51 protein-coding genes and 1 pseudogene (2 of these 52 only partly in view) are annotated in these 57,671 nt (G+C 63.1%); 32 read left to right on the top strand and 20 right to left on the bottom strand.

From position 1 onward, the window contains the following. The 6 genes from BQ8482_RS17210 to BQ8482_RS17185 form a co-directional block, all read left to right on the top strand. A protein-coding gene (locus tag BQ8482_RS17210; RefSeq protein WP_077380981.1) for a carbohydrate ABC transporter permease crosses the window boundary here: on the top strand, window positions 1-223 show its final stretch. The gene continues 638 nt to the left of window position 1, outside the view; 223 of the gene's 861 nt are visible here — the last part of the coding sequence; its start codon lies off the left edge, out of view; the stop codon is at window positions 221-223. Next, window positions 220-1,071 carry a carbohydrate ABC transporter permease gene (locus tag BQ8482_RS17205; RefSeq protein WP_123148734.1) on the top strand — a complete coding sequence of 284 codons (852 nt, stop codon included), beginning with the start codon at window positions 220-222 and terminating at the stop codon, window positions 1,069-1,071. Before BQ8482_RS17210 ends, BQ8482_RS17205 begins: the two co-directional genes overlap by 4 nt. A 7-nt stretch (window positions 1,072-1,078) precedes the next feature. Then, on the top strand, window positions 1,079-2,161 hold the full coding sequence (locus BQ8482_RS17200; protein ID WP_123148733.1) for an ABC transporter ATP-binding protein: 1,083 nt from the start codon (window positions 1,079-1,081) through the stop codon (window positions 2,159-2,161). 140 nt (window positions 2,162-2,301) lie between these two features. After that, window positions 2,302-4,341 carry an aldo/keto reductase gene (locus tag BQ8482_RS17195; protein ID WP_123148732.1) on the top strand — a complete coding sequence of 680 codons (2,040 nt, stop codon included), beginning with the start codon at window positions 2,302-2,304 and terminating at the stop codon, window positions 4,339-4,341. A gap of 459 nt (window positions 4,342-4,800) precedes the next feature. Further along, window positions 4,801-5,745 carry a MurR/RpiR family transcriptional regulator gene (locus BQ8482_RS17190; RefSeq protein WP_123148731.1) on the top strand — a complete coding sequence of 315 codons (945 nt, stop codon included), beginning with the start codon at window positions 4,801-4,803 and terminating at the stop codon, window positions 5,743-5,745. 202 nt (window positions 5,746-5,947) lie between these two features. Beyond that, window positions 5,948-7,726: an NAD(P)/FAD-dependent oxidoreductase gene (locus tag BQ8482_RS17185; RefSeq protein ID WP_123148730.1), complete on the top strand. Its 1,779-nt coding sequence runs from the start codon at window positions 5,948-5,950 to the stop codon at window positions 7,724-7,726. Between the two features lie 154 nt (window positions 7,727-7,880). Here the strand turns inward: BQ8482_RS17185 and BQ8482_RS17180 are convergent, their stop codons facing one another. The 3 genes from BQ8482_RS17180 to BQ8482_RS17170 form a co-directional block, all read right to left on the bottom strand. Further along, window positions 7,881-9,110 (bottom strand): amidohydrolase/deacetylase family metallohydrolase, encoded by a 1,230-nt coding sequence (locus BQ8482_RS17180; protein WP_123148729.1) that lies wholly within the window; start codon window positions 9,108-9,110, stop codon window positions 7,881-7,883. 28 nt (window positions 9,111-9,138) lie between these two features. Then, window positions 9,139-9,504, bottom strand: a complete 366-nt coding sequence (locus BQ8482_RS17175) for a RidA family protein (protein ID WP_123148728.1) — start codon at window positions 9,502-9,504, stop codon at window positions 9,139-9,141. Window positions 9,505-9,896: 392 nt separating this feature from the next. After that, window positions 9,897-10,325 carry an Lrp/AsnC family transcriptional regulator gene (locus BQ8482_RS17170; protein WP_095495693.1) on the bottom strand — a complete coding sequence of 143 codons (429 nt, stop codon included), beginning with the start codon at window positions 10,323-10,325 and terminating at the stop codon, window positions 9,897-9,899. A 123-nt stretch (window positions 10,326-10,448) separates the two neighbouring features. On the opposite strand from BQ8482_RS17170, the gene BQ8482_RS17165 reads away from it, so the two are divergent. Then, complete coding sequence (locus tag BQ8482_RS17165) at window positions 10,449-11,552, top strand: saccharopine dehydrogenase family protein (RefSeq protein WP_123148727.1); 1,104 nt, start codon at window positions 10,449-10,451, stop codon at window positions 11,550-11,552. 168 nt (window positions 11,553-11,720) lie between these two features. Here the strand turns inward: BQ8482_RS17165 and lpdA are convergent, their stop codons facing one another. The 4 genes from lpdA to BQ8482_RS17145 form a co-directional block, all read right to left on the bottom strand. Beyond that, window positions 11,721-13,118, bottom strand: a complete 1,398-nt coding sequence (gene lpdA / locus BQ8482_RS17160) for a dihydrolipoyl dehydrogenase (protein WP_123148726.1) — start codon at window positions 13,116-13,118, stop codon at window positions 11,721-11,723. A gap of 180 nt (window positions 13,119-13,298) precedes the next feature. Further along, window positions 13,299-14,705: a dihydrolipoamide acetyltransferase family protein gene (locus tag BQ8482_RS17155; RefSeq protein WP_123148930.1), complete on the bottom strand. Its 1,407-nt coding sequence runs from the start codon at window positions 14,703-14,705 to the stop codon at window positions 13,299-13,301. 5 nt (window positions 14,706-14,710) lie between these two features. Further along, entirely contained in the window at window positions 14,711-15,724 is a 1,014-nt protein-coding gene (locus tag BQ8482_RS17150; RefSeq protein WP_123148725.1) for an alpha-ketoacid dehydrogenase subunit beta, read from the bottom strand. A 2-nt stretch (window positions 15,725-15,726) separates the two neighbouring features. Beyond that, a complete protein-coding gene (locus BQ8482_RS17145; RefSeq protein WP_123148724.1) occupies window positions 15,727-16,959 on the bottom strand; it encodes a thiamine pyrophosphate-dependent enzyme in 1,233 nt (410 codons plus the stop codon). A 431-nt stretch (window positions 16,960-17,390) separates the two neighbouring features. Between BQ8482_RS17145 and holA the strand changes: the two genes are divergently transcribed. After that, entirely contained in the window at window positions 17,391-18,437 is a 1,047-nt protein-coding gene (holA, locus tag BQ8482_RS17140) for a DNA polymerase III subunit delta (protein ID WP_123148723.1), read from the top strand. A gap of 307 nt (window positions 18,438-18,744) precedes the next feature. On the opposite strand, the gene BQ8482_RS17135 is transcribed toward holA, so the two are convergent. The 5 genes from BQ8482_RS17135 to mnmE all read right to left on the bottom strand — a co-directional run bounded on the left by BQ8482_RS17135 (window position 18,745) and on the right by mnmE (window position 24,846). Continuing rightward, window positions 18,745-19,629, bottom strand: a complete 885-nt coding sequence (locus BQ8482_RS17135; RefSeq protein ID WP_123148929.1) for a ParB/RepB/Spo0J family partition protein — start codon at window positions 19,627-19,629, stop codon at window positions 18,745-18,747. Between the two features lie 35 nt (window positions 19,630-19,664). Continuing rightward, window positions 19,665-20,465: a ParA family protein gene (locus BQ8482_RS17130; protein ID WP_123148722.1), complete on the bottom strand. Its 801-nt coding sequence runs from the start codon at window positions 20,463-20,465 to the stop codon at window positions 19,665-19,667. Between the two features lie 36 nt (window positions 20,466-20,501). After that, window positions 20,502-21,137, bottom strand: coding sequence for a 16S rRNA (guanine(527)-N(7))-methyltransferase RsmG (gene rsmG / locus BQ8482_RS17125; RefSeq protein ID WP_123148721.1), 636 nt, complete (start codon window positions 21,135-21,137; stop codon window positions 20,502-20,504). Beyond that, entirely contained in the window at window positions 21,134-23,008 is a 1,875-nt protein-coding gene (gene mnmG, locus BQ8482_RS17120; protein ID WP_123148720.1) for a tRNA uridine-5-carboxymethylaminomethyl(34) synthesis enzyme MnmG, read from the bottom strand. The genes rsmG and mnmG overlap by 4 nt, the downstream gene beginning before the upstream one ends. Window positions 23,009-23,523: 515 nt before the next feature. Then, window positions 23,524-24,846: a tRNA uridine-5-carboxymethylaminomethyl(34) synthesis GTPase MnmE gene (gene mnmE / locus BQ8482_RS17110; protein WP_123148719.1), complete on the bottom strand. Its 1,323-nt coding sequence runs from the start codon at window positions 24,844-24,846 to the stop codon at window positions 23,524-23,526. Between the two features lie 63 nt (window positions 24,847-24,909). Here mnmE and BQ8482_RS17105 point away from each other — a divergent pair, with 63 nt between their 5' ends. Further along, window positions 24,910-26,937 (top strand): thioredoxin domain-containing protein, encoded by a 2,028-nt coding sequence (locus tag BQ8482_RS17105; protein ID WP_244602850.1) that lies wholly within the window; start codon window positions 24,910-24,912, stop codon window positions 26,935-26,937. A gap of 198 nt (window positions 26,938-27,135) precedes the next feature. Here the strand turns inward: BQ8482_RS17105 and rho are convergent, their stop codons facing one another. The 3 genes from rho to hemE all read right to left on the bottom strand — a co-directional run bounded on the left by rho (window position 27,136) and on the right by hemE (window position 30,238). Beyond that, the gene (gene rho, locus BQ8482_RS17100) at window positions 27,136-28,401 is read right to left on the bottom strand and encodes a transcription termination factor Rho (RefSeq protein WP_027153631.1); all 1,266 of its coding nucleotides are present in this window, start codon (window positions 28,399-28,401) and stop codon (window positions 27,136-27,138) included. Between the two features lie 260 nt (window positions 28,402-28,661). Continuing rightward, complete coding sequence (gene hemJ / locus BQ8482_RS17095; protein WP_123148718.1) at window positions 28,662-29,213, bottom strand: protoporphyrinogen oxidase HemJ; 552 nt, start codon at window positions 29,211-29,213, stop codon at window positions 28,662-28,664. After that, complete coding sequence (hemE, locus tag BQ8482_RS17090; RefSeq protein ID WP_123148717.1) at window positions 29,210-30,238, bottom strand: uroporphyrinogen decarboxylase; 1,029 nt, start codon at window positions 30,236-30,238, stop codon at window positions 29,210-29,212. Before hemE ends, hemJ begins: the two co-directional genes overlap by 4 nt. A 403-nt stretch (window positions 30,239-30,641) precedes the next feature. Here hemE and BQ8482_RS17085 point away from each other — a divergent pair, with 403 nt between their 5' ends. The 5 genes from BQ8482_RS17085 to dnaQ all read left to right on the top strand — a co-directional run bounded on the left by BQ8482_RS17085 (window position 30,642) and on the right by dnaQ (window position 34,519). Next, window positions 30,642-31,463: a pyruvate, water dikinase regulatory protein gene (locus BQ8482_RS17085; protein ID WP_123148716.1), complete on the top strand. Its 822-nt coding sequence runs from the start codon at window positions 30,642-30,644 to the stop codon at window positions 31,461-31,463. A gap of 196 nt (window positions 31,464-31,659) precedes the next feature. After that, window positions 31,660-32,259: a Maf-like protein gene (locus BQ8482_RS17080; RefSeq protein ID WP_123148715.1), complete on the top strand. Its 600-nt coding sequence runs from the start codon at window positions 31,660-31,662 to the stop codon at window positions 32,257-32,259. Beyond that, window positions 32,252-33,106, top strand: coding sequence for a shikimate dehydrogenase (locus BQ8482_RS17075; RefSeq protein WP_123148714.1), 855 nt, complete (start codon window positions 32,252-32,254; stop codon window positions 33,104-33,106). The genes BQ8482_RS17080 and BQ8482_RS17075 overlap by 8 nt, the downstream gene beginning before the upstream one ends. A 5-nt stretch (window positions 33,107-33,111) precedes the next feature. Then, window positions 33,112-33,714: a dephospho-CoA kinase gene (gene coaE, locus BQ8482_RS17070; RefSeq protein WP_123148927.1), complete on the top strand. Its 603-nt coding sequence runs from the start codon at window positions 33,112-33,114 to the stop codon at window positions 33,712-33,714. Window positions 33,715-33,799: 85 nt separating this feature from the next. Further along, window positions 33,800-34,519 carry a DNA polymerase III subunit epsilon gene (gene dnaQ, locus BQ8482_RS17065; protein ID WP_123148713.1) on the top strand — a complete coding sequence of 240 codons (720 nt, stop codon included), beginning with the start codon at window positions 33,800-33,802 and terminating at the stop codon, window positions 34,517-34,519. 272 nt (window positions 34,520-34,791) lie between these two features. On the opposite strand, the gene secB is transcribed toward dnaQ, so the two are convergent. Further along, entirely contained in the window at window positions 34,792-35,292 is a 501-nt protein-coding gene (gene secB, locus BQ8482_RS17055) for a protein-export chaperone SecB (protein ID WP_123148712.1), read from the bottom strand. Between the two features lie 184 nt (window positions 35,293-35,476). On the opposite strand from secB, the pseudogene BQ8482_RS17050 reads away from it, so the two are divergent. After that, window positions 35,477-36,627: pseudogene (locus tag BQ8482_RS17050) on the top strand (ISAs1 family transposase). 42 nt (window positions 36,628-36,669) lie between these two features. Here BQ8482_RS17050 and BQ8482_RS17045 read toward each other — a convergent pair. Then, a complete protein-coding gene (locus BQ8482_RS17045) occupies window positions 36,670-37,164 on the bottom strand; it encodes an FxsA family protein (protein ID WP_123148926.1) in 495 nt (164 codons plus the stop codon). Between the two features lie 199 nt (window positions 37,165-37,363). On the opposite strand from BQ8482_RS17045, the gene BQ8482_RS17040 reads away from it, so the two are divergent. Genes BQ8482_RS17040 through BQ8482_RS17025 form a run of 4 tightly spaced genes read left to right on the top strand, consistent with a single transcriptional unit; the run spans window position 37,364 to window position 40,150 of the window. After that, complete coding sequence (locus BQ8482_RS17040) at window positions 37,364-38,065, top strand: Tim44/TimA family putative adaptor protein (RefSeq protein WP_123148711.1); 702 nt, start codon at window positions 37,364-37,366, stop codon at window positions 38,063-38,065. 24 nt (window positions 38,066-38,089) lie between these two features. Then, window positions 38,090-39,226, top strand: coding sequence for a murein transglycosylase A (gene mltA, locus BQ8482_RS17035; protein ID WP_123148710.1), 1,137 nt, complete (start codon window positions 38,090-38,092; stop codon window positions 39,224-39,226). Next, a complete protein-coding gene (locus BQ8482_RS17030; protein ID WP_123148709.1) occupies window positions 39,223-39,756 on the top strand; it encodes a Smr/MutS family protein in 534 nt (177 codons plus the stop codon). The genes mltA and BQ8482_RS17030 overlap by 4 nt, the downstream gene beginning before the upstream one ends. Before the next feature lie 25 nt (window positions 39,757-39,781). Continuing rightward, window positions 39,782-40,150 (top strand): helix-turn-helix domain-containing protein, encoded by a 369-nt coding sequence (locus BQ8482_RS17025; protein ID WP_123148708.1) that lies wholly within the window; start codon window positions 39,782-39,784, stop codon window positions 40,148-40,150. A 7-nt stretch (window positions 40,151-40,157) separates the two neighbouring features. Here BQ8482_RS17025 and BQ8482_RS17020 read toward each other — a convergent pair whose 3' ends face one another. From BQ8482_RS17020 to BQ8482_RS17010, 3 genes are all read right to left on the bottom strand, one after another. Next, entirely contained in the window at window positions 40,158-40,775 is a 618-nt protein-coding gene (locus tag BQ8482_RS17020; protein ID WP_123148707.1) for a transglutaminase-like cysteine peptidase, read from the bottom strand. A 170-nt stretch (window positions 40,776-40,945) separates the two neighbouring features. Next, window positions 40,946-42,223, bottom strand: a complete 1,278-nt coding sequence (locus BQ8482_RS17015; RefSeq protein ID WP_123148706.1) for a polyhydroxyalkanoate depolymerase — start codon at window positions 42,221-42,223, stop codon at window positions 40,946-40,948. A gap of 232 nt (window positions 42,224-42,455) precedes the next feature. Beyond that, entirely contained in the window at window positions 42,456-42,809 is a 354-nt protein-coding gene (locus BQ8482_RS17010; protein WP_123148705.1) for a septal ring lytic transglycosylase RlpA family protein, read from the bottom strand. A 305-nt stretch (window positions 42,810-43,114) separates the two neighbouring features. On the opposite strand from BQ8482_RS17010, the gene BQ8482_RS17005 reads away from it, so the two are divergent. The 13 genes from BQ8482_RS17005 to BQ8482_RS16940 form a co-directional block, all read left to right on the top strand. Further along, window positions 43,115-43,300: a hypothetical protein gene (locus BQ8482_RS17005; RefSeq protein ID WP_123148704.1), complete on the top strand. Its 186-nt coding sequence runs from the start codon at window positions 43,115-43,117 to the stop codon at window positions 43,298-43,300. A 495-nt stretch (window positions 43,301-43,795) separates the two neighbouring features. Next, window positions 43,796-44,248, top strand: a complete 453-nt coding sequence (locus tag BQ8482_RS17000; RefSeq protein ID WP_123148703.1) for an RrF2 family transcriptional regulator — start codon at window positions 43,796-43,798, stop codon at window positions 44,246-44,248. Between the two features lie 37 nt (window positions 44,249-44,285). Then, the gene (locus tag BQ8482_RS16995) at window positions 44,286-45,635 is read left to right on the top strand and encodes an FAD/NAD(P)-binding protein (RefSeq protein WP_123148702.1); all 1,350 of its coding nucleotides are present in this window, start codon (window positions 44,286-44,288) and stop codon (window positions 45,633-45,635) included. A 307-nt stretch (window positions 45,636-45,942) separates the two neighbouring features. Beyond that, window positions 45,943-47,415: a pyridoxal-phosphate dependent enzyme gene (locus tag BQ8482_RS16985; RefSeq protein ID WP_123148701.1), complete on the top strand. Its 1,473-nt coding sequence runs from the start codon at window positions 45,943-45,945 to the stop codon at window positions 47,413-47,415. Then, window positions 47,412-48,593, top strand: coding sequence for a cystathionine gamma-synthase (locus BQ8482_RS16980; RefSeq protein WP_123148700.1), 1,182 nt, complete (start codon window positions 47,412-47,414; stop codon window positions 48,591-48,593). The genes BQ8482_RS16985 and BQ8482_RS16980 overlap by 4 nt, the downstream gene beginning before the upstream one ends. Window positions 48,594-48,725: 132 nt before the next feature. Further along, a complete protein-coding gene (locus BQ8482_RS16975; protein ID WP_095495722.1) occupies window positions 48,726-48,914 on the top strand; it encodes a DUF1059 domain-containing protein in 189 nt (62 codons plus the stop codon). Between the two features lie 660 nt (window positions 48,915-49,574). Then, window positions 49,575-50,582: an ABC transporter substrate-binding protein gene (locus BQ8482_RS16970; RefSeq protein WP_123148699.1), complete on the top strand. Its 1,008-nt coding sequence runs from the start codon at window positions 49,575-49,577 to the stop codon at window positions 50,580-50,582. Window positions 50,583-50,632: 50 nt separating this feature from the next. After that, window positions 50,633-51,643 (top strand): ABC transporter substrate-binding protein, encoded by a 1,011-nt coding sequence (locus BQ8482_RS16965; RefSeq protein WP_123148698.1) that lies wholly within the window; start codon window positions 50,633-50,635, stop codon window positions 51,641-51,643. A 76-nt stretch (window positions 51,644-51,719) separates the two neighbouring features. After that, a complete protein-coding gene (locus BQ8482_RS16960) occupies window positions 51,720-52,688 on the top strand; it encodes an ABC transporter substrate-binding protein (RefSeq protein WP_244602849.1) in 969 nt (322 codons plus the stop codon). Window positions 52,689-52,731: 43 nt separating this feature from the next. After that, the gene (locus BQ8482_RS16955; RefSeq protein ID WP_123148697.1) at window positions 52,732-53,745 is read left to right on the top strand and encodes an ABC transporter substrate-binding protein; all 1,014 of its coding nucleotides are present in this window, start codon (window positions 52,732-52,734) and stop codon (window positions 53,743-53,745) included. Between the two features lie 46 nt (window positions 53,746-53,791). Next, entirely contained in the window at window positions 53,792-54,799 is a 1,008-nt protein-coding gene (locus BQ8482_RS16950; protein WP_165848602.1) for an ABC transporter substrate-binding protein, read from the top strand. Then, entirely contained in the window at window positions 54,796-55,380 is a 585-nt protein-coding gene (locus BQ8482_RS16945; RefSeq protein ID WP_123148695.1) for an SCO family protein, read from the top strand. Before BQ8482_RS16950 ends, BQ8482_RS16945 begins: the two co-directional genes overlap by 4 nt. A 34-nt stretch (window positions 55,381-55,414) precedes the next feature. Further along, window positions 55,415-57,671, top strand: partial view of a GAF domain-containing protein gene (locus tag BQ8482_RS16940; protein ID WP_165848601.1) — the 5' portion only. Its footprint extends 329 nt past the window's final position; the window shows 2,257 of its 2,586 coding nt (coding positions 1-2,257); its start codon is at window positions 55,415-55,417; its stop codon lies beyond the right edge, outside the window.

The following is a 57,671-nucleotide window of genomic DNA, read 5'->3' as shown; positions in this document are numbered from 1 at the left end:
CGTGCTGTCGATCATCGGCACCATGCAGCTGTTCACCGAACCGTTCCTGATCACCGAACGCGGCGGACCGGGCGGCGGCACCGAAACGCTCGGGCTGCTGCTTTACCGCCAGGGTTTCAGGTCGCTCAATTTCGGTTACGCCTCGGCCATCGCCTACACCATGGCCGGGCTGGCGATCGCCATCTCGCTTGTGCAACTGTGGCTGACGAGGGAGCCGAAATGAGCTCGCGTTCCTCTTCGAGCCGTTCCTCCGCCAGATTGGGACGCAGCATCGCGCTGCATCTGTTCCTGACGCCGCTGGCGCTGATCTGGCTGTTTCCGCTGTGGATGATGGTAATCTTCTCGACCATGCCCGACAGAGGCATCTTCAGTCCCAGCATCGAGCTTTTGCCGCACGGCAGTTTCCTCGACAATGTCAACAATTTGCAGCGCGACACGAATTTCATCGGCGCCATCGGCATCTCCGTCTCGGTGGCGGTCACCTACACGTTCCTGTCGGTACTGCTCACCTCGATGGCCGGCTGGGCGCTGGCGCGCTACCAGTTCTTCGGCAAGGGCGTGGTCGTCGCGATCATCCTCGGCACCATCACGCTTCCCTATGCGGTCGTGCTGATCCCGCAATTCATCATGGTGGCGCGCGACTTCAAGCTCGCCAACACCTGGGTGGCGCTGATCGTGCCGCCGCTCTTCAATTCGCTCGGCGTGCTGTTCATGCGGCAGAGCTTCTCGATGATGCCGGGCGATCTGTTCGACGCCGCTCGCGTCGAGGGGGTCAAGGAATGGCGGATCTTCCTGTTCGTAGCGCTGCCGCTGGCGCGGCCGATGCTGGCGGCGCTCGCCATCATCCTGTTCCTTGCCTCCTGGAACAATTATCTCTGGCCGCTGCTGATCAATTCCAAGCCCGGCGCGATGACGGCGCCGGTGGCGCTCGGCACGCTGATCGGCCTCACCAAAGTGTCGTGGGGCGGCATCATGGCGGGCGCCGTCATGCTCACCGTGCCGATGCTCGTCGTGTTCGTGCTCTTGCAGCGCCATTTCGTCGCCGGCATTGCCGCCGGCGCCATCAAATAGGATCAGCATGGCAGCGGTCACACTCAAGAATGTCGTTAAGCGCTTCGGCGTCTTCGAGATCGTTCACGGCGCGAACATCGACGTCAACGACGGCGAATTCATCGTCTTCGTCGGCCCTTCCGGCTGCGGAAAATCCACGCTGCTGAGGATGATCGCCGGACTCGAGGACATCAGCGGCGGCGAGATCACCATCGGCGGCAAACTGGTGAACGACATCGAGCCGGCCGATCGCGGCATCGCCATGGTGTTCCAGTCCTACGCGCTTTACCCGCATATGAGCGTCGAGCAGAATCTGAGCTTCGGGCTGAGGATGAACGGCAACCCGAAAGCCGACACCGAACGGCGGGTGAAGCGAGCCTCCGAAATTCTCCGCATCGCCGAGCTGATGAAGCGGCGCCCGCGGCAGTTGTCGGGCGGCCAGCGCCAGCGCGTCGCCATCGGCCGCGCCATCGTGCGTGAACCGCAAGTGTTCCTGTTCGACGAGCCGCTGAGCAATCTCGACGCCGAGCTCAGGGTGCAGATGCGGGTCGAGATCTCGCGCCTGCACAAGGAGCTCGGCGTCACCATGATCTATGTGACGCACGACCAGACCGAAGCGATGACGCTGGCCGACAGGATTGTCGTGCTTAACGCCGGCAATATCGAGCAGATCGGCGCGCCGCTCGACCTCTATGACGACCCGGCCAATCGCTTCGTCGCCGGTTTCGTCGGCTCGCCGAAGATGAATTTCATGGCGGCGAAAGTGGTCGGGAACGACGGCGCAGTAACCCTCGAACTCACCAACCATTGTGGCGCCAAGCTACGGAAGCCGCTTTCGGGCGCCCCGCCTGCGGTCGGCGCCGAGGTCGTGCTCGGCGTCCGGCCGGAGCATTTCTTCGAGGCCGGCGAGGGCGATTGCGACATCGCCGTCAAGGCCGATGTCGCCGAACATCTCGGATCGGTGAGCTATGTTTATGCCAATGCCGGACCAGAGGAACTGATCATCGAGCGCGAGGCATCGCGGCAGCGGGCGAATGGCGACCACATGGTGGTGTCGATCAAAGCCGGCCGGTCGCTTCTCTTCGACAAGTCAGGTGCACGCATTCGCTAATGCATGTCGCCCAAAAGCATGCCCTCGGGCGTGAACCGAGGATGCGCAGCGGTTTGGGACAACGACATGCACAAAACTAAGACACGCAATTTTTCTTTTACCAACTCGCGACGCCGAGGCGACCCCAAGGAGATCTAAAAATGACGTCCGAACCACGAAAAATCCGCTGGGGCATTCTCGGACCCGGCACCATCGCCAAGGCCTTTGCCGGCGGTGTGGCCCATTCGCATACCGGCGAACTGGTTGCGCTCGGCGCACGCAATCCCGGCAAATCAGGCCTCGCCGATAACTTCCCGGGTGCTCGCATCCTCGACGGCTACGATGCTCTGCTCGCGGACCCGGACGTCGACGCGATCTACATTTCGACGCCGCACCCCAGCCACGCCGAATGGGCGATCAAGGCGGCCGAGGCCGGAAAGCATGTGCTTTGCGAAAAGCCGATGGGGCTAACCGCTTTCGAGGCGGACGCGATGATCCATGCAGCGCGCAAGGCCGGCACCTTTCTCGGCGAAGCCTTCATGTACCGGCTGCATCCGCAGACGGCAAAGCTGGTCGAGCTGATCAGGTCCGGCGCGATCGGCGAGGTGCGCATGGTGAAGTCGAGCTTCGGCTTCGCCATGCCTGATTTCATGCCGGAACACCGGCTCTACGCGAACGATCTCGCCGGCGGCGGCATTCTGGATGTCGGCGGCTATCCCGTTTCGATGGCGCGGCTGATTGCCGGGGCAGCATTGGGAAAACCGTTCGCCGAGCCGGACAAGGTGGCGGGTGCTGCGCATCTTGGCCAGTCCGGCGTCGACGAATGGGCTTCGGCGCTGCTGCATTTTCCCAGTGGCATCGTCGCCGAAGTCTGCTGCGGCATTTCGCTGGCGCAGGACAATGTCCTGCGCATCCTTGGCACCAAGGGCCGCATCGAGGTCGCGGATTTCTGGTATGCGAGCGGCAGGGAAGGCGGCACCGGCGAGATTCGCATCATCCGTCCGGGCGGTGAGGAGTTGGTCGAGGTCAGGGAAGACCGCTGGCTCTACGCTTTCGAGGCCGACGCCGCCGGTGAGGCGATCCTGGCCGGAAAGCAGGAGTTTGCCTGGCCGGGCATGGACTGGGCCGACAGCCTCGGCAATCTGCGCGTGCTCGACAAATGGCGTGCCGCCATCGGGCTCGAATACGAGATCGAGAAGCCCGAAAAACGCGTCAACACCATCTCCGGCCGGCGGCTGTGCTCCGGCGGCACCACCATCCCGAAGCGCGAAATTCCAGGCCTGCCGCCGCCGGCCTCGTGCCTGGCGCTCGGCTTCGAGGATTTTCGCACGTTCTCCTCGGGCATGATCCTGCTCGATGCCTATTTCGAAGCCGGCGGCAACGTCTTCGACACGGCCTACATCTATGGCAGCGGCTACACCGAAACGCTGCTCGGCCAGTGGTTGAAGAACCGCGGCGTGCGTGAGCAATCGGTGGTCATCGGCAAGGGCGCGCACACCCCGCTCTGCTATCCCGATGTGATCGGCAAGCAGCTCACCCAGTCGCTCGACCGGCTGCAGACCGATCATGTCGACGTCTATTTCATGCACCGCGACGATCCGGACGTGCCGGTCGACGAATTCGTCGACGCAATGGACAGGGAGGTCAGGGCTGGCCGCATCCGCGGTCCGTTCGGCGGCTCGAACTGGACTAGGGAACGCATGGACGAGGCCATTGCCTATGCCGAGCGGACCGGCAAGCAAAAGCCTGGCGCGCTTTCGAACAATTTTTCTCTGGCCGAAATGCTGGTGCCGATCTGGCCGGGTTGCGTCACATCGTCGAGCGATGAATGGAAGGCCTGGCTGACCGCCCGGCAGATGCCCAATTTCGCCTGGTCGAGCCAGGGCCGGGGTTTCTTCACCGGTCGCGCCGGGCGCGACCAGCGCGACAATGAAGAGCTGGTCCGGGTCTGGTACTCGGAAAAAAATTTCGGCCGCCGCGACCGGGCGATCGAGCTCGCGAACAGGCTGGGCAAGAGCCCGATCCATGTCGCGCTGTCCTACGTCCTGGCCCAGCCGTTCCCGTCCGTCCCGCTGATCGGACCACGCACGCTCGACGAGTTGGAGGACAGCCTGCAGGCCCTCGACATTGCGCTTTCGCCTGACGACATCGCGTGGCTGGATGGCGGTTCGGACCAGCATCCCGCCCGACGCACGGGCTGACCTAGCTTGCCTTCTCCCCTTGTGGGAGAAGGTGGATCGGCGCGCAGCGCCGAGACGGAAGAGGGGTGCTGGACGGAGTGCCGTCGGTGCCAAGCTGGAACACCCCTCATCTGTCGCCTTCGGCGACACCTTCTCCCACAAGGGGAGAAGGGAAGACGGGGCGGCGCAACGCCGCGACTCCGCCCTACCTACCCGCTCACCTTCGGTCAGCAGTTCCAGTCGGTCATCCCGCAGAAATCAGCCTGTAACTCTCCTACTTTACTGCCAAGCGGCGACCACGTCTCTCGCTGGCAAGATCGCTACTCTCAGCCACATGTGTTTGTTTTAATTGAGCTTTCTATTTCTTGAAAAGCTTGTTGCTTTCCTACATACTTCGGGAACCGGCCGCGTGAGGCGAGCAGGCAAGCGACGCGCGAACATGGTAGAGGTCGAGTTCTACGAACGGCACGGGAATGATTCATGACCGAAGCTGAAGGCCATGTACGATTAACCTCGGGCGACGAACCCGATGGGCGCGATCATGTCAGGCGCATCCCCGACATCATCTCGCTGGTCAAGGACTCTTACGGTGAATTGCGCCCGGCGGAGCGGCGCGTCGCCGATGTCGTGCTCGACGATGTCAGGTTCGCGGTCGACGCCTCCAATGCCGTGCTCGCCGAGCGCGCCCAAGTCAGCGAACCCACCGTGACCCGGTTCTGCCGCGCCATCGGCTGCGAGGGCGTGCGCGACTTCAAGCTGAAGCTGGCACAGAGCCTGGTCGTCGGCGCGCTCCATCTGAGCAAGCCGCCACCCACCAGCAGCGACAATGGCATGCCGTTCTGGAATGCCGTATTCGGCGAGGCACGCCGGGCGCTGCAGGAGGCCGAACGGCAGCTTGATCCGGCACAGCTGGTGAAGGCGGCCGAGCTCATCGCCAAGGCGCGCCAGGTTACGGTGTTCGGCCTCGGCGGGAGCTCCTCGGCGCTGGCGCAGGAAACCCAGTACCGGCTGTTCCGCTACGGCATCACCGTCAGCGCCCAGTGCGACCCGTATCTGATGCGGATGACCGCCTCGACCTTGAAGCCCAGCGATCTGGTGATCGCCATTTCGGCGACCGGACGCACCCGCGAAGTGATCGAGGCCGTCGAGCTGGCCAAGCATTACCGCGCCAACGCGATCGGCGTGACCGCGCCCGACACCGACCTTGCCCGCGCCTGCGACGTCAGGCTGACGGTGGCGGTGCCCGAATATCCCGACACGCTGAAGCCGACCGCCTCGCGGTTTGCCTTTCTGGCCGCGATCGACCTGATGGCGGTGGCGGCCGCCTACAAACTCGACGGCTCGGCTCGCGAAACGGTCCGCCGCATCAAATACAACGCCCAGATCCACAGGACGGGCAAAGAGATGGAGCCGCTGGGGGACTGAGAGGCGCGGCTTCTCGTTCTCCCCTTGTGGGAGAAGGTGGCCGAGCGAAGCTCGGTCGGATGAGAGGTGTTCCAGCTTGGCACCGCCGCATTCCGTCCAGCACCCCTCAACCGTCTTGGCGCTACGCGCCAATCCACCTTCTCCCACAGGGGGAGAAGGAAAGACCGGGCGGCGCCGACTTGAAACGCAGAGGAGACAACAGATGCTCGACATGGGACCATCGAAACAGGCGGCCACCTGGTTTTCCTCCCTCTCCCGCGCGCTCGAGACGGGCGACGCAGCGGCCGCGACCAACCTGTTCGTCGAGGATTGCTACTGGCGCGACCTGCTGACCTTCACCTGGAACATCAGGACGATGGAAGGCCGCGCGGCGATCCGCGACATGCTGGAAGCCACACTGGCTACGACCAAGCCGACTGCCTGGCAGCTCAGTGGCGAGGCAAGCTCGGACGAAGGCATCGTCGAGGCTTGGTTCACCTTCGAGACGTCATCGGCGTGGGGCCGGGGCATCATGCGCCTGCAGGACGGCCGATGCCGGACGCTGTTCACGGCGATGAGCGAACTCAAGGGTTTTGAGGAGCGCAAGGGACCGGCGCGGCCGTTGGGTGTCCGCCACAAGGCCGACCCGGACCGCGAGACCTGGTCGGAGGCGAGGGCACGCGAGACGCGTAATCTCGGCGCCATTGAGCAGCCCTATTGCCTGGTCATCGGCGGCGGCCAAGGCGGCATCATGCTGGGGGCACGGCTGCGGCAGCTCGGCGTACCGGCCCTCATCATCGAGAAGAACGCTCAAGCCGGCGATTCCTGGCGCAACCGCTATCGCTCGCTCGTGCTGCACGATCCGGTCTGGTACGACCATCTGCCCTACATCCCGTTTCCGGAGAACTGGCCGGTGTTCACGCCCAAGGACAAGATGGGCGACTGGCTGGAAATGTATACGCGCGTCATGGAGCTCAATTACTGGCCCTCCACGAGATGCGTCAGCGCCAGCTATGACGAGGCGGAAAAGATCTGGACGGTCGAGGTCGATCGCGCCGGCGAGAGCATCACGCTGAAACCCAGGCACATCGTCTTCGCAACCGGCGCCTATGGCCCGCCGAGGCAGATCGAGCTGCCGGGCGCCACGGCGTTCCAGGGCGAGATTCTGCATTCCAGCCAGTATTTTAGCGGCGAAAAATTCCGCGGCAGACGCGTCGCGGTCATCGGCGCGGCAAGTTCGGGGCACGATGTCGCCGTCGATCTCTGGGAGAGCGGCGCTGAGGTGACCATGATCCAGCGCTCGCCGACGACGGTGGTCAAATCCGATACGCTGATGGAGGTCGGCTTCGAGATCTTTTCGGAAAAGGCGCTGGCCCGCGGTATCACCACCGAAAAGGCCGACATGATCGTCGCCTCCACGCCGTTCGCGGTGCTGCCGCAAAGCCAGCGGGCGCTCTACGACGTCATCAAGGCACGCGACGCGGCCTTCTACGACCGCTTGCGCGGCGCCGGCTTCGCCATCGATTTCGGCGACGACGAGACCGGGCTGCTGATGAAGGCCTACCGCACCGGCTCGGGTTACTACATCGACGTCGGCGCCTCGGATCTGATCATCGACGGCGAGATCGGCATCCGCAGCGGTGTCGAGATCAAGTCGCTGACGCCGACAGGAATCCTGTTCGACGACGGCACCGAACTGGCGGCCGACGCGATCATCTCCTGCACCGGCTATCAGTCGATGAACGAGACCGTGGCGGCGATCGTCTCGCGCGAGGTCGCCGACAAGGTCGGGCCGTGCTGGGGGATTGGCTCGGGCGTGAAAGGCGACCCGGGACCATGGCAAGGCGAACTGCGCAACATGTGGAAGCCGACGGCGCAGGAAGCTCTATGGTTCCACGGCGGCAATTTGGCGCTGTCGCGCTTTTACTCGAAATTCGTCGCGCTGCAGATCAAGGCGCGCATGGAAGGGATTGCGACGCCGGTTTATGGGGCGCCGGGGTGAAGCTGTAATCTCCCCCCTTGAGGGCCCTTGAGGGGGAGATGGCCGGCAGGCCAGAGGGGGTCGCCGCACGTCGAGCGCCAACCTCCATCCGTTGCAGGAAGGCGAGCCCGGTCGAACCGACCCCCTCTGTCGCCTTCCCCCTCAAGGGGAGAGATCACCCACGCCCGAAATGCCTGGCCACAACATCGACATGCGTCTCATGCGCATGCGCTTCGAAGCGCTCGGTATCGCTCAGATCGTCCACCGCCTCGTTCGGCCACCAGGTGCCGCCGACCACGATGCCGTCCGAGACCAGCCGCTGCTCGGCGACCAGCGAGGCGCCGACCGCATCGACGAAGGTGAAACTGCCCGGACGCAGCCGCAGCACCGCGATGTCGCCGACGGCACCGACCGCCAGCGCGCCAAGCTCGGGCCTTGCGATCGCCTCGGCCGGCCGCTGTGTTGCGGCGCGCAGCACCTCGAGCAGCGGCATGCCGAGCGCCAGCAGCTTCGACATGCAGACCAGAATGTCGAAGGCCGGTCCGTCGACGCAGTAGAGATGCACGTCGCTGCTGATCACGTCAGGCGCCAGCCCTTCGCTGAGCATCGCCCTGGCGACCTCGAAATCGAACGAGCCCATGCCGTGGCCGATATCGAAGATGACGCCGCGCTCGCGCGCCAGCCGCATGTCGGGCCGCACCGCGCCGGATGTGAAGATCGGCGCGTTGGGAAACGGCCGGAAGCAATGGGTGAGGATGTCGTCCTTGCGCAGCCGCGGCAGCACTTCCGAACGGCCGGGCGGCGGCTCGTCGATATGCGCCATCAGCGCCAGGCCGGCCTGGTCGGCGGCCTCGAGTGCGAGATCGACCGGCGCAATGCCGCTGCCGCCGCCGGCATGGCGACCGGAGCGGACTTTTACGCCGACAATCACCTCCGCGTGCTCGCGCACCGCCGCCACCGTCTCGCGCGGTTCGCAGAGCCGGAGATCGCTGCACTCGCCAACCGAAACGGTCTGCGAGAAGCCGAAAATCCCGGCAAAGGAAATGTTGACATAGGCCAGGATGCGCACCTTCGAGCGCTCGATGACGTGGCGGCGAAAACCGAGGAAGTTGCCGGCGCCGGCACTTCCGGCGTCGATGAAGGTGGTGGTGCCGCTTTTTGCGGCGAGGCGGTCGGCATCGACGCCGAGCGAGGTGCCGCCCCAATAGACGTGGCTGTGCAGATCGATGAGGCCGGGCGCGACAATGGACCCGGTGGCATCGATGACGCGCGCGGCGCGCTCGAAGGGAATGTCGGCATCGATCGCGGCGATGCGGCCACCGGCGATGGCCAGATCGCGTTGCGCGTCAAGGCCGGACGCCGGATCGATGAGGCGGCCGCCCTTCAGGAGAAGATCAAATTGCATCGGCGTCTGGCTCCGCTGTGTCTTCTCGTCAAACCGGTCTGTAGGCGACAGCCTCGACCTCAATCTTGATGTCGATCATCAGCCGCGACTCGACGGTTGTCCGCGCCGGCGGATCCTTTGGAAAATGCCTGGCATAGACGGCATTGAAGGCGCCGAAGTCGCGTGCGTCCTCGAGCCAGACTGTCGTCTTGACCACGTCGTCCATGGTGCAGCCGGCCAGCGCCAGGGCTGCCTGCACATTCGAAAGTACCTGCTCGGTCTGTTCTACGATACCGCCCGTTACCACCACGCCGTCGCTGCCAACCGGCACCTGGCCGGAGACATAGACCATATCGCCGGCCCGGACCGCCGGCGACAGCGGCACATGCGATGTTCCAAAACACTGCTTGGACAAGGTCTGTTCTCCTCAAAAAGCATTGGTGCGTTGCCGTGCTTCCGGCAATCGCCGCAGAGTCCGCGAGGTTCGGGCTCTTTCGCTACGCCGTTTGCCCGTTTGCTGCCGCAAGGTCTACGCCTGCCCGAGCGATTCTCATACAGGCCGTGTTGGAAAGCAACATTTTTTGGAATTCATGTTGCTTTATTACAAGAGCATCGCAGGCGTGAGCGGAGCGCCGAAACTGCCGATCTCCCCCCAAGTGGGGGAGATGTCCGCAGGACAGAGGGGGGCGCTGTCCCGCCGACGCCCCGAAAGGTTCCGCTCGACAGCAGCATTTGGAAGGAACATGCCCCCAAGAGTTTCTGCTCCGTCCTGGGAGGGAAGCAGCCCAAATGCTCCCGCCAAGCCAGTCACCGATCAATCCGTGTCGACAGGATGATCGAGGACGACGTCCGTTCGACCCCGTCCATCGCGCCGATCTGGTCGAGGAGCGTGTCGAGATCCTTGATCGACGGCGCGTCGACGATGACGATCATGTCGAAATTGCCGCTCACCGAATGCAGCGTCCGCACTGGCGGCAGCGCCTGCAGGCTGCGCACCACCTTGTCGGCGAGCTTGGGCGTAACAGTGAGCAGGACATGCGCCCGCACCAGTCCCTGTTCGTAATCCGGCGAAAGCCTGACGCCATAACCGGTGATGATTCCGCGCTGTTCCAGCCGCTCGATCCGGCTCTGCACCGTTGTCCGCGACACGCCCAGCCGCCGCGCCAGCTCGGCCGTCGAGGCGCGCGCATTCACGCGCAGCAGGGAAAGCAGGGCTTGTTCGGCGTTGCTAAGCACTTTCGACGAACCTCATCGGCATCCTGTTCAATTTGGCACTTCGTTTCGAACAATTCAACGCTTCCTTTCGACAGGCAAGCTGCGAAACTATTTGTCGATCAAAGGTGAGGCGAGGGAACTGTCATGAAGAAAATCATCGTTGTCGGCGCCGGCAAGATCGGCTCGACCATTGCCGAGATGCTGGCTTCCACCGGCGACTATCATGTCACCCTCGTCGACCGCTCGGCCGCACAACTCGGCGCGGCCGAACTGCCTGATACGGTCGAGACGCTCGAACTCGACATCGAAGCCGCCGGAACCCTTGAAGCGGCCTTGGCCGGCAAGTTCGCCGTGCTCAGCGCCGCCCCCTTCCATCAGACCACGCGCATCGCCGAAGCGGCAGCCAGCGCCGGCGTCCACTATCTCGACCTGACCGAGGATGTCGTCGCGACCCGACGCGTCAAGCAACTGGCGCGCTCCGCCAACAGCGCCTTCATCCCGCAATGCGGGCTGGCGCCGGGCTTCGTCTCGATCGTCGCCAACGATCTCGCCAGCCCCTTCGACACGCTGGAGAGCGTGCGCATGCGGGTCGGCGCGCTGCCGCAATACCCGTCGAACGCGCTGAACTACAATCTGACCTGGAGCACGGACGGCGTCATCAACGAATATTGCGAGCCTTGCGAGGCGATCGTCGAAGGCGAGCTTATCGAGGTGCCACCGCTGGAGGAGCGCGAGGAATTCTCGCTCGACGGCGTCACCTACGAGGCGTTCAACACCTCGGGCGGGCTCGGCACGCTGGCCGAAACGCTGAAGGGCAAGGTGCGCACGCTGAACTATCGCACCATCCGCTACCCCGGCCACGCCGCGATCATGAAGGCGCTGCTCAACGATCTCGGCCTGCGCCACCGCCGCGACGTGCTGAAGGACATTTTTGAGAGCGCCCTGCCGGCAACGCTGCAGGACGTGGTCATCATCTTCGTCACCGTCAGCGGCCGCAAGAACGGCCGCCTGCTGCAGGAGACCTACGCCAACAAGATCTACGCCAAGCGTGTCGGCGATAAGGTGCGCAGCGCCATCCAGATCACCACGGCCTCCGCCATCTGCGCGGTGCTCGACATGCTGGCCGACGGCACCTTGCCGGCGAAGGGTTTTATCAAGCAGGAAGACATCGCCCTCGACGCTTTCCTCGCCAACCGCTTCGGCCGCGCCTATGCGCAGCACGAAATGGTTAGCCGGCTTGCGGGGTGAGCTGTGTAATCTCCCCCCTCGAGGGGGAGATGTCGCCGAAGGCGACAGAGGGGGTCGCCTCGCGTAGAGCGCTAACCTCCATCTGTCGCAAGGGAGGTCGCATCCAGTCGAACCGACCCCCTCTAGCCTGCCGGCCATCTCCCCCTCAAGTGGGGAGATCACCTGCTCTCAAACATGCAGCGCGTGCCCAAGCGCCTTCAGCGCGGCTTCCTGAAAACCCTCGCCCTGTGTCGGGTGGGCATGGATGGTGCCAGCGATGTCCTCCAGCCGCGCGCCCATCTCCAGCGCCAGGCCGAACGCCGCCGAAAGTTCCGACACGCCCTGGCCGACCGCCTGGATGCCGAGCACCAGATGGTTGTCCGCGCGGGCAACGACCCGGACAAATCCATCTTCACCCATTTTGGTCATCGCCCGGCCATTGGCGGCAAACGGAAACAGGCCGACCTTGATCTCACCACCGAGCCCCTTTGCCTCCTCCGGCGAAAGGCCTGCGGTGACCAGCTCCGGATCGGTGAAGCAGATGGCGGGAATGCAGCGTTTGTCCCAGCTGCGCTTGTGGCCGGCGACGATCTCGGCGACCATTTCGCCTTGCGCCATCGCCCGGTGCGCCAGCATCGGCTCGCCGGTGACGTCGCCAATGGCAAAGATGCCGCGCATCGAGGTGCGGCACTGGTCGTCGATGCGGATGAATTTCCCCGCCATGTCGAGGTCGATCTGCTCTAGCCCCCAGTCTTCGATCACCGGCTTGCGCCCGACGGTGACCAGAATCCTGTCGGCAGCGATCTTGCCATTCTTGCCGGTGGCCGTCTCGATCAGCAGCGCATCGCGCTTGGTCGACAGCCCCTTGGCCTTGGCGTTCACGAGCACCTCGATGCCGAGCTCAGTGAGCCGTTTCACCACCGGCCGGGTCAGTTCGGCATCATACTGCGCCAGTACGCGCGGCAAAGCCTCGACAACGGTCACCCTGGCGCCCATCTTGGCGAAGGCGATGCCGAGCTCGAGCCCGATATAGCCGCCACCGACGACGGCAAGCCTTTCCGGCACTTCGCTCAGCCCCAGCGCTTCGGTGGACGAGATCACCGGCCCACCGAACGGCAGTGACGGCAGCTCGACCGACGCCGAGCCGGTGGCGATCACCACCGTCTCGGCGCGGACGACCTGTGTGCCGGTCTCTGTCTCGACCTCGACAGTCTTGCCGTCACGGAATTTCGCCCAGCCATGCACGGTCTTGACCCCGGCCCTCTTGAGCAGGCCGGCGACGCCGCTGTTCAGCCGGCTAACAATGCCGTCCTTCCAGGCGACGGTCGTTTCGAGATCAATGGATGGTGTTGCGACTGAAATGCCAAGCGGGCTCTTGCCGCCGGCCATGTGCGACGCCTTTTCGAACTCTTCGGCCGCATGGATCAGCGCCTTGGACGGAATGCAGCCGACATTGAGACAAGTGCCGCCCGGCTTGCCGAACTCGACGATAACCGTATCGATTCCGAGCTGGCCGGCGCGGATGGCACAGACATAGCCGCCGGGCCCGGCGCCGATGACGAGCAGCTTGCAGGATATTTCCTTCATGTCGATATGCTCTTTTTGGCGAAGAAAGGCCCCCTCATCCGGCCGCTTCGCGGCCACCTTCTCCCCACCGGGGAGAAGAGGCTGGCGCCGGCGCTGGAGACCTCCTCTCCCCTCGGGGAGAGGGTGGCCGTAGCGAAGCGGAGGCCGGGTGAGGGAGCCTTTGCGACCGTTCTCATCTCATCAATCCACGAAAATCAGCGCCGGGGTTTCCACCAGCGCCTTAATCCGTTGAATAAACACTGCGGCGTCCCAGCCGTCGATCACCCGGTGGTCGAAGCTGGAGGACAGGTTCATCATCTTGCGCGGGATAAATTGGGTGCCGTCCCATATCGGCCGCACCATCATCTTGTTGACGCCGAGGATTGCCACTTCCGGATGGTTGATCACCGGCGTCGTCGCCACACCGCCCATGGCGCCGAGTGAGGTGATGGTGATGGTCGATCCCGAGAGCTCGTCGCGCGTCGCCGTGCCTGATCTGGCCGCCTCAGCGAGCCGGTTGAGCTCGGCGGCGCAGTCCCAGATGTCGCGCGCCTCGGCGTGCTTGACTACCGGCACCACCAGCCCAGAAGGCGTCTGCGCGGCGATGCCGATATGGACGCCGCCATGCTGGTGGACGACGCCGCCCTCGTCATCGAACAGCGCGTTGATATTGGGCTGGTCGGCGATCGCCTTGACCATCGCCCGCATCAGGAACGGCAGCAGCGTCAGCTTCGGCCGCTCGACGCCGCTGCGCTTCTCCTTGTTGAGCGCCGCGCGCAAATCCTCCAATGCCGTAACGTCGATCTCCTCGACGTAGGTGATGTGCGGGATGCGCGACTTAGCCAGCGCCATCTTCTCGGCGATCTTGCGCCTGAGCCCGATGATCTTGATGTCCTCGACGGCCTCGTTGCGTGCGAGGCCGGAGACCTTCGCAAGCTGCGGTCCGCGCGCCAGGGAGGCGTCGATGTCCTCGTGGAGAATGCGGCCGGCCGGGCCGCTTCCCCTGACCTGTCGGAGATCGACGCCGGCCTCTTTTGCCCTGAGGCGGACGGCCGGCGAGGCGAGCGGCTTTTCGCCTTCGGGACGCGGCGCGGCGACGGGCGCAGTACCCCGACCGACGGCAGTAGCCCCACCCCTAGCCCCTCCCCACAAGGGGGAGGGGGATTCCGTTGCCGTGGCAGACTCATCCTCACGCGCGGACACTTTTGCGGACGGGCGCGCGACAGATTTGGCATCAGCCTTGGGAGCCGAAGCGGGTCCCCCTCCCCCTTGTGGGGAGGGGGCGGGGGTAGCTTCGGTGGGGGTAGCGCCGGTAGCTTTCGCCTCACCTCCCGACGACTTCGCACCAGCACCCACATTGCCCTCGCCGGCCACTTTCAAGCGTACAATGGGCGAACCGATCGCCACCGTGTCGCCGATCTCCGCACCCAGCCAGACGATTTCGCCATCGACCGGCGACGGAATCTCGACCGTCGCCTTGTCGGTCATGACTGCGGCCAGCACCGCGTCCTCGCGCACGAAATCGCCGACCTTGACCTGCCATTCGACGAGCTCGGCCTCGGCGACGCCTTCGCCGACATCGGGCAGCTTGATCACATATTCGCCCATCATCGTCAGGCCTCCATCGTTTCAACGAGCGCTCGGCCGAGCCTGGCCGGACCGGGAAAATAGTCCCACTCCTGCGCATGCGGATAGGGCGTGTCCCAGCCGGCGACCCGCGCCACCGGCGCTTCCAGATGATAGAAGCAGTTCTCCTGTACCAGCGCCGAAAGTTCGGCAGCGAACCCGGATGTCAGCGTCGCCTCATGCACGATCACGCAGCGGCCCGTCTTTTTCACCGAGCCGACGATCGTCTCGAGATCGAGCGGCAGCAGCGTCCGGAGATCGATGATCTCGGCGTCGATGCCGGTCTCCTCGGCCGCCGCCTCGGCGACATAGACCATCGTGCCATAGGCAAGCACGGTGACATCGGCACCCGGCCGGCGGATCACCGCCTTGCCGAGCGGGACCGTGTAATGCCCGTCCGCGACCTCGCCGAGCTCATGCTTCGACCACGGCGTCACCGGGCGCTCGTGATGGCCGTCGAACGGACCGTTGTAGAGCCGCTTCGGCTCCAGGAAGATCACCGGGTCGGGATCCTCTATCGCCGCGATCAAAAGGCCCTTGGCGTCGTTCGGGTTGGACGGCACGACGACCTTCAGGCCGGAGACATGCGTGAATAGAGCCTCCGGGCTCTGGCTGTGGGTCTGGCCGCCAAAAATGCCGCCGCCGGTCGGCATCCTGACCACGATCGGGCAGGTGAAATCGCCGTTCGAGCGGTAGCGCAGCCGCGCCGCCTCCGAGACGATCTGGTCATAGGCCGGATAGACATAGTCGGCAAACTGCACCTCGACGCAAGGTTTCAGGCCGTAGGCGGCCATGCCGATAGCCGAGCCGACGATACCGGATTCGCTGATCGGCGTATCGAAGCAGCGGCTTTTGCCGTATTTCGCCTGCAATCCTTGCGTGCAGCGAAAGACGCCGCCGAAAAAGCCGACATCCTCGCCGAACACGATGACGCGTTCGTCGCGCGCCATCGACACGTCCATGGCGTCGCGGATCGCTTCGATCATGGTCCGCCTTGGCATGGTCAGACCCCTGCCTGCTGGCGTTGGCGCCTGAGATGCGGCGGCATCTCGGCATAGACTCCCTCGAACATGTCGCGCGCCGAGGGCTTGCCGCCCGCATGCAGCGTGCCGTGGCGCTCGGCCTCCCTTTGCGCCGCGATCACCGTTTCGAGGATTTCCGCCTCGGCCTGGGTGTGGCGTTCGTCCGACCAGACGCCGCGCTGGATGAGGTGGTTTTTCAGCCTGACGATCGGGTCGCCGAGCGGCCATGCGTCGGACTCGGCCTTCGGCCGGTAGGCCGACGGATCGTCCGAGCTCGAATGCGCGCCGACGCGGTAGGTGACATATTCGACCAGCGTCGGCCCGAGATTTTTCCGCGCGCGCTCGGCCGCCCATTTAGCCACCGCATGGACGGCCAGATAATCGTTGCCGTCGACCCGCAGCGAGGGAATGCCGAAACCGAGACCGCGGGCGGCGAAAGTGCCGGAGCCGCCCCGGGCGATGCCCTGAAAAGTCGAGATCGCCCACTGGTTGTTGACGACATTGAGCACGACCGGCGCCTTGTAGGTCGAGGCGAACACCAGCGCCGAATGGAAATCGGACTCGGCCGTCGAACCATCGCCGATCCAGGCGGCGGCGATCTTCGAATCATTGCTGATCGCCGAAGCCATCGCCCAGCCGACCGCCTGGATATATTGCGTTGCCAGATTTCCGGAGATCGAGAAGAATCCGTGCTCCTTCGACGAATACATGATCGGCAGCTGCCGCCCCTTCAGCGGATCGGCCTCGTTCGAATAGATCTGGTTCATCATTGTGACCATCGGATAGCCGTCGGCGATGAGCAGCCCGGCCTGCCGATAGGTCGGAAAGTTCATGTCGCCCGACGCCAGCGCCTTGCGGAAGGCGCAACTCACCGCCTCTTCGCCGAGATGCTGCATGTAGAAAGAGGTCTTGCCCTGGCGCTGCGCCATCTGCATGCGCGCGTCGAAGCTGCGCAGCGTCATCATGTGGCGCAGCCCTTCCAGCAACTCGTCGTCGGAAAGCAGCCCGGCCCATGGTCCGACCGCCTCGCCGGCGCGGTTGAGCACGCGGATGATCGAGAAAGCCATGTCGCGGATGTCGCGCGGATCGACCTCGATCTCCGGGCGCGGCACCGAGCCGGCCTTGGCGATGGTCACATCAGAGAAATCCGGCGTCCCGCCCGGCCGCACCTCGGGTTCCGGCACGTGGAAGCGCAACATTCCTGTTTCGGCCATGACCTTCGTCCTCCCATGTTGCCCGGCGCGATATTTGCACACCGCCAGACCAGTGCCAATTCGTCGGGCAGGGCTTCAGGCCAGCGACGCGCCAGCCAGCACTTGCCAAGATGAAGATATGTCGGCGAAATTTCTTGTCGATCTTCCGCCGCCACGCGCAATTTGGCGAATGATTGCGCCGGGTTTCCCGCCAGATAAGACAATGCGTCGGATTGAGGCCTCGCGCGGCGCCCCTTTCCTTCTCCCCTTGTGGGAGAAGGTGTCGCCGAAGGCGACGGATGAGGGGTGTTCCAGCTTGGCAAGGACGGCACTCCGTCCAGCACCCCTCAACCGTCTTGGCGCTACGCGCCAATCCACCTTCTCCCACAGGGGGAGAAGGAAAGGAGGGGTGCGCCGTTCACCCCGCAACCGCATCATGCTAACCAGAACCCATGGCACAGAAGAAAGGTTACGAAGTCGATTCGTGGTTGGCGCGGCCGGACCCGCGCATCTCGATCGTCCTGCTTTACGGGCCCGATCGCGGGCTCGTCGCCGAGCGGGCGAAGGCCTTTGCCGGCAAAACCGGCCTGCCGCTCGACGATCCGTTCTCGGTGGTCAGGCTGGACGGTTCGGAAGTCGACCGCGACGAGGGCCGCCTGCTCGACGAGGCGCGCACCGTGCCGATGTTTTCGGACCGGCGCCTGCTCTGGGTGCGCAATGCCTCGGGCCAGAAGGCGCTTGCCGATGACGTCAAGGCGCTGACATCAGAGCCGCCGCGTGACGCCATCATCCTGATCGAGGCCGGCGACCTGAAGAAAGGCGTCGGGTTGCGTTCCATCGTCGAGGCGGCAGACATTGCCATGGCCTTGCCGTGCTACGCCGACGAGGCCCGCGACATCGACACGGTCATCGATGATGAATTGCGCAAGGCCGGCATGTCGATGACGCTGGAGGCTCGCCAGGCGCTGCGCCGTAACCTCGGTGGTGACCGGCTGGCCTCGCGCGGTGAGATCGAGAAGCTGGTGCTTTATGCCCACGGCCAGGCCGAAATCGGTCTCGACGACGTCAAGGCGACATCGGGCGACGTCTCCGGCCTCTCCTTCGACGACGCCGTCGATGCCGTGCTCGAAGGCAAGGTCGGCGACTTCGACATGGCCTTCACCCGCCACTGCCAGTCCGGCGGCCAGGCTTTTCTGGTGCTTTCCTCGGCGATGCGGCAGCTGCAGGCGATTCAGGCGATGCGCGGCCTGATGGACACCGGCGGCCGCAACGCCGCGGCGGTCGTTGCCGCGGCGCGCCCGCCGGTTTTTTTCTCGCGGCGCAAGCTGGTGGAGAAAGCCCTCGAACGGTGGAACAGCGAGGCGCTTGGCCGCGCTTTGACCAGGCTGCAGACGGCGGTCCTGCAGACGCGGCGCCGGCCGGACCTCTCGGTCGCGCTGGCACGGCAGGCGCTGCTCGGCATTGCTGTGGAAAGCGCCCGGCTGGCGCAGCGCACCTGATCTCCCCCCTTGAGGGGGAGATGTCGCCGAAGGCGACAGAGGGGGTCGCAGCGTGGAACGCCGACATCTTCTTCGCTTCCGCAAGGCGCCGGCGCTTGATGCTAGGCGACCCTTTCTGGGCCTGCCGGCCATCTCCCGCTCAAGGGGGAGATCAGCAGCCTCGGCGATTTCGCCAATCACCAGCGCTGAAAAAAGGAAGGGCTGGCAATCGCCAGCCTTCGTTGTGGACGAGGATGTCCGCCTAGGTCGTGCTTAATCCTAAGCCGGAAGATTATTTGCCGGCTAAAAACATGAGCACCTCAAGCACCTACCGCTCCTGCTTCAACCGCCGGCACAATTCATCGAGCTGCTCCAGCGTCCGGTAAGCGACGCTGATCACACCGCCGCGTTCCTTGTGCTCGATCGTGACGATCATGCCGATCGTGCCGGTCATCAGCTTTTCCAGCGCCAGCGTATCGGCATCCTTCTGTGCCGGTGCTGCAGGCTTTCGCTTTCCCGTTGGAGCGCCGGTCGGCATCTGCGCCAGCGCTTCCGCCTGGCGCACCGAAAGCCCGTCCTCGACGATCCGCTTGGCCAGGCTCGCCGGATCCTGCGCCGTCACCAATGTGCGGGCGTGGCCGGCCGACAGCGCGCCATCGACCAGCATGTCGCGAATCACGTCCGGCAGCTTCAGCAGCCTGAGCGTGTTGGCGACATGGCTGCGGCTCTTGCCGATCACCTGGCCGAGATCGGCCTGGGTGTAGCCGTGATCGTCGATCAGCTGCTGGTAGCCCATCGCCTCCTCGACCGGGTTGAGGTCGGTGCGCTGGACGTTTTCGATGATCGCCAGTTCGAGCGCGGTGCGATCGTTGACATCGCGCACGATGATCGGGATATCGGTCAGCCCCGCGCGCTGTGCCGCGCGCCAGCGCCGCTCGCCGGCGATGATCTCGTAGCGGCCAGCTTGCGTCGGCGATGGCCGTGCCACCACCGGCTGCACCACGCCATGTTCACGGATCGACTGGGCAAGATCGGTCAGGTCGGCGTCGCCAAAATGCCGGCGCGGATTCTTTGGGTTCGGGCTCAGGAACTCGATCGGAACTTTGCCGTCGGCATTCATGCTCTGCTTTTCCGGCGCTGCCGGACGATCGATTTCGCCGATCAGCGCCGCCAGTCCCCGCCCCAGTCTTTTTCTCGAAAGGTCTTCACTCATCATCTGTCCAGATCGTTTCGGTGTCGAATCGGCTTCTAGGCGGCGCGCAGTTTGCGCTCGCGGCGGATCACCTCGGAGGCAAGCTGCAGATAGGCCTGGCTGCCGGAGCATTTGAGGTCGTAGAGGATCGCCGGCTTGCCGTAGGACGGCGCCTCGGAGACACGCACATTGCGCGGGATCACGGTTTCATAGACCTTGTCGCCCATATGCGCGCGCACGTCCTGCACCACCTGGTTGGCGAGGTTGTTGCGCCCGTCGAACATGGTTAGCACGATGCCCTGGATCGTCAGCTCGGGATTGATCGAGCGGCGAACCTGCTCGACCGTCTCCAGCAGCTGGCTCAAGCCTTCGAGCGCGAAGAACTCGCATTGCAGCGGCACCAGCACCGAATCGGCTGCCGCCATCGAGTTCAGCGTCAGAAGATTGAGCGACGGCGGACAATCGATCAGCACATAGCCAAAATTGGCCGATCGATCGGCCGAGGCGCGCAAGGCGTTGCGCAGCCGCAGCACTCGGTCCGGCGCCGAGGCGATCTCCATCTCGATGCCGAGCAGGTCGAGCGTCGACGGCACGATCGACAGGCCCGGCACCGCCGTCGGGATCGCCGCCGCCTCCAGATCGAGCTCGCCGGTCAGCACGTCATAGGAGGAAACGGTGCGGTCGCGCCGGTCGATGCCGAGGCCCGTGCTGGCATTGCCTTGCGGATCGAGATCGACGATCAGTACCCGCTCGCCGATCGCCGCCAGCGCCGTCGCCAGATTGATGGCCGTCGTCGTCTTGCCGACGCCGCCCTTCTGGTTGGCTACGGTGATGATTCGGGGGCCATTCTTCATCATGGGTCTATGCCAGAAATTCATTCCGAGGTCGCCGATCTAAGTCAGTTGGCGCAAATCAGACAGTTCGAGGATGACGCCATGAGCGTCGGTCGCGCTGGCATGTTCTACCAGATCGAATGACCATCGTTGAGCGCTTTCTGCCACTTCGGCACGGTAATCCCGGCCTTTGTGGAACAGGCCGCGCGCGCCGGCCGTCAGCCACGGCGCCGACAGTTCGAGCAAGACCGGAAGCGACGCCAGCGCTCTGGCAGTGACGATTTGAGGTGTTGAAACAAACGGATAGGCGTCGTCGATGCGACGCGCGACGACCCTGGCGGGCAGGTTGAATTGGCCGACGACCGCTTGCAGGAACGATGCTTTTTTCCGATTGCTTTCAACCAGATCGATGCTGGCGCCGTCGCGCTCGGCAAGCAGGAACGCAAGCACAAGGCCGGGAAAACCGCCGCCAGAGCCGAGATCGATCCAGCGCTTCGCCTCTGGTTTGATTCGCACCAGCTGCGCGCTGTCGAGGATGTGGCGGCGCCAGACATCGTCCTGCGTCGACTGCGCCGCCAGGTTTATCCGGCGGTTCCATTTCTGGAAGACCGTCTCGAACTCTACCAGGCGTTCGAATGTTTCACGTGAAACCGGACCGGCAGCCTCTTGCAGGCTCGCCCATGAGGCAGCGCTCACGCAACATTCCTTCGTGCAGCAGCCTCGGCGTTGCGGACATGCGCGACAATGATGGCCAGTGCAGCCGGCGTCATGCCTTCCATACGCTGCGCATCGGCGATCGAGCGCGGCTGACGCGCCGCCATTTTTTGCTTCAGCTCGTTGGACAGGCCCGGAACAGAAGCGAAATCGAGCGATTCCGGGATCAAGCGGCTCTCCTCATGCCTGATCTGCGTGACATCGGCATGCTGGCGGTCGAGATAGACCGAATATTTCGCCTCCGTTTCGAGACGTTCGGCCGTCTTGGCGTCGATGCCGCCAAACTGCGGCGCGATTCGGGCCAGCCAACCGACATCGACACCCGGATAGGCCAGCAATTCGTAAGCGGATCGGCGCACACCGTCCCTGTTGATCTCGAGCCCATGGCGCGCCGCTTCGTTGGGGGTCATGGTCGTGCCAAGCGCAAGGTCCCTCGCCTTTTCAAGGTCCTGCACGACGTCGCTAAACCGTTGCATCCGCTCCTGCGAGGCAATCCCGAACTTCATCGCCAGCGGCGTGAGCCGCTCATCGGCGTTGTCGGCCCGCAGCGACAGCCGGAACTCGGCCCGCGAGGTGAACATCCGGTAAGGTTCGGCGATGCCGCGGCTGGTCAGGTCGTCGACCATGACCCCGATATAGGCCTCGGTGCGACTGAGCACGATCTGGTCGCTCGCCGAAGCCTGCCGCGCGGCGTTGAGGCCGGCCAGCAGCCCTTGCGCGCCGGCCTCCTCGTAACCGGTGGTGCCGTTGATCTGCCCTGCCAGAAAAAGACCGGAGATTCGCTTGGTTTCCAGCGTCGGCTTGAGCTCGCGCGGATCGACATGGTCATATTCGATGGCGTAACCCGGCTGCAGCATGGTGGCACGCTCAAGGCCAGGAATGGTTTTTAGAATGTCGAGCTGTACGTCCTCCGGCAGCGAAGTCGAAATGCCGTTCGGGTAGACGGTGTCGTCGTCCAGCCCTTCCGGCTCAATGAAAATCTGGTGGCCCTCGCGGTCGCCGAACTTGACGATCTTGTCCTCGATCGACGGGCAGTAACGCGGCCCAACGCCTTCGATAGAGCCGGAATACATTGCGGAACGGCTCAGATTGGCGCGGATCAGCTCATGCGTCGCCGCGGTCGTTCGCGTGATGCCGCAATGGATCTGCGGGTTGTCGATGCGGTCGGTCATCAGCGAAAACGGCACGGGATTGTCATCGGCCGCCTGACTCTCCAGCGACGCCCAATCGATCGTCCGCCCGTCCAACCGTGGCGGCGTGCCGGTCTTCAGCCGCCCGAGCTTGAAGCCGGCGCGGCTCATCGTGGCCGACAGGCCGAGGCTGGCCTGCTCGTTCATGCGGCCGGCAACGATCTTCTTCTCGCCGATATGGATCAGCCCGCGCAGAAAGGTGCCGGTCGTCAGCACCACGGCGCAGCAAGCAAGTCTGCGACCATCCGCCAGCAGCACGGCCGCTATGCATCCATCGTCGATTTCGAAATCCAGAACCTCGCCCTCGACCACGTCGAGACCGGCCTGCTCGCGAATCGCCGCCTGCATGGCGAGCCGATAGAGTTTTCTGTCCGCTTGCGTCCGCGGCCCGCGAACTGCCGGGCCCTTGCGGCGGTTGAGCAAACGGAACTGGATGCCGGCCGCATCGGCGACGCGCCCCATCAGCCCGTCCATGGCGTCGATCTCGCGAACCAGATGCCCCTTGCCGAGCCCGCCGATCGCCGGATTGCACGACATGACGCCGATCGTATCGAAGCGCAGTGACACCAAAGCCGTTTTCGCGCCAGCGCGCGCGGCAGCGCTGGCCGCCTCGCAACCAGCATGGCCGCCGCCCACCACAACCACATCATAGTGATCGGTCATTTTCAGAATCCCGAATTGAAGTCGCCCGACACATGTCGCCGAGAACCTGCGCTGTCAAGGACAGCTCGACGAATCGTTTCACGTGAAACAATTCCGTCCGCGTTGATTGGGAGGTGTTTCACGTGAATCACAGCGCTGGCTCCTCTGCCAGAGGATCCGATTTGCCCAAGCCAAAAAAGGAGATGTCGGAGTTGGTTACCAGCGCTACTCATCGAAGCGGAGTGGGACGCAGAACCCTCCGATCATTCCCTCAGGCGCTGAGGCGCGAGGAAGCTAGCGAGACGCTGGAGGGACAGCGCCCCCCTCTGTCCTGCCGGACATCTCCCCCACACGGGGGGAGATCGGCCGTCATCTCCGCTTTCGCCAATGGTCAGGGCTGAAGGAGGAGCGGGACGACGAAGCTGCCAATCTCCCCACTCGTGGGGGAGATGTCCGGCAGGACAGAGGGGGGCGCGAAGGATCGCCGACGCTCCATCTCCATCGCTGCGTTCTCCCACTCCCATGTTTCACGTGAGTCATTTTCCGATGCAGAACTGCGCAAAAATGACGTCCAGCATGTCCTCGACATCGACCGCTCCAACAATGCGGCCAAGCCTATCCGCTGCCAGCCGCAATTCCTCGGCCCGCAGCTCCTGCCCCCGTTCGCTCCCTGTCACTGCCGCCAGCAGGAACCGTTTCGTTTCGTTGAGAAGGTCGACGTGCCGCAGCCGCGACGGCAGAATATCGCCGGCTTGGCCGATCTGCGCCGCGGCGCGACGGGCGATCTCCGCCAGTAGCTCCGCCAGCCCTGTCCCGTCCCTGGTCGAGATTACCGCGTCGTAGCGCGCCACAAGCGATTCATCCCGCAGCAAATCGACCTTCGTCCCGATCCTCAATGACGGGACATCGGCCGGTATTGCCCCGATGGGGACCGGCTCCGCTATATCCTCCAGCACCAGCAACAGATCGGCAGTGCCGGCCTTGCTCCTCGCCCTTTCGATACCGATCGCCTCGATCCTGCCGGGTGTTTCGCGCAAGCCGGCGGTGTCGGTTACTCTTATCCGCATCCCCTCCAGATCCAGCACCACTTCGAGCAGATCGCGGGTGGTGCCGGGCTCTTCGGTGACGATCGCCGCCTCGCGCCGGGCCAGAGCGTTGAACAGGCTGGATTTGCCGGCATTCGGTGCGCCGAGGATGACGACCTCGAACCCGTCGCGGATGATCTCGGCGGCCCGGAACCCTTGGACATGATGCTCGATCTCGTCGATCATCGCGCGGACGTCCGACCAGACCGTCTCAGCAACGGAACCCGGCACATCGTCTTCGTCGGCAAAATCGATCTCGGCCTCGATCATCGCCCGCGTATGAATGAGCCGTCGGCGCCAGCTTAGATAGAGCTCGCTCTGCGCCCCTTCGGCATTCTGCACGGCAAAGCGCCGCTGCGCCTCCGTCTCGGCATTGACGAGATCGGCCAGCGCCTCGGTCTCGACCAGATCGACCTTGCCGTTGAGAAACGCACGGCGGGTGAACTCGCCCGGTTCGGCATGCCTGACGCCGTCAAAGCCGGCGATCGTTTCCAGCATCCTGGCCACCACGGCACGCCCGCCATGGACATGGAATTCGGCGATGTCCTCGCCGGTAAAGCTGTTGGGCCCGGCAAAAAAGACGACCAGGCCGCTGTCGAGCACCGGTCCGTCGGGCGCCTTGAACTTGCGATAGGCGGCAACACGGTTCTGAACCATCGAACCGGCAATCGTTTCGACGACGAATCGACTTTGCGGGCCGGAAATGCGGATCACGGCAACACCAGCGGGCAGGCGGCCGCTTGACAGGGCAACTATGGAATCACCTGAAATCATTTGCCGACCCAGCACAACCGCCCTAGCTTCGCTTATTCATGACAATTCGCCGAGTGCCCGACCGTGACCGCGCAAAATCTGCCCGCGCAAAATCTGCTTGCCGAAGAGGCGAGCCCCTATCTGCAGCAGCATAGCGGCAACCCGGTGCATTGGCGGGCGTGGTCGCCGGCGTCGCTCGCCGAAGCAAGGGCGCTGCAGCGGCCAATCCTGCTCTCAATCGGCTACGCCGCCTGCCACTGGTGCCATGTCATGGCCCACGAAAGCTTCGAGAACGACGACGTCGCCGCCGTCATGAACCGTCTCTTCGTCAATATCAAGGTCGATCGCGAGGAGCGGCCGGACATCGATCAGATCTATATGGCCGCGCTGTCGTCGATGGGCGAGCAGGGCGGATGGCCGCTGACAATGTTTCTGACACCTGACGGAAAACCTTTCTGGGGCGGCACCTATTTTCCGCGCGAAGCACGCTACGGCCGCCCGGGCTTCGTCCAGGTGCTGGAGGCGGTCGACAAGGCGTGGCGGGAGAAGAAAGAAAGCGTTAACCAAAGCGCCGACGGCCTGACCACACATGTCGAGGCGCGGCTGGCGGGCACGCATGCCAAGGCCGTGCTCGATCGCGACACGCTCGCCACGCTCGCCAACGGTATCGACGGCATGATCGACCGGGATCTGGGCGGCCTGCGCGGCGCGCCCAAATTCCCCAATGCGCCGTTCATGCAGACGCTCTGGCTGTCCTGGCTGCGCGACGGCGCCACAGCCCATCGCGACGCCGTCCTGCTCAGCCTAGAAAAGATGCTGGCGGGCGGCATCTATGACCATATCGGCGGCGGTCTCAGCCGCTATTCGACCGATGCCGAATGGCTGGTGCCGCATTTCGAAAAGATGCTCTACGACAACGCTCAGCTTATCCGGTTGTGCAACTGGGCCTATGCGGCATCAGGCAATGAATTGTTCCGGGTGAGAATCGAAGAGACGGTCGACTGGCTCTTGCGCGAGATGCGCGTCGATGGCGGTGCCTTCGCTGCCAGTCTAGACGCCGACAGCGAGGGCGAGGAGGGGTTGTTCTACACCTGGAGCAGGGATGAGATAGAAACCGCTCTCGGCGACGAATCAGCCTTATTTTTCCAACACTTCACACTTTCCAGCCCGCATGGTTGGGAAGGCAAGCCGATCATCCACCAGACTGAGGCCCAGCAAACGCAAAGCGTCGCCGATCGCGACCGGCTCATTCCGCTGAAAGAAAAATTGCTGGCAGCCCGAGAGCAGCGCGTCAGACCCGGGCGTGATGAAAAAATCCTGACCGATTGGAACGGCCTGGTGATCGCGGCTCTCGCCGAAGCCGGGCGCGCCCTGAAACGGATCGACTGGATCGAGGCGGCGGAACAGGCCTTTGCTGCCATTGCCAGCGCTGGTCGAGACGGCCGGCTGCCGCATTCGATGCTTAGCGCAAAGAAGCTTTTTCCGGCGCTGTCGAGCGATTACGCCGGCATGACCAACGCCGCGATCTCATTGTTCGAGGCTACCGGCACATCGAGTTATGCCGAGCTGGCCGGCCAATTCATCGCGCAGCTCGATCAATGGCATAGCGATGAGAGCAACACCGGCTACTATCTCACCGCGTCGGACAGCAGCGACGTGCCGATCCGCATCAGGGGCGATGTCGACGAGGCCATTCCGTCAGCGGCCGGCCAGATCATCGAGGCCATGGTTCGATTGTCTTCGCTTTCGGGCTATCTCGAATTGCAGGAAAAGACCTTGAAGGTCGCCGAGCACGCGGCCGGCCGTGCGGCGCACCAGGCCTATGGCCAAGCGGGTGTCGTCAACGCCTGTGCCTTGGCGATCGAGCCGTTGAAGCTGGTGCTGGTGGAGAACCCGGAGAATCCGGGGCTTGTTCCGGTCGCGAATCGAAATCCGGACCCGCGCCGGATCGACACTATCGTGCCGGTCGGTTCGGCGACAAACCTGCCGATGCTCCCAGGCGGCGTTCTGCCGCCAACGACCGAGCCTGGCGCCTGGCTGTGCACCGGGCAGGTCTGCCTGCCGGTGATAACGGACGCTGAGGAGCTTGAGCGGCGGTTGCGGCGCGGATAGGTGAGGGGATGCTGCGCGGGCTCTCCCTTCTCCCCTTGTGGGAGAAGGTGGCCGAGCGACAGCTCGGTCGGATGAGGGGTGTTCCAGCTTGGCACCGCCGCATTCCGTCCAGCATCCCTCAACCGTCTTGGCGCTACGCGCCAATCCACCTTCTCCCACAGGGGGAGAAGGCAGGAAGGGGCAGCGCTGTCCAACCCCTTACGTATTCATCGAATCGAAGAAATCCGCGTTGGTCTTGGTCTGCTTGAGCTTGTCGATCAGGAACTCGATGGCGTCGGTGGTGCCCATCGGCGCCAGGATGCGGCGCAGCACGAAGATCTTCTGCAGATCCTGGCGGGCGACCAGCAGGTCTTCCTTGCGGGTGCCGGACTTGAGGATGTCCATGGCCGGATAAATGCGCTTGTCCGCGACCTTGCGGTCGAGCACGATTTCCGAGTTGCCGGTACCCTTGAACTCTTCGAAGATGACCTCGTCCATACGGCTGCCGGTGTCGATTAGCGCGGTGGCGATGATGGTCAGCGAGCCGCCTTCCTCGATGTTGCGGGCGGCACCGAAGAAGCGCTTCGGCCGCTGCAGCGCATTGGCGTCGACACCGCCGGTCAGCACCTTGCCGGATGACGGCACCACGGTGTTGTAGGCACGGCCGAGTCGGGTGATCGAATCCAGCAGGATGACGACGTCGCGCCCGTGCTCGACAAGGCGCTTGGCCTTCTCGATCACCATTTCGGCGACCTGAACGTGGCGCACCGCCGGCTCGTCGAAGGTCGAGGAAACGACCTCGCCCTTCACCGAACGCTGCATGTCGGTGACTTCTTCCGGCCGCTCATCGATCAAGAGCACGATCAAATAGCATTCGGGATGATTGGTGGTGATCGAGTGGGCGATGTTCTGTAAGAGCACCGTCTTGCCGGTGCGCGGCTGCGCCACGATCAGGGCGCGCTGGCCTTTACCGAGCGGCGCCACCAGGTCGATGACGCGGGCCGAAATGTCCTTCGAGGTCGGAACATCCATTTCCATCTTCAGCCGCGACGTCGGATAAAGCGGCGTCAGATTGTCGAAATGGATCTTGTGGCGGATCTTTTCCGGGTCGTCGAAATTGATCGTGTTGACCTTGAGCAGCGCGAAATAGCGCTCGCCCTCTTTCGGGCTGCGGATCGGGCCTTCGACCGTGTCGCCGGTCTTCAGCGAGAACCGGCGGATCTGCGACGGCGAAATATAGATATCGTCCGGACCCGGCAGATAATTGGCATTGGCCGAGCGCAGGAAGCCAAATCCGTCCTGCAGCACTTCGACGACGCCGTCACCGATGATCTCGATATCCTGGGTCGCCAGCCGCTTCAGGATCGCGAACATCAGCTCCTGCTTGCGCATCACACTGGCGTTCTCGACCTCGAGCGATTCGGCATAAGCGATCAGCTCTGGCGGTTTCTTGTTCTTGAACTCGGTGAGTTTCATTTCTTGCATCATTAGACGGACTCTGAGTGAGTAAGCATGGGGAAATATCGGCGGGATGCGACAAATGCCGGGCGCGGCCGAAGCGATGAATGGGCGGCGCATGACGGGAAGGAAGACCCGTCTTTTATCGTTGGTCGACTGAAAGAGCAAGCCGCCTTTTGTCAGCGCCGCGCGTCTCTCTTGACGCGCAAAGGGACGCTGTAAAACTTCTTGAGTTCCGCATCGTACTTTCCGAAAATCGGCTCCGATTTCTGGCCGATGCGGCGGCGTCAAAACGGCTTCACGATGACCAGCACGACGATGACGATCATCAGCAATGTGGGGATCTCGTTGACGATCCGCCAGTGCTTCGCGGGCTTTTCGTTGCGGTCCTCGGCGAATTTACGAACCGCACCGGCCAGATAGCCGTGAGCGGCCGACAGGCCAAGCACAGCGGCGATCTTGGCATGCAGCCAGCCGCCCTGAAAACCGAAACCCTTCCAGGCCAGCCAGAGGCCGAACGCCCAGGTGATGATCATGGCCGGATTGATGATGCCGCGCAGCAGCCGGCGCTCCATCACCTTGAAGGTTTCCGACTGGACGGAGCCTTTCTCCGCATCGGCATGATAGACCAGCAGCCGCGGCAGATAGAGCATGCCCGCCATCCAGGAGATGACGGCGATGACATGGATCGCCTTCGCCCAGGGATAGAAATCATCCGGCTCGGACAGGAACAGAAGCGCAGCCAGGGCGAGCAAGATGACGATGGCGATCGCTGCTCGACGCATCGCTCCCGCCCCGCTGCTGTCCGCACCACTGTTGGCGTTATTCGTGTCGGTCATCGACGTGCCCGCACCATCTTCACCATCGCCTCGACATGCGCGATCGGCGTCTCCGGCGTGATGCCATGGCCGAGATTGAAGATCAGCGGCCCATCGCCCAATGCTTTCAGGATTGCGTCGACGCCGTCGCCTAGCGCCTTGCCGCCGGCCACCAGCCGCAACGGATCGAGATTGCCCTGTACAGCGCCACCGCGCTGCAGTTCCTTCGCTTCCGTCAGCGGCACGGTCCAGTCGAGCCCCAGCCCCGTCACGCCGGTTTTTTGGCGATAGCTGCGATAGTGGGCGCCGGCGCCCTTGGGAAAGCCGATGATCGGAACGTTGGGATGGACGGCCCGAACCTGCCTGACGATCTCCGCCACCGGCCCGACGCAAAAGGCCTCGAAGGAAACTTCATCGAGCACGCCGGACCACGAGTCAAATATCTGCACCACATCGGCGCCGGCTTCGATCTGGCGGATCAGATAGGCGGCCGAATGATCGGCAAGGACGTTCAGCAGCTGCAGGAAAGCCGCCGGCTCGCGATAGGCAAACAGCCGCGCCGGCGCCTGGTCTGAGGTGCCGTGGCCGGCGATCATATAAGTCGCCACCGTCCACGGCGCGCCGCAGAAGCCGATCAGCGTCGTTTCATCAGGCAGTTTTGCCCGCAAACGTCTGACCGTCTCATAGACCGGTTCGAGATTCACGTGAAACGTTTCGCCGTCGAGAGCCGCAATCTCCGTTGCCGAGATCGGCGTCAACAGCGGCCCGCGTCCCTCCTCGAAGCGCACGTCACGGCCCAGCGCATGCGGTACGACAAGGATATCGGAAAACAGGATCGATGCGTCGAAGCCGAAGCGTTCGATCGGCTGCAGCGTCACTTCCACGGCAAGATCGGGATCGTAGCAAAGGTCGAGGAACGATCCGGCCCGCCTGCGTGTCTCCCGATATTCCGGCAGATAGCGGCCAGCCTGGCGCATCATCCAGATCGGCGGCGGAAACGCAGCCTTGCCCTTCAACACGTCCAGCATGATCCGGTTTTCAGGCATTCAGCACTCGCCTCTCCAGGCTTCTCTATAATTAAATATTCTATTTCTAGGAATCTTATGATTCTAAGAGTCTGTTGGTATCGGTGGTTGTCTGCTGTCCCGCTTTGCCCCGGAAAAGGCCAGCCAGCATATTGTCGCGTACTTCTTCTGCCGGATAGGAGGACTTTGGGGACAGTTGGAGATTTCCAACTGGAGTCAATGCGTTGCCGCCCGCGCAAAGAAAATGGGCCTGTGGATGACGCCGAGTCAAAAAAGCCCGTCCCCGGACTTGTCCCCAGCTGCCCGACGAAGCCGACAGCGCATCGAATTGTGGACAAACTGGCATCTGATACAGTCGCCCCGAACCGGCCGATCTTTCCGACCGACCTTATCCACATCGGCCCACAGCTTGGAACGAACCCCTGTGAACAAACCCCAGAGCTTCTTTCACCTTCACCTGATTTCCGATGCCACCGGTGAAACGCTGCTGGCGGCCGGCCGCGCGGCTTCGGCGCAATATAAGGATGCGCGCGCCATCGAGCACATCTATCCGCTCATCCGCACCGAAAAGCAGGTGACGAAAGTGTTCGAGGACATCGAGGAGGAGCCAGGCATCATCCTCTATACGGTCGTCGACCAGAAGCTCGCCCGCGGCATCGACGAACGCTGCGCCGCCATGGGCCTGCCTTGCGTCTCCGTACTGGAACCGGTGCTGACCGTGTTCCAGTCCTATCTCGGCACGCCGGCCGGCCGCCGCGTTGGCGCCCAGCATGTCCTCGATGCCGAATACTTTCGCCGCATCGACGCGCTCAACTTTACCATGGAGCATGATGACGGACAGCTGCCGGCCAATATGGACGATGCCGACATTGTGCTCGTCGGCATTTCGCGCACCTCGAAGACGCCGACCAGCATCTATCTCGCCAATCGCGGCATCAAGACCGCCAATATCCCGATCGTGCTCGGCGTGCCGGTGCCGGAAAGCCTGGTCAACGCCACGAAGCCGCTGATCGTCGGGCTGATCGCCACCGCCGAGCGCATCTCGCAGGTTCGCCAGAACCGCATCCTCGGCAACACCAGCGCCTATGAGCCGACCGACTATGTCGACCGCGCCGCGATCAGCGAAGAGCTTGCCTATGCCCGCAAGATCTGCACCCGGCATGGCTGGCCGATGATCGACGTCAGCCGCCGCTCGATCGAGGAGACGGCGGCGGCTATCGTTGCCCTGCGCGGCAAGACACGCTAGGACTCGGGCGCTTGTGCTGTGGGCGGTCCTTTCCTTCTCCCCTTGTGGGAGAAGGTGGCCGAGCGAAGCTCGGTCGGATGAGGGGTGTTCCAGCTTGGCACCGACGGCACTCCGTCCAACACCCCTCAACCGTCTTGGCGCTGCGCGCCAATCCACCTTCTCCCACAAGGGGAGAAGGAAAGATCGGGCGATAAAAATGACCGAAAAAATCATCCTTGCCTCGGGCAGCCCGTTCCGTAAGGCGCTGCTTGTCAATGCCGGCGTGGCGGTCGAGGCGGTTCCGGCGGAAGTCGACGAGCGCGCGCTCGAAGCTCCCTTGCAGGGCAGCGGTATCTCGCCCGAGGACGTCGCACTGGTGCTTGCCGAGGCCAAGGCCACCGAGGTCAGTGAGCGAAAGCTCGGCGCCCTTGTGCTCGGCTGCGACCAGACGCTGTCGCTCGGCGACGAAGTGTTCCACAAGCCAGCCGACATGGAAGCCGCGCGCCGCCATCTCTTGGCGCTATCGGGAAAGACCCATCAACTCAACAGCGCCGTCGTGCTGGCCCGCGACGGCGCGGTCCTGTGGCGGCATGTCGGCATCGCCAGCCTGACCATGCGAAAGCTCGAGCCCGCCTTCATCGGCCGCCATCTTGCGCGGGTCGGCGCCAAGGCGCTGTCCAGCGTCGGCGCCTACCAGATCGAAGGCGAGGGCATCCAGCTGTTCGAAAGAATAGAGGGCGACTATTTCACCATTGTCGGCCTGCCGCTGCTGCCCGTCCTGGCCAAGCTGCGTGACCTCGGAGCCATCGATGGCTGAGGTCGCGAAAAAGGCCTTCGTCACCGGCCACCCGGTCGCGCATTCCCGGTCGCCGAAGATCCATGGCTATTGGCTGGCGAAGTACGGTATCGACGGCAGCTATCAGGCGATCGACGTCGCGCCGGAGGCTTTTGCCGAATTTGTCAAAACGCTCGCGGCGAATGGCTATCGTGGCGGCAACGTCACCATCCCGCACAAGGAGGCCGCCTTCGCGCTGGCGGCGCGCCGCGACGATGCGGCCGAACAGATCGGCGCGGTCAATACGCTCTGGTTCGGGGGCGGAAAACTGTGGGGCGGCAACACCGACGCCCATGGCTTTGCCGCCAATCTCGACCAGCATGCGCCGGGCTGGGCAGACTATGGCCCGGCCGTGGTGCTCGGTGCCGGCGGCGCCTCGCGCGCGGTCATCCATGCGCTGAAGCAGCGCGGGGTTGACGATATCCGCATCGTCAACCGGACGCTCGCCCGAGCCGAGGAGCTGCGCCACCGCTTCGGCGGCGGGGTCTCGGCCCACAGCACGGCCGCGACCGGCGAGCTGCTTGCCGATGCCGGCCTGCTGGTCAACACGTCAGCGCTCGGCATGCACGGCAATGAAGGCCTGTCCGCCGATCCGGCCAGGCTGCCGGACCATGCCATCGTCACCGACATTGTCTATGTGCCGTTGGAAACGCCATTACTGGCCGCAGCCAGAGCACGGGGCCTGAAGACCGTCGACGGGCTCGGCATGCTTTTGCACCAGGCGGTGCCCGGCTTCGAGCGCTGGTTCGGCATCAGGCCGCAGGTCACTGCCGAATTGCGGCAGATGATTGTCGCCGATCTTGGCGCCCAAGCAATGACCAGGGAATGAAAAGCATGATCGTGCTCGGCCTCACCGGATCGATCGGCATGGGCAAGTCGACGACCGCAAAGATGTTTGCCGAAGCCGGCGTGCCCGTCCACGATTCGGATGAGGTGGTACATCGCCTCTACGTCGGCAAGGCCGCTCCGCTGGTCGAGGCGGCTTTTCCCGGAACGACAAAATCCGGGTCGGTCGACCGCACCAAGCTGGCCGAGCGGGTGCTCGGCGATGCAGCCGCGCTGAAACGGCTGGAAGCGATCATCCACCCGCTGGTCCGCGCCGACGCCGACGCCTTCCTGGCCAGGAACCGCGCTGCCGGCGTACCGCTTGTCGTACTCGACATCCCGCTGCTGTTCGAAACCGGCGGCCGCGACCGCGTCGACAAGGTCGTGGTCGTCACCGCCTCGCCCGACATCCAGCGTGCCCGGGTGCTGGCGCGGCCGGGCATGAGCGAGGAGAAACTGGCGTCGGTCCTGGCCAGGCAGGTTCCCGACGCCGAAAAACGTAAGGCTGCCGATTTCGTCATCGACACCGGACAGGGTTTTGATGCGGCGCGCGCGGCGGTCAATGCGATTGTCGCCGAACTGGTCGGGGATAAAGCCGGCAAGCCTGCTTAACGCGCTTGCGTCCGGCGTAATATGTTGCCAATTTGTTCCCTTCATGATTCGGCAAAAATGACGCCGGAACCAACGGACTGATTCGATGCGCGAGATCATCTTCGATACGGAAACCACCGGTCTCGATTTCCGTGATGACCGCGTCATCGAGCTTGGCTGCATCGAGTTGGTCAATCGGTTCCCGACCGGCCGCACCTTCCACCATTACATCGATCCGCAAGGACGACCGATTCATGCGGAGGCGCAGGCCGTTCATGGCATCAGCGCCGCCGACCTCATGGGCAAGCCGACCTTCAGCGACATCGCCGAGGAGTTTCTTGCCTTCATCGACGGCGCCAAGCTGGTCGCCCACAATGCCACTTTCGATATCGCTTTCCTCAATGTCGAGTTCGGTCGGCTTGGCCACCCGGTCGTTGATCCCGGACTTGTCGTCGACACGCTGGCGCTGGCGCGCCGCAAGCATCCGATGGGCCCCAATTCGCTGGACGCGCTGTGCCGGCGCTATGGCATCGACAATGCCCGCCGAACCAAGCACGGCGCGTTGCTCGATTCGGAATTGCTGGCCGAGGTCTATATCGAGCTCATCGGCGGCAAGCAGGCGGCGCTCATCCTCGACAGTGCCACGGCGCCGGCCGGCGGCAGAAGAAATGTCGACGACATCGACATCAGCATCGGCGTGCGGCCGATTGCGCTGCCGTCTCGCCTGACCGAAGCAGAGCGCAGCGCGCACGCGAGCATGGTCGGCACATTAGGCGAAAAGGCGCTCTGGCTGCGCGTCGCCCCCGAAGCGAGTTCCGCGGCATAGTGATTGTGACGGGAGCGCTCCGTCGACCCCCCTCTGTCCTGCCGGACATCTCCCCCTCAAGGGGGGAGATTGGCAGCCCCAGCGTCTCGCTCATTCTTGCGAGGATGAAGATTGGCGACGGCCGATGTGAAGTCCGATCTCCCCCCTTGAGGGGGAGATGGCCGGCAGGCCAGAGGGGGGCGCTGTCCCGCCGACATCTTAAACAAAAAAACCCGGTTAAACAAAAAACCCGACGCGAGGCCGGGTTTTTCAAACGTCACCGAGCAATCGCCTCAGCTCGCCTTGGCCTTGCCGGCGGCCTGGTCCTCGGCCAGCTTCTGCTGGAACATCTGCGCGAAATCGATTGGGTCGAGCATCAGCGGCGGGAAGCCGCCATTGCGGGTGGCCTCGGCGATGATCTGCCTGGCGAACGGGAACAGCAGCCGCGGGCATTCGATGAACAGCAGCGGCAGCATGTGCTCCTGCGGGAAGCCGCTGATGGCGAACACGCCGCCATAGACCAGCTCGACGTTGAACAGCACTTCCTTATCGAAGGACGCCTTGGCGTTCAGCGTCAGATTGACGTCGAACTGCTTGTCCGAAAGCGGGTTGGCGTTGACATTGACGTTGATGGCGATGCCGGGGGCCTTGTCGCGGCCGCGCAGCGAGTTCGGCGCGCCGGGGCTTTCGAAGGAAAGGTCTTTCACATATTGGGCAAGCACGTTGAGCGAAGGCTGCGTCGCGTCGCCGTTGCCACTGGCCGCGCCGGTCGGCGCGTCGTCTTTGCTGGCCATAAGCCTTTGTCCTTTTGCCTCGGCAGCGTTGCTGACCGGATTGAAATCGGGCGTTCGCTACCATGGTCGGCATGACAAGACAAGGTTTGGCGACCTGCTCGCAGGGCTACGAACTCGGGTTAACGCACTTTAGGGATTGCGGTTGATCTGATTCCATGGGGCTTCGATGATTCGGAGCCGTGCCATGGCCCTTGCCACCCTCGAAGGATTTGAGAAGCCGTGCCTGAAGGCGCTTCTGGAGCATTTCGCCGCGATCGAAGATCCGCGTGAGCCATGGCGGGTGGCGCATCCGCTGCCGGAAGTCCTGCTTCTGGTTGTCTGCGGCACGATCTGCGACTGCGACGACTATGATTTGATTGCCGATTGGGGCGCGGCGCGTCTCGACTTCCTGCGCCGCTACTTGCCCTATCATCACGGCGTGCCGGGCGGGCGCTGGCTGACCATGCTGATGAACCGCATCGATCCCGGCCTGTTCTCGGCCGCCTTCACCTCATGGGTGCGCCAGACATGGCCCGACAAGCCGGACTTCGTCGCCATCGACGGCAAGACGTCACGGCGCAGCCACGATCGCGGCGCTGGCAAGGCCGCGCTGCATCTGGTCTCGGCCTTCGCCACCACTGCCCGTCTCGTGCTCGGACAGGAGGCCGTCGCTGACAAGAGCAACGAGACGACCGCGATCCCGGTGCTTGTCGAGCGCCTGGCGGCAAATGACGGCCTCAAGGGCACGCTCGTCTCGATCGACGCCATCGCCACCAATGCCGCCATTGCTACCACCATCAGGGATGCCGGCGCCTGCTCGCCGTCAAGGCCAACCAGCCGACGCTCAGAGCCGAGATCGAGCGCTATTTCGACGACGCTCCAGCCGATTGCCTCGACAGCTTCGTCGATCTCGACAAGGGCCATGGCCGCATCGAGCAGCGCACCGTCACCGTCTCGCGCGAGACTGGCTGGCTCGAAGGCCAGCGCCGCTTTCCCGGTGAACTGCGCCTGCCAGACGCCACAACCATCGTGCGCGTCAGCTCGCGCACTGGACTGAAGGACAAAAGCCGCTTCGACACGCGATACTTTATCGCCTCCGCCGAACGGGCCGCTCATGCCGTGCGCGGCCACTGGCTGGTCGAGAACGCTCTGCACTGGACCCTCGACGTCGTCTTCAACGACGACCAGTCGCGTCTCAGAAAAGGCCACGGCGCTCTCAACATGGCCATCGTGCGCCATTTCGCTCTCAACCTCGTCAGAGCCGTCAGCGACAAGCACTCCATCAAACTCAGACGCAAAAAGGCAGGCTGGAGCACCGACTACCTCGCCGCAATCCTCGGCGACCTACGCCGTTAACCTGGATTCGGAGCCCTGGACCTGCTCGTCCTTAAAGGCGACCTACTCATCCTTGAGGCGGCGCCAGGGGGAATTGTGATCCGGGCCGCGCTCGTCGCCGCGCGAATAGTCGCTGTCGTCGAGGTCGATGGTCTTGTCGCGTTGCCGGGCCCCGAATCCGCCGGTGCCGAAACTGGTGGCCAGCACGATGCGGCTTTTCAACAGGCGCCAGGCGAGGTCGCGGACCGGCGGCAGGAACAGCAGAATGCCGAAAATGTCCGTGATGAAGCCGGGAATGATGAGCAGGATCGCGGCCAGAACGATCATGGCGCCGTGCGCGAGCTGGCGGCTTGGATCACGTCCCGCGTCCATTTCGGCACGGACCCGGGTCATGACGCCGAAACCCTGGTATCGCAACAACAGAGCGCCGACGATGCTCGAAGCCAGCACCAGGCCGACCGTCGCCAGCGCGCCGACCTGGCGGCCGACAACGACGAAACCGGCGATCTCCAGCAGCGGAAGCGCAAGGATGAACAGGGGAAGCAGCGAAATGCGCAAATCTTGACCGATCGTTACCGTGTTTTGCCGGCCGGCGGGCAATCGCCGCTGGCACTGAACCTTTTAGATAGGTATGGCTGCCTTTAATTTGAATGATTGCAGCTTGCGTTCTATATGCTTTGGATGTTGAACGCTATGCGACCGCAGCCATTGCCTGGCCGGGCGGTCCGGCCGGAGTAGGGATTGATTGGCGGAAGATATGGGATTCTTCGACTTCGGCACGATTTTCTTTCTGGTTGCGGCGGTTGTGATTTTTTTCCAGCTGCGCAATGTGCTCGGCCGCCGCACCGGCAGCGAACGCCCGCCCTTCGATCCCTATACGGCGGGCCGCACGCGCGAGGACGCCCAGAAGCCCGAGAATGTGGTCTCGCTGCCGCGCAAGCGAGCGCCGGGAGAGCCGGCAAGCGACGCCTATGCGGCGATCGACGCCTTCGCCAAGCCTGACACCGATCTCAACAAGGGCCTGCGCACGATCAAGGACAATGATCCGGCATTCGACCCGAAGACCTTCGTCGACGGCGCCAAGATGGCCTATGAGATGATCGTCATGGCCTATGCCGATGGCGATCGCAAGACGCTGAAGAACCTGTTGTCGCGCGAGGTCTATGACGGCTTTGTCGCGGCCATCGGCGACCGCGAGGCGAAATCGGAAAAGATCCAGTCCTCCTTCGTCGGCATCGACAAGGCCGACATCGTTTCCGCCGAGATGAAGGGCAGCGAGGCGCATATCACGCTGCGCATCGTCAGCGAACTGATTTCGGCGACGCGCGACAAGGCCGGCGCCGTCATCGACGGTGATCCCGAAACCGTCGCCGAGGTCAAGGATGTCTGGACCTTTGCCCGCGATACGCGCTCGCGCGACCCGAACTGGAAGCTCGTCGCCACCGAAGAAGAAGACTGAGCCCGGACCACGGCGGGGTCTGTCGTGTCGCTTTCTCAGGCGTTCAGCGAAAAATCCTTTGACGATCTGCCCGGTTGGGACGAGGACGACCATCTGGCTGCGTTCGCCGCTTTCCGGCGCTCGGCTTTTCATGTCCTGACGAAACCCTATCGCTCCGGCGGGCTCGGCGTCGACTTCAATGCCTTCACCGAAGTCTACGCTGCAGCCCGCACCGTGTCGCCAACCGACCGGCGCGAAGCCCGCGCCTTCTTCGAGCGGCATTTCATCCCGGCGCACATAGGAGCCGAAAGCGGCGGCGCCGGCCTCGTCACCGGCTTCTATGAACCCGTGGTCGGCGCCTCGCCGGTGCGAACCGAACGATTTGCGGTGCCGCTGCTGTCGCGTCCGGCCGATCTCGTCGACATTGACGACGCCAACCGGCCGCACGGCATGGATCCCTATCTCGCCTTCGGCCGCGCCACGCCGAACGGACCGGTCGAGTATTTCGACCGCGGCGAGATCGAGCGCGGCGCGCTTGCTGGCAAGGGTTTGGCTGGCAAGGGTTTGGAAATCGCCTGGCTCGCCGACAAGGTCGACGCCTTCTTCATCCACGTACAAGGTTCTGCGCGGCTCACCATGACCGACGGCCGGCTTTGCCGCGTCACCTATGCCGCCAAATCCGGCCAGCGCTTTACCGGACCGGGCAAGATCCTGAGCGAGACAGGCGAAATCCCGCTCGAAGCGGTGACCATGCAGTCGGTCCGCGCCTGGTTCCAGGCGCATCCGGATCGCATCGACGAGATCCTGTGGCGCAACCGCTCCTATATTTTTTTCCGCGAGACTTCGGTTAGCGAGGCGGCTGTCGACGACCCGGAACTCGGGCCGATCGCTGCCGCCAAAGTGCCGCTGACACCGGGCCGCTCCGTCGCTGTCGACCGTCTGCTGCATACATTCGGGACGCCGTTCTACATCGATGGGCCGTCGCTGACCGCTTTCGACAACAAGCCGTTCCGGCGGCTGATGATCGCGCAGGACACCGGCTCTGCCATTACCGGGCCAGCCCGTGGCGACCTGTTCGCCGGAACGGGACATGCGGCCGGCGAGATCGCCGGCGTTATCCGCAACCCTGCCGATTTCTACGCGCTGATACCGCGTCCGCTTGTACCGGGAGCGGGGCGATGACCCGGCGCATCGACAGGCTGAGCGAGGACGACCGGGTCCTGTGGAACCTGGTGGCGCGCACCGCCAAGCCGCTGAAGGGCAAGTCCGCCATCGACAGTCCGGACATCGGCCCGGGCATCGCTGATGACACGAAGCCACCGCCGCGTGTCCAGGCGATGGCTCCGGCTGCGGCGGCGAAAGCCAAGACGCAGCATGTTTCGCATGCACTCGACGAACCGACGCTGGAAAAGCTGTCGAAGGGCCGGCTGCCGATCGAAGGCCGCGTCGACCTGCATGGCCTGAGCCAGGACGAAGCCTATTCGCTGCTGTTTTCCTTCCTGCACCGGGCGCACGCCGGCGGCATTCGCTACGTGCTGGTCATCACCGGCAAAGGCTCCTCGTCGGGCGGCGACGGCATCCTGCGGCGCGCCGTGCCGGCCTGGCTGTCGACACCCGCATTCAGGCCGCTCGTCTCCAGCCACGACCATGCTGCCCGCAACCATGGCGGCTCGGGCGCGCTCTACGTCCGCCTGCGGCGCGCGCGCACATGAGAATGCACCCCATGAGGATGCACTTGTGACTCCGTTCGGCGAAAAGCTTCGCGCCCTGCGAAGCGAACGCGGCGTCAGTCAGAAGGCCATGGCCGAGGCGATCGGCGTCAGCGCCGCCTATCTGTCGGCGCTGGAGCATGGTCGCCGCGGCGCGCCGACCTGGACGCTGATCCAGAAGATCATCGGCTATTTCAACGTCATATGGGACGATGCCGAGGAACTCGCACGGCTGGCCGAGACCTCGCACCCACGGGTGAAGCTCGACACGTCGGGCCTCAGCCCCGCCGCCACCGAGCTTGCCAATGTTTTGGCCGAAAACATCGAAAAACTCGACGAAGCGGCGCTTCGCCGCATCACCGCATCGATCCGCGCCGCGCTGAAGCAGCCAAAGTGACGGCCTGCTACTGGACCGCGCCGACCAGAACCGGCTGGCCATCACGGATCGAGACCCAGCGGCCGGTATTGTCGATCGCTTGTCGCTTGAGGAAGCGGTAGCCGGTCCGGTCCCATGAGCGGACCTTTCCGTCCAGATTGTCGAGGATGTAGTCGCCCTTGCTTGTGCGCACCGTAAGCACGGCATGGCCTTCGCCGTCCGGCTTGCGCACGACGGTCATCAGAAGATTGGCGTAGGACAGGCCCAAGCGGTTCAATTCGCGGCGCTTTTCCAGGACATAGTCCTCACAGTCGCCAACGCCCTTGACGGGATAGGCCCAGACCTCGTCCCTGCCATAGATGTCGATGTCGCTTATCGGCTTGACGGCGGTGTTGACCTTGGCATTGACGCTGAGGATCTTGCGCCAGAGCGCACCGGTCATGGTGGCGGGGGCGAGATGGCCCGGGTGGATCGAGCATTCGGCCGGACTGGTCTTGCAGAAATCATAGTGGCCGATCGGCTGCGATGTCGGCCCGCCGGTTGCCATTGGTCCGGCCGCCGATGCCGTCGTCGACCAGCCTGTCGCAAGTGCCAGCCCAAACAGTGCGCACACGCATAGCGTTCTCGCCAGTGGTGAGGAAATCATTGTCCCCCTCGTCCCTTGTTGTTAACGAAAGGTTAAGGGCGATTGACAGTCCCTGTCAATTATACCAACGGCCAGTTTTGCGACATGGTTACCCGCGCGGCCGAAACAGCGGCTATTGTGCAACAGATCGACTGAGCGGACACGAGACCGCCGTTCCACCGGCCGCTCCCTTACTTGCTGGCGATGCGGACCAGCTTCGGCTTCACCGCAACGCGGGTCTGGCGGCCATAACTGGTGATGAAGTCGACGATGCGCGGCACGATTTCGGAGCGGAAGCGCGAGCCGTTGAAGACGCCGTAATGGCCGACCGCCGGCTGCATATAGTGAGCGTGCCTGTCCGCCGGGATGTTGACGCAGAGGTCGTGCGCGGCCTGGGTCTGGCCGAGGCCGGAAATGTCGTCGTTCTCGCCCTCGACCGTGAACAGGGCGACATTACGGATATCGGAGGGATCGATGGCCACGCCGCGATGCGTCATTTCGCCCTTGGGCAAGGCGTGGCGGACAAACACGGTGTCGACCGTCTGCAGGTAGAACTCCGCCGTCAGATCCATCACCGCCATATATTCGTCGTAGAAGTCGCGGTGCTTCTCGGCATTGTCGCCATCATTCTTCACCAGATGCATGAAGAAGTCCTTGTGGGCGATGATGTGGCGGTCGAGATTCATGCTCATGAAGCCCGAAAGCTGCAGGAAGCCGGGATAGACCTCGCGGCCGAAGGCCGGTACCGGCCACGGCGCCTGCATGATGACGTTGTCGCGGAACCAGTCGACGCCCTTCTCCTCGGCCAGAAGGTTGACCGCGGTCGGATTGCGGCGGGTGTCGATCGGCCCGCCCATCAGCGTCATTGTCGAGGGAACGAACGGGTCGCCGCGCGTTTCCATCAGTGCCACCGCCGCCAGCACCGGCACCGAAGGCTGGCACACCGCCATGACGTGGGTGTCGGGCCCCAGCGCATGCAGCATGTCGACAATGTAGTCGATATAGTCGTCGAGGTCGAAGCTGCCCTCGCTGAGCGGTACCATGCGGGCGTCGACCCAGTCGGTGATGTGGACGTCGGCATGGGGCAGCATCGCCTCGACCGTGCCGCGCAGGAGCGTTGCATAGTGGCCCGACATCGGCGCCACGATCAGCAGCTTCGGATCAGGCCGGCGGCCGGCGGAAACCGCCCGCTCGAATCGGAGGAGATTGCAGAACGGCCGCGACCACACGGTCTTTTCGGTGACATCGACGCTTTTCCAGTCGACCACGGTCTTGGTCAGGCCGAATCGCGGCTTGCTGTAGCGGCGCGTCGTGCGCTCGAACAATTCGGCGGTTGCCGCGACCGAGCGGCCCCACGACGTGTGCGTGAATGGATTGAGCGGATTGGTGTAGAACATCCGCACCGCATCGGCATAGAGGCGGGCCGGCTGCACGGCGGCGTGGTTAAATTCGTAGAACTGGTAGAACATCGAGAACCCCGCTGCTGCGACCGAAGGGACGACAGCAGCGTCGAGCCTTGAATCTCTCGCGCGGAGGTTAACAACAAACTGCTGCGATGCAATACGTCAAGTGAAGTGATTTATGCTCATACTTTCGTTTAAGCTGTTGAAAACCGGCTTTGAACGGCGGGAGCCGGCTTATTGTGCGAATGCGAAGGCCGGCAACGGGCAATCGCTACAGCATAATCTCAGACGCGTGGCATCAAACGCGGTCGGTGCACACAGCGGTATGGCCCGAACTGATGAAGCCGAGCCGTCTGGCGGCGCCCTTCGACAGGTCGATCACGCGACCTCTAATGAACGGGCCGCGGTCGTTGATGCGCACGACGACGCTGCGGCCATTGTTGCGGTTGGTGACCTTCAGCTTTGTGCCGAAAGGCAAGGTGCGGTGCGCGGCGGTCAGCGCCGACGGGTTCATCCGCTCGCCGGAAGCGGTCTTCGAGTGCAGCGCGTACCAGGAGGCGCGGCCGCATTGAGCGGCGGCAGGGGATGCGGCGACCATCAGGCCAGCCGCGATCGTCACCGCGACAAGCGCGGTCTGGTTTGGTTTCTTCATCTGCGGCAAATGGCTCCGTTTGACAGACCCGGCCGTTACGGATCGAATGTGGCACGAAATGCGGCAATCGTCTGGCGGTTCCATGACTACTGTACACGTTTGGAGTCGGCGGGAAACAGTCTGTCAGGGAATGTTTAGATTGTGCCGATGTATGTCTGGTGGTCTTCGCACCCGCACCCGGGTGTTGCCGGCAAGAACCGGCCTTATCATGCAAGTAGATGTGAGAGCGATCGGGTCGCTTCCTTTCGCTTTGCCGTGGCGGTCATGGCTGAATTGAGGATCGACTTGGGAAGGAAATTCCGACGATGAGATTGATCAAAAATCTGCTGGCGTTGATCGTGCTCGCCATCGGCGCGCTCTGGTCGCTGCAGGGCGTCGGCCTGGTCGGAGGCAGCTTCATGACCGGCCAGTCGCAATGGCTCTATATCGGCATCGTCACCGTGCTGGTCGGGCTGGGCGGATTGGTGTGGGCGAACCGTTCGCGCCCCTGACATTGATACTGGCCTGACATTCACATTGAAATGGATCATTGATCAGGCCGGGTACCCTTCACCGCGTTTCGGGCAACCGGCTGCAAACAAGCATTTCTCGTTTTGCATCCTCCTCAGGCAAATCCATGCTGCGGATGGCCGAGGATTTGAAAACTGATCCCTGTATTCGCGGTTAAGTATAGTAGTCTTATCGACATTACAGAAATTGGAGAGGATGATGAGCGACGGCAGCCTCCATATCGATCGCCGGCGGGGCATCCGCCTTCAATGCCGAGCGCGCTGGCTGCCCAGCTGCCTCTATGCCCTCAAGGGCGCAAAACGTCCGCCAAAATGGCCGCAGCGGCTTGAAAACGAAGCAAAATCAACGGTGCTCGGCTTGTATATCATGTCACTAGAATTTATGTGTCATGTAAGCTTGGACGCGGTGGGGACGCACGCCAGGCGTTTCACAACCGGTGGCCCTGCGCCATCGCACAACAGAGAAACGTTCGGTCTATGCTCACGAAAAAGGGCAAATACGGCCTCAAGGCGCTCGTCCATCTCGCGCGGCTGCCGGTTGGACAGCTCGCCTTCGTTGGCGATATCGCCACCGGAAACAACATTCCGAAGAAATTTCTCGATGCCATCCTGGTCGAGCTGCGCAACGCCGGCTTCGTCCAGAGCCGCAAGGGCAAGGAGGGCGGCTATCGCTTGGCGCGGCCGGCGGATGAAATCAAGATCGGCCATGTGGTGCGCGTGCTCGACGGGCCACTGGCCCCCATCCCCTGCGCCAGCCGCACCCGATATCAGCGCTGTGAAGACTGCAACGAGGCGACATGCCAAGTCCGACATCTGATGCTGGAGGTCCGGCAAGCGATCGCCGAGGTGCTGGATCAACGCAGCCTCGCCGAGATGCGCGATATCGCCGGCGAAGAAGACCTTTCGGTTGCGTTGGAGTTTCAGGCCTGAGCCGGAACCGACGGCTCCCGAGGCAATTGGTGCGCGCATGACCGGTCGCGCAAATTCGATCGTCCCGAATTCGATCATTATTGTCGGCGGCGGCGCCAGCGGCGTCGTCCTTGCCGCGCATCTCCTGAAGTTGCCCAATCCCGATCTCCGCGTCACGCTGATCGAAAAGCGTCCGCATTTCGGACAGGGCATCGCCTATTCCACGCTGCTGTCGGCGCATGTGCTGAATGTCAGCGCGGCCGGCATGAGCGCCTATGCCGACGACCCCGGCAATTTCTGGCGCTGGCTGCTTGAACGCGGCCTGGCAACTCCAGAGCAGGCGCCGGCCTATGCGCCGCGCAGCGTCTATGCCCGCTATCTGAAGGAGCTGCTGGACGAGCTCGAGGCTCGCGAGACCGGGCGTCTTCGGCTGATCCGCGAGGAGAGCCTGTCGATCTCGCCGACTGCGTCCGGGGTCGAGGTGACGCTGGCCAACGGCACCAGCGTCGTCGCCCATCTTGCCGTGCTGGCGACCGGGCATGACGAGGAGCCGGGCGCCGGCCAGGGCCACGCGATCAGGATGGGATCAGAGGCCGACACCGCGCTGGACCCCGAATCCCGAGTCCTGGTGCTGGGCACCGGCTTGAGCATGGCCGATGCCTTCCTGTCGCTCGAACAGCGCGGCCATCGCGGTGAGATCGTGGCGGTGTCGCGGCGCGGTCTGCTGCCTTCGCCGCATCGCAAGGGCAATCCGATCAAGCTCGACGTCGCCGACATTCCGCTCGGCACCCAGCTTTCCTACTTTGTCGGCTGGTTCCGCGATCTGATCCGGGAAAACCAGAAGGCCGGCATCGACTGGCGCGATGTCGTCGACGGTCTCAGGCCGTTCAACCAGAAGATCTGGCAGAACTGGCCGTCTTCGGCCAAGCGCCGCTTCGTCGAGCACACCAAGGCGTGGTGGGATATCCACCGCCATCGCATGGCGCCGGAAGTCTATGGCCGCGTCACCGAGGCGGTTCAATCGGGCCGCATCCGGCTTGTCGCCGGGCGCGTCGTCGGCATCACCGCGGGTGACGATTTCAGCGTGCAGGTCCAGTCGCGCCACACGCAAAACATCGAGACGTTCGAAGTCGCCCGCATCTACGACTGCACCGGCATCGCCAGGGACATCTCGACTACGTCGAACAGCGTGGTGCGGTCGCTGGTCGACCGCGGGCTGGCGCGGCCGGACCCGCTACGCCTTGGCCTCGACGTATCAGACAATTGCGAGGTCATCGCCAGCGACGGCACCGTCTCAGCCAAGATCCTGGCGGTCGGGCCACTGACGCGCGGCACCTTCTTCGAGATCGACGCCATTCCGGATATTCGCGTTCAGTGCGCGCGGCTGAGCCGGCGGCTGCTGGGGTGAGGCAGAACCTGTTGATGCCGGAGGGACCGATGCCACGCGCACTCTTGCGACGGTGATGATTGGCGAAAGCAGCCGAGCGCTCAATCTCCCCCCTTGCGGGGGAGATGGCCGGCAGGCCAGAGGGGGGTGGGAAGGATCGCTGCAGAAGGCATTTGGGTTGGGACCACCGGCAGCGAAAGCCGGAATCCCATTCCCCGTCTGGCCAATGGATTGGCACGATCTATCTTCTTTCAGACTGCAAACGGCTGGAAAAGAAGATAGGCTGACAGTCTGCCCAAGTCGGTCGCTTGACCATGGAGCATCTGATATGAGCAAGCATAAGATCGCCGCACCCGACAGTTCCCCCTCGGGCAGTGCCCATTCGGACGGGGCCCCATCCTCAGACAGGGCAATGTCCCGCCTGCGTCCGCCCTATGCATCAGTTCTCGACCTGATCGGGCAGACGCCGGTCGTCGAGCTGACCAAATTCGACATCGGCAAGTGCCGGCTGTTCATCAAGCTCGAAAGCCAGAACCCCGGCGGCTCGATCAAGGACCGCATCGCGCTGTCGATGATTGCCGCCGCCGAAAAGCAGGGCAAGCTGAAGCGCGGCGGCACCATCGTCGAGGCGACCGCCGGCAACACCGGTCTTGGCCTCGCCCAGGTCGGCATCCCCAAGGGCTACCGCATCATTCTGGTCGTGCCCGACAAGATGTCGCGCGAAAAGATCCAGCATCTGCGCGCGCTCGGCGCAGAAGTGCGCATGACCCGTTCCGACGTCGGCAAGGGCCACGCCGAATACTACCAGGACATGGCCGAGAAGATCGCCGCCGAGCTGCCCGGCGCCTTCTATGCCAACCAGTTCGCCAATCCGGCCAACCCGCTGGCCCATGAAACCACGACCGGTCCGGAAATCTTTCAACAGCTCGATGGCGACGTCGATGCCGTGGTCGTCGGCGTCGGCTCCGGCGGCACGCTGACCGGGCTTGGCCGCTATTTCGCTGATGTCTCGCCGAAGACCGAGATGATTCTCGCCGATCCGGTCGGCTCGGTGCTGGCGCCCCTGATCAAGACCGGCAAGATGATAGAGGCCGGAAGTTGGACCGTGGAAGGCATCGGCGAGGATTTCGTCCCGCCCAATGCCGATCTGTCGCTGGTCAAGAAGGCCTACTCCATCACCGACAAGCAGAGCATGCTGGCCGTGCGCGACCTGCTTTCGCGGGAAGGCATCCTCGCCGGCTCGTCGTCCGGCACGCTGCTTTCGACCGCGCTTCGCTATTGCCGCGAGCAGACCGTACCGAAACGGGTCGTTACCTTCGTCTGCGACAGCGGCAATAAGTACCTGTCGAAAGTGTTCGACGATTTTTGGCTGGCCGAACAGGGCCTCGCCGAGCAGGAGCAGCATGGCGACCTGCGCGATCTGGTGATGCGCACACTGCGCACCGGCGACATCGTGTCTGTCGGCCCGGACGAAAGCCTGCTCAACGCCTATGGCCGCATGCGCCGTTCGGATGTCTCGCAACTGCCGGTGCTGGACGACGGCAAGCTGGTCGGCATCGTCGACGAAAGCGATATCCTCGCCCACGTCGAAGGCCCCTATGACAGCCGCTGGGACCGGTTTAAGGCCCCGGTCCGCACGGCGATGACCTCCAATTTGCACACGCTGCAGGCCAGCCAGACGCTGGACGCGCTGCTGCCGGTGTTCGACCGCAACGAAGTCGCCATCGTCTTCGATGGCGACGAATTCATCGGCCTGATAACCCGCATCGACCTGATCAACCATCTGAGGCGCGCCCGATGACCGTAAGAGAAACCCTATCGGGCAGGAACCGTCTGGCCTTCTCGACGCGCACGATCCATGGCGGCCAGAGCCACGACCCGACGACGGGCGCGGTGATGGTGCCGATCTATGCGACCTCGACCTATGGCCAGCAGAGCCCGGGCGTGCACAAGGGATTTGAATACGCCCGCAGCCAGAACCCGACCCGCTTCGCCTTCGAGCGCGCGGTGGCCGATCTCGAAAGCGGCGCAGCCGCCTTCGCCTTCGCTTCGGGGCTGGCGGCGATCGCCACCATTTTCGAACTGCTCGATTCCGGCGCCCATGTCGTCGCCACCGACGACATCTATGGCGGCACCTTCCGGCTGCTCGAGCGGGTGCGCAAGCGCTCGGCCAACCTCCAGGTCGACTTCGTCGACTTCACCGATCTCGCCGCGGTCGAGGCGGCGATCCGCCCGGAAACCAAAATGCTCTGGGTCGAGACGCCGACCAACCCGCTGCTGCGAGTCGTCGATCTCGAAGCGATCGCAGCACTGGCCAGGCGCAAAGGCGTGCTCTCGGTTGCCGACAACACCTTCTGCAGCCCCTATCTGCAGCGGCCGCTGGAACTCGGCATCGACATATCAGTCCACTCGACGACGAAATACCTCAACGGCCATTCCGACATGGTCGGCGGCGTCGCCGTGGTCGGCGACAACAAGGATCTCGTCGACCGCCTGAAATTCCTGCAGAACGCCATCGGCGCTATATCAGGCCCATTCGACAGTTTCCTGGCGCTGCGCGGCCTCAAGACGCTGGCGCTCAGGATGGAGCGCCATTCGTCGAACGGCCAGAAGATCGCGCACTGGCTGGAAAGCCGTCCCGACATCCGCCGCGTTATCTATCCCGGTCTCCCCAGCCACCCGCAGCACGCCATTGCGAGGCGGCAGATGCATGCCTTCGGCGGCATGATCACGGTCGAGCTCGACCGCGACCTCGCCGGCACCAAACGCTTCCTTGAGCACACGCAACTGTTCACGCTGGCCGAAAGCCTCGGCGGCGTCGAAAGCCTGATCGAGCACCCGGCGCTGATGACACATGGCTCGATCCCGGCCGGAAAGCGGGCGGAGATCGGGATTTCGGATTCGCTGGTGCGGTTGTCGGCTGGCATCGAGGATGGCGATGATCTGATTGCGGATCTGGATCAGGCGCTGGCGAGTTGAAGGGGGACCTGTGCCCTAGCCGTTGGATAGTGAGGTCAGTTTGAAATTTCCTGGCTGAATGGCGCATCCAACTGTGAATTGACAAAGCGACGTACCCTCGCTTTGTTATTGGGGCAACCTGGGAGGGAAGCCATGGCTTACTCGTATCGTTGCAGGGACTATCCAGGAAACGAGGCCTGTCCAGCGACGTTCACGGCAGAGACCGAGGCGGAAGTGATGAAGCACGTCGAGCTTCACGGCGCGATCGCTCATGGGGAAGACCCGAAGCAATGGTCGCCGGAAGACCGTAAACAGGTCAAGAAGCTAATTGTAGCTACCTAAATCCGCTGCTTGCACGGGCCGCGCAGCGCCCCCACCATTATCTCCAATGTTCGGCAAGCATTTAGGAGTTCAGCCCGATAGGCGACAACGACTAGTGGTGAAAACCTGACGGTTGGTACCGGGGCCGTTAGCCCGCTCAGGGTGGGAAGGAGACCTAACTCACCAGCTCTCCGACGGCGCGTGTGCGCCAGGAGCGGTCCTTAAAGCCGCTGTTATGGAACGACCTGTGTGGGGCCGACAGCAAACTGGCAGCTTCAGGCTGCGGATCTTCAAGGGCGGACATTCAGGTCGGCGTGGGCATCGTCGTGAGCTGGACCCGAGGCAGACCTTTGTGTCGATCACTCGGAACGGCCGCAAGTAAACTCGAAGTGGCCATTCGCAACCGCGCAAACGGTCTCCCTGACAGTGAGGCGCTGGCGGACGTTTGGCGGAGTAAGTTTTGCGCTCGCAACCAACGCAAATTGGGGGTATCGTGGCATATCGTCGGTTGCTAATACATGAGCCGGCGACTGAGAGCGCAAGACTCCCGCATCAGACTGGGCGCGCTCGAATCCACGGCTACTCGTCGCGCTCACGAGACCATCTGCCTCTGCTGAGACCTCTTTTTGCTCGGTTCCGGCCAGAATTGCCTTTTGCAATTCGGAAGAGAGGAGCGTTCCGATGCAGATCATTCAAAATCGCCGCACCTTCTTGGTCGGTCTCTCCGCGGCAGGCGGAGCGGGGCTTCTTAAGGTTCGCCCGTCCAATGCAGCTGAACCGCCCCCGGAGACGACAACCGTCCGTCTCGGGCGCTGGAACAATGCCGCCTATTGCTGGGGGGCCGTCTACCTCGCCGGAGAACTGATGCGCGCCGACGGCCTCACCGATGTTCGCTACGTGGAAGTCGACCATACCGTGGACAATTCGCAATGGCTCGCCCGGGGCGACACGGACTTCGACATGAACATGCCTTCGATGCACATCAGCCTGATCGAAGCCGGCGTGCCCATCAAGATACTCACCGGCGTGCATACGGGATGCTTCGAACTGATCGCCAACGACAGCGTTCAGCGCGTTACGGACTTGAGAGGCAAGCGAGTGGGGGTCGGCAATATCGGCTCGCACCCGCAAATCCTGGTGAGCCTCATGGCCAACTACGTTGGGCTCGACCCCGCCAACGATATCAACTGGGTCGAGAGCCGCAATCCGATCCAGTCCTTCATGGACAACGAGGTGGACGCGGTCCTCTCCGCCATGCCCGAGCCGCTGATGCTGCGCGCCAAGAAAATCGGCCACACAGTGGTCAGCAACGAAGTCGATCGCCCATGGTCGCAGTACTTCTGCTGCATGGTCGCCGGCAACGCCGACTATGTGAACAAGCATCCGGCCACGACGAAGCGCGTCCTCAAGGCCATACTCACGGCCGCCGACCTCTGCGCCTCCAACCCTGAATTGGCTGCGCAAGAACTGATCGCTCAGGGCTTCGTGCCGAACTATGACGATGCCCTCGGAACCCTGAGAGAGACCGGGCATGACAAGTGGCGCGACTACGATGCTCAGGATTCCATACGCTTTTATGCGCTGCGGATGCAGGAAACGGGCATGATCAGGTCGAGCCCGCAACAGATCATCGCCAACGGAACGGATTTCCGCTTCCTCAAAGAGCTCAAGCGCGAGCTCAAGACCTGAGTGAGCAGCTTAGCTGGCTCGCTGTGCCTTTTTTTGGGAAGGAGGAACCCATGCAGAACATCCAGAACCGCCGTCATTTTCTGGCCGGCGCTGCGGCCGCCAGCGCCGCGGGCCTTATCGGCACCTCGACACAAGCCTGGGCCGAACCGCTGCCGGAGACCACCTCGGTCCGCCTGCCGCGGTACATCGGCGGCGCCTATTGCTGGGCGGGCCTGTACCTCGCCGGAGAGATGCTGCGCGCCGAGGGGTTCACCGATGTCCGCTATGTGCAAGGCGACAAGAAGGTTGATCATTCGGCATGGATCGCAAAGGGCGAGACGGATTTCAGTGTGAACTACGTGCCGATTCATTTGGCATCGATCGATGCAGGAGTGCCGATCAGGGTACTAAGCGGACTGCACTCCGGGTGCCTCGAACTGATCGCCAACGACAGCGTCAAGGGCATCTCGGATCTGCGGGGAAAGCGGGTTGGGGTCTTTACGCTTGATTCGCCGCAATACGTGTTGGTTTCTCTGATGGCCGCCTATGTTGGGCTCGATCCCGTCAACGACATCAAATGGGTCATCGAAGAGCACAATTTTGCGGAAGGCTTCGTCGAAGGAAAGTACGATGCGGTGCTCGGCCAACCGCCCCGCACGCAGGAACTTCGCTCCAGGAAAGTAGGCCACACGATCCTCAACTCGACCACCGACCCGCCCTGGTCGCAGCATTTCTGCTGCATGATTTCCGCGACTGCGGATTATGTCGACAGATATCCGGTGGCGACGAAGCGCGTGCTCAGGGCCATTCTCAAGGGCGCCGACCTCTGTGTCTCAGATCCCTCGTGGACTGCAGGGCAGATGGTCGATCGAGGTTTCGTCCCCAGCTACGAACTCGCGCTGCAAACGCTTGCCGACATCCGGTACGACAGATGGCGGGATTTCGATGCCGAAGCCTCGATGCGCTTCTACGCGCTGCGCATGTACGAAACGGGCATGATCAAGTCGAGCCCGCAAGAGATAATCTCGAGCGGGACGGACTGGCGCTTCCTCGACGCGCTGAAGCGAGAGTTGAAGACATAGGTAATCGCCACCACGGGAGGTTCCCATGCATACGCTATACCCTGGACGGTTCAGCCGACGGAGGTTCCTGCGTGGGATGACGCTGGCGGGGACGGCAGGGCTACTGGGCTGGCACACCGGGCGAGCCGCTGCGGAGCCACCACCTGAGACGACGCGGATCCGGCTCGTCAGGATTCCCAGCATCTGTCAGGCCCCCCAGTATGTTGCCGAAGAACTGCTGCGCAGCGAAGGATTCACCGAGGTGCACTACCTCCAAAAAAGGGGAACCGCAGACATCGCGCCGGCCCTCGCCTCCGGTGAAGCCGACCTCAGTGCGCATTTCGCCGCCCCGCTCCTTCTCCACCTGGAGGCGGGGGATCCGATCGTCATCCTGGCAGGACTCCACGTCGGCTGCTTTGAGCTGTTCGGGACCGATCGCGTCCAGGCGATCCGCGACCTCAGGGGGAAGACCGTGGCCGTGCCGTCGCTGGATTCCAGCCGATACGTCTTTCTCGCCGCTATGACGGCGTATGTGGGCCTGGACCTCCGCAAGGACATAAACTTCGTCACGCATCCCGGACCCGAGTCCATCCGGCTCCTAAGTGAGGGGAAGATCGATGCCTACCTGGGCTTTCCCCCCGAACCGCAGGAGATGCGGGAGCAGCAGATCGGCCATGTGGTGATTAGCAGCACCGTGGACCGGCCCTGGTCGCAATACTTCTGCTGCATGCTGGCTGGGAACCGGGAGTTCGTCCGCACGAATCCGGTGGCCACCAAACGCGCCCTCCGCGCTATCTTGAAAGCGGCGGATTTCTGCGCCAGCGAGCCCGAGCAGTCCGCCCAGTTCTTGGTCGAGCAGGGCTATACCAAGCGCTATGACCCTGCCCTCCAGGTCATGAAGGCGATCCCCTACGGTTGGCGTGAGTATAGCGCTGAGGACACCCTGCGCTTCTACGCCCTGCGCCTCCGCGAGGTCGGGATGCTTAAGAGCACCCCCCAGAAGCTCCTGGCCCAGGGCACCGACTGGCGTTTCCTCAACGAACTGAAGAACGAGTTGAAGACGTAGGCAATCGCCGACACGCCGTGCCCCATCAGGGAAGGAGAGGCTAATGCAGATCATCCAGAACCGCCGTCATTTCCTGGCCGGCGCTGCGGCCGTAGGCGCCGCGGGACTTATCGGCACGACGACACGAGCGCAGGCCGAGGCGCCGCCCGAAGTCACCAGCGTCCGTTTGCCCGCGTTCCCCAATGTCTCAGATTGCCAGGCGGCCATGTACGTTTCGGAGGAGCTGCTGCGCGCCGAAGGCATCATGGACGTACAGTTCGTAACATCGGGCACGGGCCCGGATTCCGCGGACTGGATAGCGAATAACGAACTGGATTTCGATTGGAACTTCCCGCCCGCACATATCCGCTCGATCGCCAACGGCGTGCCTATCACGGTACTGGCTGGCATGCATGCAGGCTGCCTCGAACTGTTCGCGAATGACAGCATCCGCAGCGTTAAGGACCTTAAGGGCAAGCGCGTCGGCGTCGATGCAATTTTTGGGGCTCCCCACATGCTCCTGGTGATCATGACGGCAAGCGTCGGGCTTGATCCGAACAACGACATCAACTGGATTGCCACCCCGAACTTCAACCCAGTGGAAATGTTTGCCGCCGGCAAGATTGATGCATTTCTCGCTGGACCACCCCAACCGCAGGAAATGCGTGTCAGGAAACTGGGCCATGTGATTCTAAACACGAGCATCGACCGCCCGTGGTCGCAATACTTCTGTTGCATGCTCTCTGGAACTTCGGATTTTGTTCAAAGGTATCCAGTGGCGACGAAGCGCGTGCTGCGCGCCATGCTGAAGGCCGTCGACCTCTGTGTGTCTGATCCAGAGCAAGTGGCCAGAGTCGTGGTCGAAAAGCGCTTCGCTAGCAGCTACAACTACGCGCTGCAGGCGATGACCGATGCGCGCTTTGACAAATGGCGGGAATACGATGCGGAGGATACGATCCGCTTCTACGCCCTTCGCATGCAGGAGACGGGCATCGTCAAGCCGGGCCCGCAAACGATCATCACCGAAGGAACTTACTGGCGCTTTCTCGACGAGCTCAAGCGTGAGCTGAAGACGTAGACCTATCGCCGACACGCGGTGCCTTTTTCAGGGGAAGGAGAGACTCGTGCAGATTGTCCAGAACCGTCGCCGTTTCCTCACAGGCCTGTCCGCGCTCGCAGGTGCGGGTCTTGCAAGGGGCCGCAACGCGTCCGCCGCCGAAGCGGCACCTGAAACCACGGTCGCCCGCTTTGCGGCGGCGCCGGGTATCTGCATCGCTCCGCAGTACGTCGCCGAGGATCTGATCCGCGCAGAGGGGTTCTCGGATTTTGGCTTCGTGGCCGCCGACGCCGGTATCGCCCAGACCGAGATGCTGGCGCGCGGCGACATCGATTTCGGCATAGACTTTGCCACGGCCCTAATCATTCCGGTCGACACTGGCGCCCCGATCAAGGTGATCTCCGGAGTACATGTCGGCTGCTACGAGTTGTTCGGACGCGAGGACATCAAGAGCATCGCGGATCTCAAGGGCCGCAAAGTCGGCGTCGGCGGCAATCTGTCGTCGGATCCGCATATCTTCGTCAGTGCGATGGCGACCCATGTCGGCCTCGATCCGCAACGCGACATCGAATGGATCGTCGGCGAAGCAAAGCCGGCGGAGCTCTTCGCCGAGGGCAAGGTCGACGCCTTCCTGGCTTTTCCGCCTGAGGCTAAAGACCTCCGCGCCCGCAAAGTCGGTCACGTCATCCTCGACAGTTCCAAGGACCGGCCGTGGTCGCAATATTACTGCTGCATGCTGGCGGTCAACGCCTCCTATGCCGAGAAAAATCCAGCTGCCACCAAGCGCGTCATCCGGGCTGTCATCAAATCGGCCGACATCTGCGCGGCCGAACCGGAACGGGTGGCACGCCTCCTGGTGGATGGCGGACACACCGAACAGTACGACTACGCCGTGCAGTCGCTCCGCGAGCTCCCATACTCTAATTGGCGTGACTTCGATCCCGAGGACACGATGAGGTTCTTCTCGCTGCGGCTGCATGAAGCCGGGATTGTCAAGTCGAGCCCAAACGAGATCATCGCGAACGGCACGGATTGGCGCCTTTTCAACGAGGTCAAGCGCGAGATGAAAACGTGAGCGAGTGGCCGGCGCGCATCTTGCTGCTGGCGCTGATGGCCGGGCCGGCACACGCGCACGACGCGCCGCACGACGAGCGCCTGCCGACGATCGGACAGGCGCCGGACTTTACCTTGGTATCGCAGGACGGTGTGCGAGTGTCGCTGCACGACTTTCGCGGCAAGGTGGTCGCCGTCTCATTTATCTATACGTACTGTACCGACGTCTGCCCCATGCTGACTGCCCATATGGCCAGCGTGCGGGAAAAGTTGGGTAGTGCGTTCGGACCTAAAATCGCCTTCGTTTCGATCACCGTCGACCCGGAGCGCGATACGCCCGATGTTTTGAAGGAATATGCGCAGAATTTTGGCGCCGATCTGAAGGGCTGGTCGTTTCTTACCGGTGATCCGGCGATTGTCCATGAGGTTGGACGGAAATACGGGGTCATCGCGAAGAAGGCGGCGAACGGCGATGTCGACCATACCTTGTTGACGTCGCTCGTAGACCCCGATGGCATCTTGCGCGTACAGTATCTTGGCGTCCGGTTCGACCTGGAGGAGTTTCGGGGTGACCTTCTCAGCCTCTTGGACGAATCCAAATAGCATAACGAACCGGCTCGTTGGCTGGGTTGCCCGGTTGCCGGCACGCGTCCAGACCAAGCTCTTGATCGCGTTTCTGTCGATCGTCGGCCTGCTGATCGTGCTCGGGGCAGTCGGGTTGCAGGTGCTGAGTGGGGTCAATGATCAAACAAACGAGCTGATCAAGCTGCAGCGCCGGATAGCAGCCTATCACCAGGTCCAGCACGATACGACCACCCAGCTCTACGGCATCTCCACCGCCCTTTTGCTTCAGGACGACCGGATGCTGGATGCGGCGCTGCGCCAGCTCAACCAGTTCGGCTACGACCTCGACCGCATGGAGTTCGTCGCCGAGAGTGAGGCGGAAGTGCTCGGTCAGGTCCGGCAAGAGTACGAACGGCTTACAGATGGGGTGACGCACGTGGCAGAGCTCGTCCGCGCCGGCCGCACTGAGGAGGCGCGCAAGGTTCAGCTCGATAAAATCATACCGTCGGCTGATCGCCTTGAGCGGCTGACAAACCAGCTGGTCAACATGGCCGAAGCCGACATGGTGGCGGCCATCGAAACGACCGAGGGTGCGTACGGCACGTCCAGACTGATCGTGGCCTCGTTTGCGGTGGGCAGCATCCTGCTGGCGTTGGGGCTCGGCTACATCATCTCCTGGTCATTGATCGAACCGGTCAAGAAGATCGAGACGCGTCTCAGCCAGATAGCGGCCGGCGACTTCGCCCAACAGGTTGCCGTCGCCAACCGGGACGAGCTGGGAGCGCTTGCGGACAATGTCAACCAGACATCCGAGCAGCTGGGCCGCCTGTATCGGGAGATTGAGACGCGCACCCAGCAGCTCGATGAAGCTCTTCAGCAGCAGACAGCTACTGCAGACGTTCTGAAGGTCATCAGCCGCTCGACCTTCGATCTGCAGGTCGTGCTCGATACGTTGGTGGAATCGGCTATCAGGCTCTGCCGTGCCGACAAGGGTGGTATCGTGCAGTCGCTGGATGGCGTATTCCGCTATGTGTCGGCGCATGGCTACCCGCCCAGTTTCCGTGCTTATGTGGACGCCAATCCAACTCCGGCCCTTGCCGCAGGCCGAGGCTCCGCCGTAGGGCGCGTAATCGAAGAACGGCGGATCGTCCAAATCGAAGACGTGACGGCTGATCCGGACTACCGCGTTGCCTTGATCGCCGAGGCAGGCGGCTTCCGCACCGTCCTCGCTGCCCCGCTGTTGCGGGAAGGTGATCTCGTTGGCGTATTCGTCATGACGAGGGTTGAGCCGCAACCTTTCAATCCCAAGGAGATCGCCCTCGTCGAGACATTCGCCGACCAGGCCGTGATCGCCATCGAGAATGCGCGGCTCTTCGAGGAGGTGCAGTCACGGACTCGCGAGCTTGCCGCGTCTGTTGGTGAGCTCGAGGCTCTTGGTGAGGTGAGCAAGGCGGTCAATTCGACGCTGGATCTCGACACGGTGCTGAAGACGATCGTTGCCAAGGCGGTCCAGTTGTCGGAAACGGATGCTGGCACCATCTACGTGTTCAGCAGCACGCGGCAGCAATTCCGTCCGCGCGCAAACTTCGGTATGAGCGATGAGCTTATCGCCGCAGTCTCGCACCAGACGATCGGGCTGGCCGACATGGGGATCGGCGACGCGCCCGGGCGCTGCACGCCGGTGCAGTTTCCCGACCTCAGCGAGGAGACCTCATCCTTCCTTGTAAGAAAGACGATCGTCGACGCCGGATATCGCGGTATCCTGATCGTTCCGCTGCTGAGGCCCAACAAGATCGTCGGTGCACTGGTCGTCAGGCGCCACAAGCCAGGTGCCTTCGATGAGCAAGTTGTCCACCTGCTGGAGACCTTCGCAGCCCAATCGGTGCTCGCGATCCAGAATGCCAAGCTGTTCCGCGAGATCGAGGAGAAAGGCCGGGAGCTGGAGGCAGCCAGCCGCCACAAGTCCCAGTTCCTCGCGAATATGAGCCACGAGCTCAGGACACCGCTCAATTCGGTCTTGGGCTTCACAGAACTGCTGGTCGACGGCATCTACGGCGAACTCCCGGACAAGGCAAAGACGACCGTCGCGCGCGTGCAGGCAAACGGCCGTCACCTCCTCGGGCTCATCAACGACGTACTCGACCTTTCCAAGATCGAGGCCGGCCAGCTCACGCTGGCGATCGAGGACTACTCCGTCGGGCAGATTGTTCGATCGACCGTGACGGCTGTCGAGCCGCTGGCACGAGCGAAGGGTCTTGAGCTTTCGACGACTGTTGCCGAGAACCTTCCAATCGGCCGTGGGGACGAACGCCGTTTGACGCAGGTCCTGC

Origin of the sequence: Mesorhizobium delmotii, assembly GCF_900149755.1 — a bacterium.
Lineage (GTDB): Bacteria > Pseudomonadota > Alphaproteobacteria > Rhizobiales > Rhizobiaceae > Mesorhizobium > Mesorhizobium delmotii.
Note: the sequence above shows the minus strand (reverse complement) of the source record. Positions and strands in the feature narration are given on the sequence as shown.

Excerpts from the sequence above, each read along its gene's own strand:
- secB (WP_123148712.1), bottom strand. The coding sequence starts at position 35,292 with ATGGCCAGCAAAGACGACGCGCCGACCGGCGCGGCCAGTGGCAACGGC.
- hemE (WP_123148717.1), bottom strand. The coding sequence starts at position 30,238 with ATGCCTGAAAACCGGATCATGCTGGACGTGTTGAAGGGCAAGGCTGCG.
- BQ8482_RS16955 (WP_123148697.1), top strand. The coding sequence starts at position 52,732 with ATGCAGATCATCCAGAACCGCCGTCATTTCCTGGCCGGCGCTGCGGCC.
- BQ8482_RS17165 (WP_123148727.1), top strand. The coding sequence starts at position 10,449 with ATGAAGAAAATCATCGTTGTCGGCGCCGGCAAGATCGGCTCGACCATT.
- BQ8482_RS17005 (WP_123148704.1), top strand. The coding sequence starts at position 43,115 with ATGAGATTGATCAAAAATCTGCTGGCGTTGATCGTGCTCGCCATCGGC.
- BQ8482_RS17135 (WP_123148929.1), bottom strand. The coding sequence starts at position 19,629 with ATGAGTGAAGACCTTTCGAGAAAAAGACTGGGGCGGGGACTGGCGGCG.
- BQ8482_RS17205 (WP_123148734.1), top strand. The coding sequence starts at position 220 with ATGAGCTCGCGTTCCTCTTCGAGCCGTTCCTCCGCCAGATTGGGACGC.
- BQ8482_RS17080 (WP_123148715.1), top strand. The coding sequence starts at position 31,660 with ATGACCGAAAAAATCATCCTTGCCTCGGGCAGCCCGTTCCGTAAGGCG.
- hemJ (WP_123148718.1), bottom strand. The coding sequence starts at position 29,213 with ATGACCGACACGAATAACGCCAACAGTGGTGCGGACAGCAGCGGGGCG.
- BQ8482_RS16985 (WP_123148701.1), top strand. The coding sequence starts at position 45,943 with ATGAGCAAGCATAAGATCGCCGCACCCGACAGTTCCCCCTCGGGCAGT.
- rho (WP_027153631.1), bottom strand. The coding sequence starts at position 28,401 with ATGCAAGAAATGAAACTCACCGAGTTCAAGAACAAGAAACCGCCAGAG.
- coaE (WP_123148927.1), top strand. The coding sequence starts at position 33,112 with ATGATCGTGCTCGGCCTCACCGGATCGATCGGCATGGGCAAGTCGACG.
- holA (WP_123148723.1), top strand. The coding sequence starts at position 17,391 with ATGGCACAGAAGAAAGGTTACGAAGTCGATTCGTGGTTGGCGCGGCCG.
- BQ8482_RS17010 (WP_123148705.1), bottom strand. The coding sequence starts at position 42,809 with ATGAAGAAACCAAACCAGACCGCGCTTGTCGCGGTGACGATCGCGGCT.
- BQ8482_RS16970 (WP_123148699.1), top strand. The coding sequence starts at position 49,575 with ATGCAGATCATTCAAAATCGCCGCACCTTCTTGGTCGGTCTCTCCGCG.
- BQ8482_RS17000 (WP_123148703.1), top strand. The coding sequence starts at position 43,796 with ATGCTCACGAAAAAGGGCAAATACGGCCTCAAGGCGCTCGTCCATCTC.
- BQ8482_RS17200 (WP_123148733.1), top strand. The coding sequence starts at position 1,079 with ATGGCAGCGGTCACACTCAAGAATGTCGTTAAGCGCTTCGGCGTCTTC.
- BQ8482_RS17195 (WP_123148732.1), top strand. The coding sequence starts at position 2,302 with ATGACGTCCGAACCACGAAAAATCCGCTGGGGCATTCTCGGACCCGGC.
- BQ8482_RS16980 (WP_123148700.1), top strand. The coding sequence starts at position 47,412 with ATGACCGTAAGAGAAACCCTATCGGGCAGGAACCGTCTGGCCTTCTCG.
- BQ8482_RS16975 (WP_095495722.1), top strand. The coding sequence starts at position 48,726 with ATGGCTTACTCGTATCGTTGCAGGGACTATCCAGGAAACGAGGCCTGT.
- BQ8482_RS17030 (WP_123148709.1), top strand. The coding sequence starts at position 39,223 with ATGACCCGGCGCATCGACAGGCTGAGCGAGGACGACCGGGTCCTGTGG.
- BQ8482_RS17015 (WP_123148706.1), bottom strand. The coding sequence starts at position 42,223 with ATGTTCTACCAGTTCTACGAATTTAACCACGCCGCCGTGCAGCCGGCC.
- BQ8482_RS16960 (WP_244602849.1), top strand. The coding sequence starts at position 51,720 with ATGACGCTGGCGGGGACGGCAGGGCTACTGGGCTGGCACACCGGGCGA.
- BQ8482_RS17075 (WP_123148714.1), top strand. The coding sequence starts at position 32,252 with ATGGCTGAGGTCGCGAAAAAGGCCTTCGTCACCGGCCACCCGGTCGCG.
- BQ8482_RS17020 (WP_123148707.1), bottom strand. The coding sequence starts at position 40,775 with ATGATTTCCTCACCACTGGCGAGAACGCTATGCGTGTGCGCACTGTTT.
- BQ8482_RS16995 (WP_123148702.1), top strand. The coding sequence starts at position 44,286 with ATGACCGGTCGCGCAAATTCGATCGTCCCGAATTCGATCATTATTGTC.
- mnmG (WP_123148720.1), bottom strand. The coding sequence starts at position 23,008 with ATGACCGATCACTATGATGTGGTTGTGGTGGGCGGCGGCCATGCTGGT.
- BQ8482_RS17185 (WP_123148730.1), top strand. The coding sequence starts at position 5,948 with ATGCTCGACATGGGACCATCGAAACAGGCGGCCACCTGGTTTTCCTCC.
- BQ8482_RS16965 (WP_123148698.1), top strand. The coding sequence starts at position 50,633 with ATGCAGAACATCCAGAACCGCCGTCATTTTCTGGCCGGCGCTGCGGCC.
- BQ8482_RS17180 (WP_123148729.1), bottom strand. The coding sequence starts at position 9,110 with ATGCAATTTGATCTTCTCCTGAAGGGCGGCCGCCTCATCGATCCGGCG.
- BQ8482_RS17145 (WP_123148724.1), bottom strand. The coding sequence starts at position 16,959 with ATGGCCGAAACAGGAATGTTGCGCTTCCACGTGCCGGAACCCGAGGTG.
- BQ8482_RS17040 (WP_123148711.1), top strand. The coding sequence starts at position 37,364 with ATGGGATTCTTCGACTTCGGCACGATTTTCTTTCTGGTTGCGGCGGTT.
- BQ8482_RS17130 (WP_123148722.1), bottom strand. The coding sequence starts at position 20,465 with ATGATGAAGAATGGCCCCCGAATCATCACCGTAGCCAACCAGAAGGGC.
- lpdA (WP_123148726.1), bottom strand. The coding sequence starts at position 13,118 with ATGAAGGAAATATCCTGCAAGCTGCTCGTCATCGGCGCCGGGCCCGGC.
- BQ8482_RS17155 (WP_123148930.1), bottom strand. The coding sequence starts at position 14,705 with ATGGGCGAATATGTGATCAAGCTGCCCGATGTCGGCGAAGGCGTCGCC.
- mnmE (WP_123148719.1), bottom strand. The coding sequence starts at position 24,846 with ATGATTTCAGGTGATTCCATAGTTGCCCTGTCAAGCGGCCGCCTGCCC.
- BQ8482_RS17150 (WP_123148725.1), bottom strand. The coding sequence starts at position 15,724 with ATGCCAAGGCGGACCATGATCGAAGCGATCCGCGACGCCATGGACGTG.
- BQ8482_RS17190 (WP_123148731.1), top strand. The coding sequence starts at position 4,801 with ATGACCGAAGCTGAAGGCCATGTACGATTAACCTCGGGCGACGAACCC.
- dnaQ (WP_123148713.1), top strand. The coding sequence starts at position 33,800 with ATGCGCGAGATCATCTTCGATACGGAAACCACCGGTCTCGATTTCCGT.